The following is a 57671-nucleotide window of genomic DNA, read 5'->3' as shown; positions in this document are numbered from 1 at the left end:
CGTCTGAGGGAGCTCTACGCGACCGACCCCCGGCTGGGTCACGCCGTCGTCGAGGTGGAACCGCGCCTGCGCCGGGTGCTCACGGCCTTCCTCATCGGGATCGACGCGGGATCCGCCGAGGCCACCGGCCGAGGTGCGGGGGGCTGAGCGACCGCCCGGTGAGGGCGACGCGCGCCCCCACGTCCCGCCCCGTCCACGACCCCGGCTCAGGAGGTCGCCGCCGCCTTCGTCGCCCACTCGTCCGCGGAGAGGCCGAGAAGCCGGCCGATCCGGGCGTCGTCCGGCAACGGGCCGTGGTCGCCGGTCACTTGAAGGGCCGACGCCGCCGTGATGTGTCCGAGACGCAGCGCCCGCTCCACGTCCCCGTCGCCCACGAGCCCGGCGAGGAACCCGGCGGCGAACGCGTCACCGGCGCCGACGACCTCCACCACCTCCGTGCGCAGCGCGGGCACGGTGCACACGCCGTCGTCACCGAAGGCGGTGGCCGCACGGCCGCCGTCCTTGACGACCAGCAGCCGGGGGTGCGGCAGCAACTCCCGTACGCCCGCAGGTTCCAGGGCGGCGCCCCACAGCTCCTGTGCCTCGTCGAGCCCGACGAAGACGATGTCGGCGCGGTCGGCCAGGTCGCGGAGTACCCCGGCGGCCGTTCCGGGCGGCCACAGCGCCGGGCGGTGGTTGACGTCGAAGCTGAGGGCGTGGGCCCGCTCGCCCGGCGGCATGGCGAGCGCCCGGTCCACCAGGTCCCGGCAGGACGAGGACAACGCCGGGGTGATGCCCGTGAGATGCACGAGGGAGGCGGACCTCAGGCTGTCGTCGTCCAGGACGTCGGGGCCCAGGGCCGAGGCCGCCGAGTCGCCCCGGTAGTAGTGGACGCGGGTACGGGGTCCGGCGGGGTCCTTCACCAGAAGGCCCGTGGGCCGTCGCGGGTCGAGGCGCACGCCACCGACGTCGACGCCCGCCGCGCCGACCGCGGCGTGCACCCGCCGCCCCAGCGCGTCGTCACCCAGCGCGGAGAGCCACGAGACGGGGACACCCAGATCGGCCAGGTACATCGCGACGTTCGACTCCGCGCCGGCCACCGACACCCGCACGTTCTCGGCGGTCTCCAACGACTGGGACGGGCCGGGAGCCAGGGCGGCCATGGTCTCCCCGATGCAGACGACCCGTCCCTCGGCCGGCCGCCATGCGCTCTTCACGACGCCTCCCTCGGGGCCGGCAGCGGAGGCCGGTGGCGGTAGGCGTCCGCGGGCCGGCCCGGCACGTCCACCCGGGCGGTGAACACGGCGCCGTCATGAGGACCGGGCGCGGCGAGCCCCACGTGCGCGGTCGTGATGTGCAGCACGTCCTTCACCAGGCACACGCCGGCGGGCTGGCGCGCGGGCAGACGGAGTACGCGGTCGAGGCGGCCGTCCGCTCGGTACCGGCGTACGGTTCCCGTGCCCCACACGGCGACCCACACCGCGCCCTCGGCGTCCACCACCATGCCGTCGGGGCTGCCCTCGTCGACGGTCACGAAGACCTCGGGTGTTCCCAGGCCACCGGTGGCCGGGTCTACGGCGTGGCGCCTGATGACCCCCCGCGCGCTGTCGGCCAGGTACATGACCTCGCCGTCCGCCGTGAACGCCGGTCCGTTGGGCACCGTGATGCCGTCGAGGACACGGGTCACCGTGCCGTCGTCGTCGACCCGGTACAGGGAACCGCGTCCCTCGTCGGCGTCGTACGCCATGCTGCCCGCCCAGAAGCGGCCGAGCGGGTCGGCGGTGCCGTCGTTCATGCGCATGGGCCGGGCCGCGTCCGCCTCGGGCTGTGCCAGCCAGTGCGTCGATCCGTCGGAAGCGAGCAGGCACATCCCGGTGCCCGCGGCGGCGATCCAGGTGTCGGCAGTGCCGGCCACGGGTGCCACCGCGCCGAGGGGAACGGGCAGTCGGGCCAGTTGCCGCAGGGGGTCCGCGGGGCTGCCGGTGGCGGTGAGCAGGCGGCCCGCGAGGATGTCCACGAGGACGACTCCACGGTCCGTCCAGCGGATGCCCTCACCGAGTTCCAGGCGGTCGGGGCGGAGGGCTTCGACGTCGGTCACGGCGTGGCTTTCTGTACGACGGTGAGGAAGGCGCGGGCGCGTTCACGCAGCGCGGTGAGGCTGCCGCCGTCGGCGGCGTCGCCGATCAGGGGTGAGCCGACCCCGACGGCGGTCGCTCCGGCGGCCAGATAGGCCTCGGCGGCCGCCTCGTCGACGCCTCCCACCGGCACGAACAGCTCGTGCGGGAACGGGCCCCGCAGGGCGTGGAGATAGGCGGGGCCGCCGGCCTGGGCGGCCGGGAAGACCTTCAGCGCCGTGGCGCCCAGCGTGCGTGCGGCCAGGATCTCGGTCGGGGTCATCACCCCCGCCAGCACCGGCATGCCGAGCGCGTGCGCCGCGCCGACGCCTTCGCCGACCGCGGGCGTGACGGCCCAGCGGGCGCCGGCCCGGTGCGCGGCACGGGCGTCGTCGGCGGTCAGGACGGTCCCGGCACCGAGGGGGCGGTCGGTGCCGAGCGCTTCGCGGGCCCGCTCGATCACGGACAGGGCGTCCTTGCCGCTCAGGGACACCTCGATCAGCTCGACACCCTCCTCGGCCAGGGCCAGGACGGTGCGCAGCGCGGCGTCGGGATCCGAGCCGCGGACGATCGCGACCAGGCGGTGGGCGGCCAGGGCCGCTCGAAGATCCATGGAGGGGCTCCTTCTCGTTCTCGCAAGGGGGGCCACACGGTTTGGTTTCCCGGGGGCCGGTTCAGGGACAGCGGCAGTGCGCGCTCAGCGTCAGCCGCCATCGCACCTCACCGGATTCGGGGACACGGGCGGCGTCACCGGGGCCTGCCTCGGCGAGGTCGAATACCCGGCCGAGCAGGGGTTCGACTCCCGTGCTCCGGTAGGGGTGTGGGGCCGGGAAGCCGCCCAGGTTGCGCCACAGGGCGACGGATGTCGGCTGGCCGTCGGCTTCGAGGGCCAGGGACAGATGGTCCGGGCCGTCGTGGACACAGCACCGGGAAGCGTCCACGACGGCTCCGACGGCGGTGCCGTCGTCCGGGCCGAGCGTGTCCATGCGTAGCCCGCGGGGGGCCGGCCAGTCGCCCTCGACCCACGCGGCGCCCTTCGGCCACGGCCCGTCCAGCAGCGGGGCCGCCTCGGGGAACAGCCGGGTCCGCGCCGCGCGGGGGAGGTGCACGCTCGCCCGCTCGGAGAGGTCGAGCAGGGCGTGGGCGGCCCATAGGAAGCGGAAGCCGGCGTCGGCCGTCAGCACGTAGTCGGCCTCGGCCCCGTCGGCGGTGGCGCGGATGCGGCGGGTCAGCGTGAAGCGGTCGGCGTGGACCACGTCCCGGTCCGCCTCGCGCGTCCAGGCCCGCGACCAGGCGTCGCCGTGGTCGGGCGTGCCGCGGACGGTGGGGACGCACTCCTCCAGTCCGCCCGCGTCCACGAACGGGTCGCCCGGCGCGACGTCCTCCCGCCCGGGCGTCTCGCGCCGCCACAGCCATTCGCGCCCGCCCGAGCGCAGGGACGTCCAACGGCCGCCGTGCGCAAGGTCGGTGACGACCTCCAGCGGCACGCTCACCACTCCGCGAAGGAGCCGTCGGGGTGCCGCCACACCGGGTTGCGCCAGGCGTGACCGGTGCGGTCCGCGGCGCGTACGGCGTCCTCGTCGACGGTGATGCCGAGCCCCGGGGCGTCGTGGCGGAGGGCGTGGCCGTCGACGAAGCGGAACGGCTCCGTGTCCACCAGGTAGGACAGCAGGTCGGCGTCCTTGTTGTAGTGGATGCCCCGGCTCTGTTCCTGGATCAGGAAGTTCGGGGTGACGAACGCGATCTGGAGGCTGGCCGCCAGGGCTATCGGGCCGAGCGGGCAGTGCGGGGCGAGCTGGGCGCCATAGGTCTCGGCGAGCGAGGCGATGCGGTGCACCTCGGTTATCCCGCCGGCGTGCGACAGGTCGGGCTGGGCGACGGCGACACCGGCGGCGAGCACGGGGAGGAACTCGGCGCGTCCGTAGAGCCGTTCGCCGGTGGCGAGCGGGATGGGGCTCGCGGCGACCAGGCCGGGCAGCAGATGGCCCTGTTCGGGGAGGACGGGCTCCTCCACGAACAGAGGGTGCAGAGGCGCGAGTTCGGTCAGCACGCGACGGGCGCCGGCCGCGGTGAAGCGGCCGTGGAAGTCGACCGCGACGTCACGGTCCGGGCCGAGCGCCTCGCGGGCGGCGGCGACACGGGCGACGACCGCGGCCGTCTCGGCGACGGTGGTGACCGGCGCCGTGGCTCCGGCCGCGTTCATCTTCACCGCGGTGAAGCCCGCCTCGGCCTGGGCCGCCGCCTGCTCGGTGATCTGGGCGGGTTCGTCGCCGCCGATCCAGGCGTAGACCCGGACCCGGTCGCGCACCGGCCCGCCGAGGAGGGCGTGCACGGGGGCGCCGTAGGTCTTCCCGGCGATGTCCCACAAGGCCTGGTCAAGCCCCGCGACGGCGCTGGAGAGGACGGGGCCGCCGCGGTAGAAGCCGCCCTTGGTCAGCACCTGCCAGTGGTCCTGGATGCGCAGGGGGTCCTGCCCGACGAGGTATTCGGCCAGGACGTCGACGGCGGCCCGGACGACCTCGGCGCGTCCTTCCACGACGGGTTCGCCCCAGCCGACCACGCCCTCGTCGGTCTCGACGCGGCAGAACAGCCAGCGCGGCGGGACGAGGAAGGTCTCGATACGGGTGATCTTCACTGAGGGCGGGCGCCTTCCGTCTTGTCCTGCGTCTCGTCGTCGGTGGTGCCGACCCGGTCCAGATCGCGGCCCGCCTGGTCGAGCAGGGCGCGCATCGCGGCCTCGGCGGCGCGCGGGTCACGGTCGCGGACGGCGTCCAGTACGGCGCGGTGCGCCGGGACCGGGTCCCCGCTGTGCGGCGAGCTGTGCACGATGCGGTCGCGGTGGGCCAGGCCGGACTCGATCACCATCTCCATGCGTTCGAGAAGCTCGTTGTGGGTGGCGGCGAGCAGGGCGCGGTGGAAGGCGAGGTCGGCGTCGACGGCGTGGGCGGCGTCGGAGTTCTCCTCCTCCATCGCCGCCAGCGCGCCGTCCAGGGCGGCCAGATCGGCATCGGTGCGGCGCTCGGCGGCCAGGCGCACGGCGGCCGGTTCGATGATGGCGCGCACCTCGGCGAGGTTGCGCAGCAGGAACTGGTCGGCGTCGGTGGTGCGGCCGCCCTCGAACTGCCAGCGCAGCACGTCGGCGTCGAGCAGGTTCCACTCGGCGCGGGGGCGGACGAAGGTACCGCGCCGTTGGCGGGCGTCGACCATCCCCTTGGCGGCCAGCACCTTCAGTGACTCGCGCAGGGCGGTCAGGCTCACGTCCAACTCGCTCTGGAGCGCCACCAGGTCCAGCGTGCTGCCCTCGGGGATCTCACCGCCGAGGATGCGGCGGGCGAGCACTTCCACGGTCTGGCCATGCACGCCGCGGCGGGCATAGGGCGTCATCGTCTACAGCCTTTCTGCTGAGGGGGGCGCGGGAGAGGAGCTCGCGAGGAGGCACGGGATCATGCGGAGGCCTTCACGACGCTCCAGCCGCCGTCCACCACGAGCGACGTCCCGGTGATGTACGAGGCCTCGTCGGCGCCGAGGAAGGCGATGGCCGCGGCAACCTCCTCGGGGGTGCCGAAGCGGCGGGCGGCCGTCTCGGCGACACTGCGCTCCCGGTCCTCGGGCGTCACCCTGTCCCAGGCGGCGGTCAGGATCGGACCCGGTACCACGGCGTTGACGCGCACCTCGGGCCCGTACTCGACGGCCAACTGGCCGCACAGGGACAGCAGGGCGCCCTTGGTGGCGGCGTAGGCGGGATGGCCGGGGATGCCCCGGTGCGCGTGGACGGACGAGGTCAGGACCACGGCCCCCCTGCGGTCCCGCAGGTCGGGCAGCATCGCCCGGACGCCGAGGAAGCTGCCGGTGAGGTTGACGGCGAGCTGCCGCTGCCACGAGGTGAGGGACATGGCGTGCGCCGGTGTCACCTCGACCGTGTAGGCGTTGCTGACGAGGAGGTCGACGGGACCGAACTCGTGCGCGGCAGCGGCTACCCGCGTCCAGTCGTCCTCCGCGGAGACGTCGGCCGGTACGAACCGGGCCCGGCCGCCGGCCTTGGCGATCCGCTCGGCGACGGCCTCGCCCTGCTCCTCGGCGATGTCGGCGAGCACGACCGCCGCGCCCTCCTCGGCGAGGCGTTCGGCCGTGGCGGCTCCGATCCCGGAGGCCGCCCCGGTGATCACGGCCGTACGCCCGGTGAAGCGGGCACCGGGCCGTGGTGCGGGCTGGTCCGTCATGGGGGCTGGACTCCTTCGCGGGCGCGGAACGACTGGTCGGTCGTCCTGGAAACATATGTCGTACGGGCTCACAGCCGGGTCAGCACCACCAGCTCGGCATCGTGGGCGGCGCTCCAGGCGAAGGGCAGCCCATGGTGCAGCAGATGAGCTCCGCTGTACGTCCGTTCCGCCGCGGCGTCCCGGTAGCGCGCCGTCGGCTGGAGCCCTCGCAGCCGCAGCCGCGCGGGGCGGCCGGGCACGAGGGGAGCCCCGTCGAGACGTCCCGTGCTGAGCGCGGCGACGACCGTGCGGCCCGCCTCGGGAGCGTCGTACTGCACCCCGAAGGTGGGGTCAGCCGGGCTGCCCAGGAGGTGGACCTCGCCTCGGTGGACGACATCACGTACGTCCTTGTACCGGGCGATCCACCGGGCGGCCTCGGCACGCTGTTCCGGCGTCCAGGCGCGCAGGTCGGCGCCGATGCCGAGGACGCCGCACATGGCGTTGACGAAGCGGAAGGCGAGGCTGCGCGGGCGCGGGTCGAAGACGCCGGGGGCGTCGGTGACCCAGGAACTCATGACGTGCGGGGCGTGGGCGTGCAGGAAGCCGTGCTGGATCGCCAGCCGGTCCAGCGGGGCGGTGTTGTCGCTGGGCCAGACGACGTCGGTGCGCGCGATCGTGGCGTGCTCGATGCGGCCACCGCCGCCGGCGCAGCCCTCGACGGTGACGTCGGGGTGGGCGGCGCGCAGATGGTCCAGGACCCGGAGATATCCGGCGACGTGCCGGGCGTCCAGATCGAGGTGGTCGGCGTGTCCGGTGCCGGGACGGCCGCGCTCGGTGGGCGGGCGGTTCATGTCCCACTTGAGGTAGCTGACGGGATGCTCGGTGAGCAGCCGGTCGAGCGTCGCGATCACGAAGTCCTGGACGTCCGCGCGGCCGAGGTCGAGCAGGAGCTGGTTGCGGACCAGCCGGGCCGGGCGGTCGTCGATCCGGTACACCCACTCAGGATGTTCGGCGTACAGACGGCTGGCCGGGCTGACGGCCTCGGGCTCGACCCACAGGCCGAAGTCCAGCCCCAGCGCCCGGACGTCGTCGACGAACCGGCCGAAGCCGTGCGGGAACGCGGCCGGGTCCGGGTACCAGTCGCCCAGGCCGCCCGTGTCGTCGCCGCGGCCGGTGAACCAGCCGTCGTCCACGACGAACAGCTCGGCCCCGATGTCGGCGGCGACCTCGGCCAGCTCCAGCTGCCCTGCCGCGTCGACGTCGAACCCGGTGGCCTCCCAGGAGTTGTAGAGGACCTTGCGGGGACGGTCGAGGCGCTCGCCGGTGAGGTGGCGTTCGTAGCGGTGCCAGACGCGGGCGAGTCCGTCGAGTCCGTCGGGGCTGAAGGCGCAGGCGAGCCGCGGGGTGGCGAGGGTCTCGCCGGGGGCCAGGAACACGGCGCCCTCGTGCGGGACCCGCCCGGCGCGGACACGGACGGCGCCGCCCGGCTCGGCCTCCGCGGTCATGTGCCAGTTGCCCGGCCACTGAAGGGCGAGGCCGTAGGCCGCCTCCGACGTCCCGTCCTGCACCGCGAGCCAGGGCGCGTAGGCGTGTCCGGGGACGCCCTGGACGCTGCCCATGGTGAAGGTGCCCCTCGGCAGGTCGAGCTGGGTGCGCTGGAACTCCTGCGACCACTGGCCGGTGAGATAGGTCAGCCGTGCGGTGCCGGTGACGGGGATGTTCACCCCGGCCGAGTCGACCCGTTCCAGGCGCAGTTCCTCGTCGCCGGTGCAGGTCAGTTCGGTCCAGCGCAGGACCACGTCCGTTCCGGGCACGGACTCGTAGCACAGGACGGTGCGCAGGCCCAGGACGTCGTCGGCGAAGGCGAGGCGCAGGGTCCCGTCCACTTCCTCCGCCGACGCGAACTCCCACCACACACCGCGTTCGGCGCCCGGACGTGAGGCCACGAGGTCGGCGCCGGTGAACGGGCGCAGGCCGTGGGGGACGTACTCGGCCGGCGCGGCGTCCGCAGGCGTGATGAAGTGCGTGCGGTGCGACCAGTCGAGGGCGGAGGGGCCGTCCTCGACGCCGAGGGGGCCCCAGGCGTCGAGTTCTGCCCACGGGCCGTCGGGGGAGAGGCGGACCGTGTAGCTGGTGTTCTCCGTGCGCAGGGTCCAGCGCCGGGTGTCTGTCACTTCACCGCTCCCAGATTGAGGCCGGCCACGAAGTGCCGCTGGAACCGCAGGAAAACCGCCACGGTGGGCGCGGCCGCGATGACCGAACCGGCGGCGATCACGTTCCACATCGACACGTACTGTCCCTGGAGCCCGATCAGTGCCGCCGTGATCGGCATCTTGGTGTCGCTGCGCAGCACGGTGATCGCCCACAGCAGGTCGTTGAAGATCCACGTGAACGACAGCGCGCTCAGCGCGGCCAGCGCGGGGCGTGTCAGGGGCAGGATGATGCGCCAGAAGATCTGCCAGGGACCCGCGCCGTCGACGACTGCCGCCTGCTGGATCTCGGGCGGTATGCCACGCATGAAGCCGTGCAGGACGAAGACGTAGAAGCCGACGCCGAAACCGATCTGCACCCCGATGAGGGCGGGCAGGGTGTCGTAGACCCCCAACAGCTCGCTGAGCTTCGAGACCGGGATGAGCAGGATCTGCGGAGGGAGGAGGTTGCCGGCGAGCATGAGCAGCAACAGCGAACGCCGGAAGGGCAGTTCGTAGCGGCTGAGGCCGAACGCGGCCATCGCGGCCAGGGCCAGCGTCACCAGGACGCAGGGCACGGAGACGACCAGGCTGTTGATCAGGGCACGCTGCTGGCCGCCGTCGACCCAGGCCTGACCGTAGTTGGCGAGGGTGAAGGAACGGGGCCAGCTGCCCAGGCCGTGCGCGGCGATGTCGTCGAAGGAACGCAGGCTGGTCACCAGGACGAGCGCGATGGGCAGCAGCCACAGGACGGCCAGTGAACCGGCCCCCACGTGGAACGCCGCGGTCGCGGCTCGTTGCTTGCGGCGCGGTGCCGCGGAAAAGAGGGCCATCAGTCGGCCTCCCGGAACGCGCGGACGAGGTAGGAGCAGATGACGCCGAAGGCCAGGACGAAGATGACGACGGCCAGGGCGGAGCCGTAGCCCAGGCGCAGGGACTGGAAGGCGGTCGAGTACATGTAGGTGCTCAGCAGCTCGGACGAGTGGTAGGGGCCGCCGCGGGTCAGTGCCCACACGACGTCGAAGGAGCGCAGGGAGTCGATGATGATGACGGACAGGACGACGGCGTTGACGCCACGCAGTTGCGGCAGGGTGACATGGCGGAAGCGCTGCCAGGCCGAGGCGCCGTCGACCTTCGCCGCCTCGTAGAGGGCCGGGTCGATGCCCTTCAGGCCGGCCAGGTACAGGACCATGACGTAGCCGATCTGCCGCCACAGCGCGGGCACGATCACCGCGTACAGCGCGGTGTCCTGGTCGGCGAGCCAGGCGTGGCGCAGGCTGCCGAGGCCGACGGATTCCAGGAGTTGGTTCAGGACGCCGTCGGGCTGGTAGATCGCCTGCCACACCAGGGCGGTGGCGACCAGGGAGAAGACGACGGGCAGGAACAGGGCGGCGCGGTAGAAGCCGACGCCGCGCCGCTCCTGTTGGAGCAGCAGCGCGGTGGCCAGGCCGAGCAGTGCGGACAGGCCGCCGAACAGCACCAGCCACAGCACGGTGTTGCCGGCCGCGCCGAGGAAGACCTCGTCGCCCGCCATCTCCTGGAAGTTGTCCAGTCCGACGAACTGCGGGGTGGAGACGCCGTCCCAGCGGGTGAGGGAGAGGTAGAAGCCCTGAAGGGCCGGCCAGAACACCCAGAGCGCCTCCGCCAGCAGCGGGACGAGGACGAACACGAGCACCAGCGGAGGGGTACGGCGGGGGCCCCGGCCCCGCCCGGCACGGTGCGGCTGCCGGGCCGGGGCCTTGCGTTCCGGGGCGGTCAGGACGGCCACGTCAGCCCCGCCAGATCTTCTCGGCGTCGCGCTGCCAGTCGGTGAGGATGCCGCCGACGGACTTGGGCTGGGCCAGGAACTTGGTCAGCGCGGTGTCGGCCGTGGGCTGGAGGGCGTCGCTGGAGTCCCGGTTGAAGAACTGGGTGATCTCGGTGGCCTCCGCCACGTGGGCGCGGCCCTTCTTCACCAGGGCGGTGCCGGCGTCCTTCGCGTCCGGGTGGGTCGGCAGCGCGGTGCCCGACGATCCCTTGATGTAGATCTCCTGGGCCTCGGCGGTGGCGAGGTAGCGCAGCAGGTCGACGACCTGGTCGCCGCGGCCCGTGCGGGCGCTGGCGAAGTAGCCGTCGGTGGGGGCCTCCTCGGCCAGCGGGACCTTCGGGTCGATGACGGGGAACCGGAAGAAGTCGATGTCGTCGAGGGCTTCCTTGGGCGCGGCGTCGGCGAAGAAGGTGCCGATCAGCATCATGCCGCTACGTCCGTTGAGCAGGGAGGTCGTGGCGTCCTGGAAGGCGACGGCGGTGCCGTTCGGATCGAAGTACGGATGCACCTCCTGCCAGCGGTCGAAGACCCTGCGGACCTCGGGGTCGTCGAAGCGGTGCTCACCGGCGAGCAGCTTGCGGTGGTAGTCGGCGCCGTTGATACGGATGTTGAGGTAGTCGAACCACGCCGAGGCCACCCAGGGCGTGTTGCCGCCCGCGCCGAGCCCGATGGGGTCGACACCCTTGCTCTTGAGCTTGTCGCACAGGTCGAGGAAGTCGTCCCAGCTCTGCGGCTCGCTCACGCCCCACTTGGCGAAGTGGGACTTCCGGTAGAACATGCCCCACCAGTAGTAGGTGGTGGGCACGAACACCTTCTTGCCGGAGCTCGCCGTGCACAGGCTGTTCAGGGCCTTGGAGTACTTCTTCAGGTCCGGTGACTCCCAGACCTCGCCGAGGTCGAGCAGCAGGTCCTTCTTGGCGTACGCTTCCGCGACCGAGCCGGGGTACCAGGTGTACACGTCCGGCGGGTTGGCGGAGGTGAGGTACGTCGGCAGCTGGGTGCGGAAGGTCTCCGCGGCGACGGTGTTGAGGCTGGCGCGCCCGGACCCCTTCTTCCCGTACGCGGCGACGAGATCCTCCATCGCGTCCTTGGCCTGCGGGGCGGAGAGGTTGGACTGGAGGGTCACCGCGCCTTCGGAGGAGGAGCTCTTGCCCGAGGAGGTGGAGGTGACACAGCCGCTGAGCAGCGCCGTCGTCCCGGCGGCGCCGAGTCCGGCCAGGAACCGGCGTCGGCTGGTCTGGGGGTTGGTCATGGAGAACTCCTTGCGGATCCGCGCGAGTCGGACTTCGGCCGTCAGGGGGCCCGGCCCCTCTCGCGCTGATCCAGGTTCGCGTGGCACTCCCGCCACGTCAAGAATAATTACTAATTTATTTGAACTAGGTCCGGTGGGCATGGCCGTCGACTCGGCGGGAGGTCACGTCGGCCGCGCCACCCTGCCGGGCGCCGTCTGGGGGTCGGCGGCGTCACGGCGAAGACTGTGGCGCGCGGCCGGAACCCTGTCAATATTAATTCCTAATTTAATAGAAAGTGGAGCCGGGGCGGGGTCGGAGGGTTGACAGAAGTCCTGGCGCGCCAGAGCCTTTTGCCTCACGCACGCCTGTCGAAGGCGCCCCGCCGCTCCCACTTGACGGGGCATCACGGGGCCGCCCGACCTTTGCGGCCGGGCGGCCCGCGTCCACCCGGCCGCCGTACCCTCGGCGTCCAGCGTCCAGCAGGGCCATGGACGCGTCGGTCGCCTGGGCGCGATCAGCTGCGGGACCGCGATCCTGACTTCGCGGTCCGCACGGCGACCTCGGCCTGGCCGCGCGCGACGTCCCGGTCCGCCGAGGAGGCCACTGCCACCAAGGGCGTGGCGGGCGGCTTGCGGACGAGTGACATGGACGCGGTGGCCAGCAGGGCGAGCACGACGACCCCGGCGCCGTAGATCGTCGTCGTGGTGGTCAGGCCGAGCGAGGGAACCGCGAGTCCCGCGAGCACGGCGGGCACGCTCAGGGCCAGGTAGCTGACGACGTAGACCGCGGCGATCAGCTTCGCCCGGTCCTTGGGGCCGGCCAGTGCCGCGAGCGAGCGGAAAGCGCTGAGGAAGGTGCTGCCGAAGCCTGCGCCGGCGAGGGCGGTGGCGAAGAAGAACAAGGGCGTCGACGACGCGGCGAGGGCGAGCAGGGTGAGAGCGGTCCCGATGGCGAGCGCCACGGACCCGGCGGCGATCACCCGCCGCGGCGCCGCGCCGCGCACCACCAGGGAGGCGGCGGCACCCGCGCCGAAGAGGGTCGTCACCACCAGGCCGCCGACCAGATGGTTGTCCACGTGCAGGCCCTCCGTGGTCAGCGAGGGGCCCAGCGCGAGGTAGAGGCCGCCCAGCGCCCAGGTGGCGATCAGGGCGGGCACCGCCGCCAGGAAGGTTCCGCGGGCCTCGGGCGGCACGGACACCCGCGGCCGCAGCGAGGCCCAGGCGCCCGGGCGCGGCGTGACCGGCTCGGGCAGCAGGAACACCGCCCCGGCGAGCAGCACGAAGAGCGCGGTGAACAGGGCGAAGACCAGCGTGGTCGGAGCGGGGGCGTACTGCACCAGCAGCCCGGTGCCCAGCGCCCCGGCGGCCAGGCCGGAGGCGGGGGCGAGGCTGTTCAGCAGCGGGCCCAGTGTCGAGGTGGGCGACGGCTGGAGGTCCAGCAGCCCGGCGCTGAGGGCACCGGTCGCGGCGCCGGTCGCGAGGCCTTGCAGGGTCCGCGCGATCAGCAACGGCCCGACACCGTCGGCGGTGAGGAACACGACCATGGACGCCGCCTCCATGACCAGCGCGGCGGCGAGCACGGGCCGCCTGCCGATGTGGTCGGAGAGCCCGCCGACGGTCAGCAGCGCGACCAGCAGGGCGACGACGTAGATCGCGAAGATCGCGGTGAGCACGGTCGGCGAGAAGCCCCAGCGGTCCTGGTAGACGACGTAGAGCGGGGAAGGGGCGGCGGACGCGGCCAGGATCGACAGCAGGGTGACGGCCAGCAGCCAGAAGCCGACCTGGCGCGGCATCCGCCTCGCCGGGAGCTTGGAGTACACGTGGGTCTCTCTTCGGAGGAGCGCGTGAGAAATGTAATGGGCGAACATGCTTAGTTGCTTACGTTCCAACGCACGCGGCCGCCAATGTAATCCCCTTTTTCGGATAGACCCTGTGCGTTACGGTGGGGAGGTGACCAGAAGCCGAGGTTCGCGGCCCGCGCGGCAGGTCCCCGCTGTGGCCGAGGCGGTCGTGAACCTGCTGAATTCCCGCTCGCACCGGACCGCGCACCCCCTTCCGGACGTGCTCGGGACTCCTCGGACGGCGGGCGCCGTCCTGCGCCCGTTCGGTCAGCCCGGCGCCGATCCGCCGTCACCGGAGCGCGTCGCGGAGGTCCGCGCGCTGCGCGAGATCCTGCTGCGCCTTGTCACCGCGCAGGACGCCGCCGAGGCGGCGGACGGCTGGGCGGATCTCACCGACCGCGCCGCCTCGGTCACGCTGCGGCAGGACTTCTCGGCGCCCGGGACGGTACGGATGCGCCAGGTGGCCGGTGACCCCGTGGTCGGCGGCATCACTCTCGCGGTGGCGGAACTCGTCGAAGACGGCACCTGGCCGCGCATCCGCGTCTGCGCGAACGAACGCTGCGGCGACGCCTTCTACGACACCACCCGTAGCCGCACCCAGCGGTGGCACTCCTACGAGATCTGCGGCAACAGGAACAACGTGGCCGCCTATCGAGCGCGCAGGAAGGCCGACCTCGAGGCCTGACGCCGGAGGCTGCCACAGCGACAGTGCGGAGCAGGTCGGGCATCGTCAGCCGGGCGCTGCGAGGGGCCGGCTCACGGGCTGCCACCTGCGGCGAGACCGTACCCGAACTCGCGTCCCGTACAAACGCACATGCCATGCCAACTGAGACAGAACGCGGCTCATGCGAAGTGACAGGGGACTTTCGCCTCGCATATGCGTCAGTATCATCAGCGTATGCACACCAACCGACCGTGGCTGAGTGCGTCAGGACCATAGGGAGTGGACCCGTGATGACCCGTTCCGTGCGCCGGACCCGGCGGGTGCTGCAGGTGACCGGCGCAGGTGCCACCGCGCTGCTGGCCCTGAGTGCCTGCTCGTCCTCCGGCGACTCCGCGTCGGCCACGTCGGACTCCGCCACGTCGGCCGACGCCTCCGGCAAGGTGTCCGGTGAGGTGACCGTGTTCGCCGCCGCCTCGCTGAAGGAGAGCTTCACGACGCTGGGCAAGGAGTTCGAGAAGCAGCATCCGGGCACGAAGGTGACGTTCAGCTTCGGCGGCAGCGACGCGCTGGCCGCGAGCATCACCGGCGGCGCCCCGGCCGACGTGTTCGCCTCGGCCAGCCCGAGGACGATGAAGATCGTCACGGACGCGGGGGACGCCTCCGGCACGCCCGCCACCTTCGTCCGCAACCAGCTGGAGATCGCCACCCTGCCGGGCAACCCGGACAAGATCTCCTCCCTCGAAGACCTCACCGACCCGAAGCTGAAGGTCGTGCTGTGCGACGAGGCGGTGCCGTGCGGCTCCGCCGCGCGGAAGGCCCTGGACGCCGGCGAGCTGAAGCTCACGCCGGTGTCCTACGAGGAGGACGTCAAGTCCGCCCTCAACAAGGTGGTGCTCAAGGAGGCCGACGCGGCGGTCGTGTACAAGACCGATGTGCGTGCGGCGGGTGACAAGGTGGAGGGCGTGGACTTCCCCGAATCGGCCGACGCCGTCAACGACTACCCGATCACGCTGCTGAAGAGCTCGCAGAACACCGAGGCCGCCGAGGCGTTCATCGAGCTGGTGCAGTCCGCCGAGGGCCAGAAGGTCCTGATCGAGGCCGGGTTCCTCGAGCCGTGACCGGTTCCTCCCTGGGCAAGGCCGACGCCGCGGACCCCCTGACCGGTGGTCCGCGGCGCCGTCGCGCCCGCGTCGGCCGGGGCGCGCCGTTGCCCCTTCTGCTGCCCGCGCTGATCGGCCTGGCGTTCCTTGCCCTGCCGCTCCTCGCCCTGCTGATCAGGGCCCCCTGGCGGAGCATGCCGGACCTGCTCACCAGCCCCGAGGTGTGGCAGGCCCTCCAGTTGTCCCTGGTCTGCGCGACCGCGGCGACCGCGGTGAGCCTGGTGATCGGGGTGCCGCTGGCCTGGCTGCTGGCCCGGGTCGAGTTCCCGGGACGCGGGCTGGTCCGTGCCCTGGTGACACTGCCGCTCGTCCTGCCTCCCGTGGTGGGCGGCGTCGCGCTGCTGATGGCGCTCGGCCGCAACGGGGTCGTGGGACGGTGGCTGGACGACTGGTTCGGGCTCACGCTGCCCTTCACCACCGCAGGGGTCGTGGTCGCCGAGGCGTTCGTCGCGATGCCGTTCCTCGTCATCAGCGTGGAGGGCACCCTGCGCGCCGCCGACCCGCGTTACGAGGAGGCCGCCACGACACTGGGCGCCTCCCGCTTCACGGCGTTCCGCCGCGTCACCCTGCCCCTGATCGCCCCCGGCATCGCGGCGGGCGCCGTGCTCGCCTGGGCCAGGGCGCTCGGCGAGTTCGGCGCGACGATCACCTTCGCCGGCAACTTCCCCGGCCGTACCCAGACCATGCCGCTGGCCGTCTACCTCGCGCTCCAGAGCGACCCGGAGGCGGCCATCGCCCTCAGCCTGGTCCTGCTCGCCGTGTCGATCGCGGTGCTGGCGGGACTGCGTGACCGCTGGATGACCGCCTCATGACCGACACCGAGAAGACCACCTCGCACGCCGCCGCCGACGCCCCCGCCCCTGCCGGTACGGGGCTCGACGCCCGGCTCGTGGTCGAGCGCGGCGCCTTCCGGCTCGACGTGGCGCTGACCGCGGCGCCCGGTGACGTGGTCGCACTCCTCGGTCCCAACGGTGCCGGCAAGACGACCGCGCTGCGCGCACTCGCCGGCCTCGTCCCGCTCACCGGCGGCCATCTCCGCCTGGACGGCGCCGAGTTGGAACGTACGCCGCCCGAATCCCGTCCGGTCGGGGTCGTCTTCCAGGACTACCTGCTCTTCCCCCACCTCACCGCGCTCGACAACGTGGCCTTCGGGCCGCGCTGCCAGGGCGCCACCAAGGCGGAGGCCCGCGCGCAGGCCGCCGTTCTGCTGGACCGTATGGGCCTGGCCGCGCATGCGTCCGCCAAGCCCCGCCGTCTCTCCGGCGGCCAGGCCCAGCGCGTCGCGCTCGCCCGTGCCCTGGCCACGCAGCCGCGCCTGCTGCTGCTGGACGAGCCGCTCGCCGCCCTCGACGCCCGCACCCGCCTCGACGTCCGCGCCCAACTCCGCCGCCATCTGGCCGGCTTCGAGGCGGTCGCCGTACTGGTCACGCACGACCCGCTGGACGCGATGGTCCTGGCCGACCACCTCGTCGTCGTCGAGAACGGCCACGTCGTCCAGGAGGGCACCCCCGCGGACATCGCCCGTCACCCGCGCACCGACTACATCGCCCACCTGGTGGGCCTCAACCTCTACCGGGGGCAGGCCGAAGGGCACGCGGTCCAGGTCGACGACGGAACCGCGATCACCACGACCGAGGAGCTCACCGGCCCGGTCTTCGTCGCCTTCCCGCCCAGCGCGGTCACCCTCCACCGCGAACGTCCCGCCGGTTCCAGCGCCCGCAACCTCTGGCGTTGCGAGGTCGCCGGCCTGGAGACCCACGGCGACCAGATCCGGGCCGCCCTCACCGGCGAACTGCCTCTCGCCGCCGACCTCACCACCGTCGCCGCCGCCGAACTGGAGCTCCGCCCCGGTGGCACGGTCTGGGCGACGGTGAAGGCGGCGCAGACGCACGCGTACCCCGCCTGAGCGGTCCGGCACGATCACCGGCCGCCCCATGAAAGGGGCAGCCGGCTGTCGGCATGCCCTCGCGCGGACCGACTTCGCACGGACCGTCCTTCCGGCCGCCGGCCCTGGGCTGGTGCGGACCTTGCGAGGGTCGGTTGGCTGCTCAGAGTGATCCGCACTGGCTCTGACACTCCTTTGTCGAGCAATTACGAAATTGGCGCGATATCTTGCGTTCACTTGTCGGGGGTGGTTGAGTGTGGCCCGCCCCACAACGCATCAGCCGACCGGTGGTGGGGCGACCTCCACGTTCATGCCCGAAGGGGTCCACCATGAGAAGTGCCCGGTTCCGCCGTACCCGCCGCGCCGGCGCGGTCGCCCTCGTCTCTGCCCTCACGCTGACCGCCCTCGCCGCCTGCGGCACGAGCAGCAGCGACAACAACGACGGCGGTTCCGAGGGGAGCGGTTCGTCCGATCCGTCCGCCCCGCTGGACCCGAAGACGAAGGTGACGATCACCATCGACTGCATGCCTCCGGCGGCGAAGGCGGCGGAACTGAAGGAGTGGAAGGAGGACGTCGCCGAGTTCAACAAGACCTATCCGAACGTCACCATCGAGGGCCGCTCCACCCCGGGCCAGTGCCTGGAGCCGCCGCGTTTCACGGCCATGCTCAAGGCCAAGTCCCAGCCGGACGTGTTCTACACCTACTTCACCGACCTGGCGCAGGTGCTCGACAACGACGGCGCCGCCGACATCACCGCGTACGTCAACGACAAGTCCGTGCCGGCGCTGAAGGACATCGACCCGAACGTCCTCGGCTCGCTCAAGCACGACGACAAGCTCTACGGACTGCCCACCAGCAACTACACGATGGGCCTGCTGATCAACCGCAAGCTCTTCGAGCAGGCCGGCCTCGACCCCGACAGCCCGCCGCGCACCTGGGAGGAGGTCCGCGCCGCGGCCAAGAAGATCGCCGGCCTCGGCAAGGGCACGGCCGGCTTCGGCGAGTACAGCGCGGGCAACACGGGCGGCTGGCACTTCACCGCGCAGATGTACAGCCTCGGCGGTGACATCGTGGACGCGAGCGGCAAGAAGGCCGCCTTCAACAACGAGCTGGGCAAGCAGGTCGCCGAGAACCTCCACGCCATGCGGTGGGAGGACGACAGCATGGGCAAGACCCAGCTGCTGAAGTGGGGTGACCTCCAGAAGCAGATCGCTACCGACAAGCTCGGCATGTTCCTCGCCGCCCCCGACGACATCGCGTACATGGTCCAGCAACTCGGCGCGAAGTACGAGAACTTCGGCATGGGCCCGATACCCGGCGGCAAGAACACCCTGGCCGGCGGCAACAACTACATGATCAAGCAGGGCATCTCCGGCGACAAGATCAAGGCCGCCGTCGCCTGGCTCAACTTCAAGAACCTCACCGTCGGCAAGGGCCAGTTCGACTGGGCGCGCGCCAAGGCGGACGGCCTGCCGGTCGGCGTCCCGCAGCCCAACTTCTGGCTGAACGAGTCCAAGACCAAGGACGACGCCGCCCGCGCCGAGCACGCCACCATGCCGGTCGCCAACTTCAAGACGTTCATGGACAACCCCGTCGCGGGCAAGGCCGAGCCGCCGAAGGCGCAGGAGATCTACAAGGTCCTCGACAACGTGATGTCCGGCGTCCTCACCAACAAGGACGCCGACGTCGACAAGCTCCTCTCCACCGCCGAGGCGCAGGTCAACCAGGTCCTGGCCAACCAGTGACATGACCGGGCGGGCCGGCCCACCGCGGCCGCCCCGCCCGGCGGCGGCAGCCCCGGCAGCAGACAGGCAAGTTCAGTACCGAGGAGCGACGATGTCGGCCCCCAGCCTGACCCCGAGCAAGGCGAGACCTTCCCGCCACTCCACGCCGCGTGAGGCGGGTCCCGTACCGCCCGGTGGCCGGTTCACCAAGAGCCTGCGGCGCAATCTCACAGCACACGGCTTCCTCATCGGGGCCGTCGTCTGCTTCGCGGTGTTCTCCTGGTATCCCATGGTCAGGGAGTTCCTGCTGGCCTTCCAGAAGACCGAGAGCGGACGGACGACCTGGGTCGGACTGGAGAACCTCACCACCGTCTTCAACGACCCGGCCTTCTGGCAGGCGTGGCGCAACACGCTCCTGTTCACCGTCCTGGCGCTGATCCTCGGCTTCGCGGTCCCGTTCGTCGTGGCGATCGTCATCAACGAGTTCCACCACGGACAGGGCTACCTCCGGCTGCTGGTCTACCTGCCGGTGATGCTCCCGCCGGTCGCGTCCGTCCTGCTCTTCAAGTACCTCTACGACCCCGGGTACGGACTCCTCAACGAGCTGCTGAGCTTCCTCCACCTGCCCCAGCAGCAGTGGCTCCAGGACCCGGACCTGTCCATGCTCTCCGTCGTCATCGCCTCGACCTGGATGAACATGGGCGGCGCCGCACTCGTCTACCTCGCCGCCCTGCAGGGCATTCCCGGCGAGCTGTACGAGGCGGCCGAACTCGACGGCGCGGGCCTCTTCCGCAAGATCTGGCACGTCACCATCCCGCAGACGCGCCTCATCCTCTCCCTGATGCTGCTGATGCAGATCATCGCGACGATGCAGGTCTTCGTCGAGCCGTTCCTGCTCACCGGCGGCGCCGGCCCGGAGGGGTCCACGACCACGGTCGTCTACCTCATCTACCAGTACGCCTTCAACTTCAACAACTACGGTGCCGCGGCCGCGCTCGGCCTGCTCCTGCTCGTACTGCTCGCCGGGTTCTCGGCGGCGTACGTGAAGCTCAGCCGCGCCGAGGACGAGTAGGCCAGGAGAGAGACAGAGGAAGGCACCATGTCCACGCGTACGCTCATCTCGCCGGCCCAGCGCGGCAAGCCCCGTGCCAAGGCCGTCTACTGGACCGTCTTCACCCTGGTCGTAGGCGGCTTCACCCTGGTCTTCCTCGGACCGCTGTACTGGCTCGTCTCCAGCGGCTTCAAGGACGCCCAGGAAGTCATCCAGACACCGCCGACCCTGGTGCCGGGCAGCTTCACTCCGGTGAACTACAGCCGCGCCTGGGAGGTCATGGACCTGTCCTCCCTGTTGTTCAACACCCTCTACTACGCCTTCGGCGCGCTCGCCTTCCAGCTGGTCCTCGACGTGGCGGCCGCGTACTCGCTGTCCAAGCTGCGCCCGGTGCTGGGCAAGGCGATCCTCGGCATGATGCTCGCCACCCTGATGATCCCGGCGACCGTGCTCGTCGTCCCGCAGTACCTGACCGTCCTGGACGTGCCGATCGTCGAGCGGAACCTGCTGAACACCCCGTGGGCGATCTGGCTGCCGTCCGTCACCAACGCCTTCAACATCTTCCTGCTGAAGAGGTTCTTCGACTCCATCCCGAAGGAACTCCTCGACGCCGCGGCCATGGACGGCGCGTCCCCGGTCCGCACCCTGTGGTCGATCGTGCTGCCGATCTCCCGGCCCATCCTCGGCGTGGTGTCGATCTTCGCGGTCGTCGGCGTCTGGAAGGACTTCCTCTGGCCGATGCTCACCCTGCCCGACCCCGCGAAGCAGACGCTCAACGTCGGCATCTACTCGCTCTCCAACGGCGTCCCGGTGAACGTGCTCATCGCCGCGCTGACCATCGCCTCCCTGCCCACCCTGCTGATCTTCCTGGTCTTCCAGCGCAACATCATGAGCGGCCTCACCGCCGGCGGCCTCAAGGGCTGACGCCCGCACGCCCGGTCCACCGCTCTTCCCGAAGCCTTCGCCGCCGGCCTGTCCGACGCCCCGCTGTCCGGGTCGGCGGCGGAGATCCACCCTGCCCGAAAGGAATGCCCCGTGGCAGCCCCTCACTCGCCCCGCACCGACGCCTGGTGGCGTGACGCCGTCATCTACCAGGTGTACCCCCGCAGCTTCGCCGACGGCGACGGCGACGGTACCGGGGACCTCGCGGGCGTCCGGGCGAGACTGCCCTATCTCGCCGAACTCGGCATCGACGCCGTCTGGTTCACCCCCTGGTACGCCTCCCCGATGGTCGACGGCGGCTACGACGTCGCCGACTACCGCGCCATCGACCCCGCCTTCGGCACCCTCGACGAGGCCGAGAAACTGATCGCCGAGGCCGCCGCCCTCGGTATCCGGGTCATCATCGACATCGTCCCCAACCACGTCTCCGATCAGCACGCCTGGTTCCAGGCGGCGCTGGCGGCCGGGCCCGGCAGTGCCGAGCGGGAGCGCTTCCACTTCCGGTCCGGACGCGGCGAGAACGGCGAACTCCCGCCCAACGACTGGCCCTCCCAGTTCTCCGGCACCACCTGGACCCGCGTCCCCGACGGCGAGTGGTACCTGCACCTGTTCACCCCCGAGCAGCCCGACCTCAACTGGGCCCACCCGGACGTCCGCAGGGAACACGAGGAGGTGCTCCGCTTCTGGTTCGAGCGCGGCGTCGCGGGGGTACGGATCGACTCCGCCGCACTGCTCGTGAAGGACCCCGCGCTCGCCGACTTCGTGGAGGGGGTCGACCCCCACCCCTACATCGACCAGGACGACCTGCATGTCGTCTACCGCTCCTGGCGAGCGATCGCCGACGAGTACGGAGCCGTCTTCGTCGGCGAGGTCTGGCTGCCCGACGCCGAACGCTTCGCCCGCTACCTTCGCCCCGACGAACTCCACACCGCCTTCAACTTCAACTTCCTCACCTGCCCCTGGGAGGCCGACCGGCTGCGGGGCACCATCGACGCGACCCTCGCCGAGCACGCCCCCGTCGGCGCCCCCGCCACCTGGGTCCTGTGCAACCACGACGTCACCCGCACCGTCACCCGCTACGGCCGCGCGGACACCGGCTTCGACTTCGCCAAGAAGCGTTTCGGCACCCCCACCGACCTCACCCTCGGCACCCGGCGCGCCCGCGCCGCGGCCCTGCTCACCCTCGCCCTGCCCGGCTCCGTCTACCTCTACCAGGGCGAGGAACTGGGCCTGCCCGAGGCCGACATACCGCCGGCCCGTATCCAGGACCCCATGCACTTCCGCTCCGGCGGCGTCGACCCGGGCCGCGACGGCTGCCGTGTCCCGCTGCCCTGGGAGGCCGAGGCACCGTCGTACGGCTTCGGAGCGACGCCGCAGCCATGGCTCCCGCAGCCGCAGGACTGGGACCGCTACGCCGTCGACCGGCAGCGCACCGACCCGGAGTCGATGCTCACGCTGTACCGCGAGGCCCTGACGGTGCGCGGCTCCGAGCCGGGCTTCGGCGACGGCGCACTGACCTGGCAGCCGGCCGAGGACGGTGTCCTCTCCTTCGCCCGGGCGGGCGGCCTGCTCTGCGTCGTCAACCTCTCCGACCGGCCGGCCGTCCTGCCGCCGCACAGGCTGCTGCTCCTCGCCAGCGGCCCGTTGCACCCCGACGGAACGCTGCCGCAGGACACCGCGGTGTGGCTGCGGGCCTGAACCGGCGGCAAGACGCCCTGCCCGCGCCGCACGGGGGGCGCGGACAGGGCGCACCGCGGGCTGCCGCGAGGGAGCCCCCGCTTGCGGGATCGATGGATTCCGGAAGGAAAAGAGTGCAATCCACTTGCACATCTTGCGTTGGATTTGCGCTACCCTTGCGTGTATGACGCGACGACTTGCTCAGGTGGCGAAGAAAGTGGGTGTCAGTGAGGCGACGGTCAGCCGTGTCCTCAACGGCAAGCCCGGGGTCTCCGAGGCGACCCGTCAGTCCGTGCTCACGGCCCTCGACGTCCTCGGGTACGAGCGGCCCACCCAGCTGCGCGGAGAGCGCGCCCGGCTCGTCGGCCTCGTGCTCCCTGAGCTGCAGAACCCGATCTTCCCGGCGTTCGCCGAGGTCATCGGAGGTGCGCTCGCGCAGCAGGGGCTGACTCCCGTGCTGTGCACGCAGACCCGCGGAGGCGTCTCCGAGGCCGATTACGTGGACCTGCTGCTCCAGCAGCAGGTCTCCGGCGTGATCTTCGCCGGAGGCCTCTTCGCGCAGGCGGACGCCCCGCACGAGCACTACCACCAGCTGGCCGAGCGCAAGATCCCCGTCGTCCTCATCAACGCGTCGATAGAGGGGCTCGACTTCCCCTGTGTCGCCTGTGACGACGCCGTCGCCGTCGAACAGGCCTGGCGTCATCTCGCCTCGCTCGGCCACGAGCGGATCGGCCTGGTCCTCGGCCCCGCCGATCACGTGCCCTCGCGCCGCAAGCTGGAGGCCGCCCGGGCCGCGGCGAAGGCCGCCGGCATGCCGTGGGCCGAGGAGTTCGTGGAGCGGTCCATCTTCTCCCTGGAAGGCGGGCAGGCCGCGGCGGCGCGGCTGCTGGAGCGGGGGGTCACCGGCATCGTGTGCGCCAGCGACCCGCTCGCCCTCGGGGCCATCAGGGCCGCCCGCCGGCGCGGGCTCCTGGTCCCCTCCGAGGTGTCGGTCATCGGCTACGACGACTCCGCGTTCATGACCTGCACGGAACCGCCGCTGTCGACGGTGCGTCAGCCCATCGAGGCCATGGGCCGCGCGGCGGTCGATCTGCTCTGCGCCCAGATCCAGGGGACCCAGGCCCACCCCGGCGAGCTGCTCTTCGAGCCCGAGCTCGTCGTCCGCGGATCGACGGCGCCACCGCCCGTCCGCTGAACTTGCCCTGACGTCGCGTCACCCGACGGCACCGGTATCGCCGCCGCCCCGAGCGGCCCCGATACCGGTGCCGTTCGTCGTTCCGGTGCGCAGGTCGTGCCGTGTGCATGACGGAACCGTTGACAAAGCCATCACGCAGTAGAAACCTGTCACCCTGGCGATGCAAATGAGTCACAGATTTACTCAAGAAATCGTCCTACCGTCGCCGTTCCTTATTGGAGTCATGCTGGGTCCCGCGCGTGACCTCCTCGTTCCTCGTCCAGGACGTCGCGTGCGCACGGTCGCATCCGAGCCCGGGGGAGGGCGAGAGGTCATGCGCTGCGCCCGGATCGTGGAGAGGCCACCATGAGACGGACACATCCGAGCAGGCGACTGGGGGTCGGTCTGCTGACAGCGGGCCTGATCACCGTCGGGCTGCTACCCGCCCCCGCGCACGCCGCGGCGGAGACCAATCTCGCCCTCGGCAGAGCGGCGACGGCCCAGGGAGCGCACGGCGCCTACCCGGCAGCCAACGTCACCGACGGAAGCCAGCAGTCGTACTGGGAGGGCCCGACCGGCTCCTTCCCGCAGTGGGTGCAGGTCGACCTGGGCGCCCAAATGCCCTTGGATCGCGTCGCGTTGAAGCTGCCCACCGGATGGGAGGCGCGCTCCCAGACGCTCGCCGTCCTCGGCAGCACCGACGGAAACTCCTTCAGCACCCTCGCCGCCGGGCAGGCGCGCTCCTTCGACCCGTCCGCGGCGAACACCGCGAACATCGACCTGCCCACCACCACCGCCCGGTTCGTCCGGGTGCAGGTGGCGGCCAACTCGGGCTGGAACGCCGCCCAGTTGTCCGAGCTGGAGGTCTACGGCGAGGACGACTCGGGCCCGGTCGACCCGCCGGTCGAAGGGACGAACCTGGCACGGAACAAGCCGATCGAGGCGACCTCGACGACACAGAACTACGTGGCGTCGAACGCCAACGACGACAACACCGGCACCTACTGGGAGTCGGCGGGCTTCCCGGCCGGGCTGACGGTCGACCTCGGCTCCGACGCGGACGTCGAGGCCGTGGTCGTCAAGCTGAACCCGGACCAGATCTGGGGAGCGCGGACCCAGTCCCTGGAGGTCCTCGGCCGCGCGGACGGCGCCTCCGGCTTCACCACCCTCAAGGCCCGCGCCAACTACGCCTTCAGCCCCTCCTCCGGACAGAACTCCGTCGTCATCCCGGTGACGGGCCGCGTCGCCGACGTCCGGCTCACGTTCTTCTCCAACACCGGAGCCCCCGGCGCCCAGGTCGCCGAGTTCCAGGTCCTCGGCAAGGCCACGCCCCAGCCGGACCTCGTCGTCACCGACCTGACATGGACCCCGGCCTCGCCGAGCGAGGCCGACGACGTGACGGTCCGGGCCACCGTGCGCAACGCCGGCACCGCCCCCGCCCCCGCGACGACCGTCAACGTCAGCGTCGAGGGCGCCGTCGCCGGTTCCGCCCCGGTCGCCGCGCTCGCCGCCGGCGCCTCCACCACCGTCAGCGTCCCCGTCGGCCGGCGCCCCATGGGCGCGTACACCGTCTCGGCCGCGGTCGACCCGACGGACACCGTCACCGAACTCGACGACAGCAACAACAGCCGTACCGCGGCGACCAAGCTGACGGTCGCCCAGAGCCCGGGTCCCGACCTGCGGGTCACCGGGATCACCACGAACCCGGCGGCCCCCGCGGCCGGCGCGCCCGTCTCCTTCACGGTCGCGGTCAACAACCGCGGCACCAGCGCGGTCCCGGCCGGCACCGTCACCCGCCTCACCGTCGGCGGCACCACCCTGCAGGGCACGACCGGAGCGATCGCCGCGGGGCAGACGGCCACCGTCGCCATCGGCGGCACCTGGACCGCCACGAACGGCGCCGCGACCCTGACCGCCACGGCCGACGCCACGGGCACGGTCGCCGAGACCGACGAGAACAACAACGTCTTCGCCCGTTCCATCGTCGTCGGACGCGGAGCCGCCGTCCCGTACACCGAGTACGAGGCCGAGGACGCCCGCTACAGCGGAACGCTGCTCACCGCCGACAAGAAGCGCACCTTCGGGCACACCAACTTCGCCACCGAGTCCTCCGACCGTCAGTCGGTACGCCTCGACAACACCGGCGACTACGTGGAGTTCACCTCGGCGGGCGCCGCCAACTCCATCGTCGTGCGCAACTCCATTCCGGACGCGGCGGCCGGCGGCGGGCGCGAGGCCACCATCAGCCTCTACGCCGACGGGACCTTCGTCCGGAAGCTGACGCTCTCCTCCAAGCACAGCTGGCTCTACGGCAGCACCGACGACCCGGAGGGGCTCACCAACCGGCCCGGCGGTGACGCCCGGCGCCTCTTCGACGAGTCGCACGCCCTGCTGACCCAGTCGTACCCGGCGGGCACCAAGTTCCGCCTCCAGCGGGACTCCGGCGACACCGCCCCCTTCTACATCCTCGACCTCGTCGACCTGGAGCAGGTCGCGCCCCCGGCGGCCAAGCCCGCGGCGTGCACCTCCATCACCGAGTACGGCGCCGTCCCCAACGACGGGATCGACGACACCGACGCGATCCAGCGCGCCGTCACCGCCGACCAGAAGGGCGAGATCGCCTGCGTGTGGATCCCGGCCGGACAGTGGCGCCAGGAGCAGAAGATCCTGACCGACGACCCGCTCAACCGCGGAACCCACAACCAGGTCGGCATCCGTGACGTGACGATCCGCGGCGCCGGCATGTGGCACTCGCAGTTGTACACCCTGACCCCGCCCCACGAGGCGGGCGGCATCAACCACCCGCACGAGGGCAACTTCGGCTTCGACATCGACGACAACACGCAGATCTCCGACATCGCCATCTTCGGCTCCGGCACCATCCGGGGCGGTGACGGCAACGCCGAGGGTGGCGTCGGCCTCAACGGCCGCTTCGGCAAGAACACCAAGATCAGCAACGTCTGGATCGAGCACGCGAACGTCGGCGTCTGGGCCGGCCGCGACTACTCCAACATCCCCGAGCTGTGGGGTCCGGGCGACGGCCTCGAGTTCACCGGGATGCGGATCCGCAACACCTACGCCGACGGCATCAACTTCGCCAACGGCACCCGGAACTCGACGGTCCACAACTCCTCCTTCCGCAACACCGGTGACGACGCCCTGGCCGTCTGGGCCAGCAAGTACGTCAAGGACACGTCGGTGGACATCGGCCACGACAACCACTTCCGCAACAACACGATCCAGCTCCCCTGGCGGGCCAACGGCATCGCCGTCTACGGCGGCTACGGCAACACGATCGAGAACAACGTCGTCTCCGACACCATGAACTACCCGGGGATCATGCTGGCGACCGACCACGACCCGCTGCCCTTCTCCGGGCAGACCCTCATCGCCGGCAACGCGCTGTACCGCACGGGCGGGGCGTTCTGGGGCGAGGCGCAGGAGTTCGGAGCCATCACGCTCTTCGCGCAGGGGCCGGACATCCCGGGGGTCACGATCCGTGACACCGAGATCCATGACTCGACCTACGACGGCATCCAGTTCAAGACGGGTGGCGGCGCGATGCCGAACGTGAAGATCACCAACGTCCGCATCGACAAGTCGGTCAACGGCTGCGGCGTCCTCGCGATGGGCGGAGCCCGCGGCAGCGCGACCCTGACGGACGTGACCATCACCAACTCGGCGGAGAGCGACGTGTGCGTCGAGCCGGGCTCGCAGTTCGTCGTCAACCGCAACTGATCCACAGCACCGGTGCGGCGGCCCGCTCCGCGCGGGCCGCCGCGCATCAGATCCGGACACCCCCGAGCCGCGACTCGCACCCGGCGTGCGAGCCCGAAATGCGAGGACTGATGAGTACCCCCACCTGGAGATCACGGTGCCTGAGCGCCCTGGTCGCGACGAGCCTGCTGGCGATCGGTGGTCCGCTGATGACCGCCGCAGCGGCGGGCGGCCCCAACATCGCGCTCGGTGACAGCGCGTCGGCGAGCAGCGCCAACGGCGGATACGGCGCCGCGAACATCACGGACGGCGACCAGGGTTCGTACTGGGAGAGCGCCGGCACGACCCTGCCGCAGTGGGTGCAGGCCGACCTCGGCACCGGTGAGCGCATCGACGAGGTCGTCCTCAAGCTGCCCGTGGGCTGGGAGAGCCGTACCCAGACCCTGTCCGTGCAGGGCAGCGCCGACGGCACCAGCTTCACCACCCTGAAGAGCTCCGCCGCCTACACCTTCAGCCCCGGGTCCGGGAACTCGGTGACCGTCTCCTTCCCGGCCAGCCAGACCCGCTTCGTGCGCATCGCCATCAGCGCCAACACCGGCTGGCAGGCCGCCCAGCTCTCCGAACTGGAGGTGCACGCGGCCGACGGTTCCTCGGCGAACCTCGCGGCCGGCAAGACCCTGAAGGCGAGCAGTCACACCGAGGTGTACGCGGCCCCCAACGCCAACGACGGCAACCGGGCCAGCTACTGGGAGAGCGCCAACAACGCCCTTCCGCAGTGGATCGAGGCCGACCTGGGCGCCTCCGTCGCCGTGAACCGCGTCGTGCTGAAACTGCCGGCCGGCTGGGGTGCCCGCAGCCAGACCCTGAAGATCCAGGGCAGCACCAACGGCACGGCCTACACAGACCTGTCGGCCTCCCAGGCGTACACCTTCAACACGGCAAACGACAACACCGTCACGATCACTCTCGACTCCGCCACCACGCGCCATGTGCGCGTCCTGGTGACCGCCAACTCCGTCCAGCCGGCGGCCCAGCTGTCCGAGCTGGAGGTCTACGGCCCGGCCGGCGGCGACACCCAGGCACCGACCGCACCGACGAACCTCGCCTTCACCCAGCCCGCGAGCGGACAGATCAGGCTCACCTGGAACGCCTCCACCGACAACGTCGGCGTCGCCGGCTACGACATCTACGCCAACGGGTCCCTGCTGACCTCCGTCGCCGGCAACGTCACGACGTTCACCGACAGCCGCCCCGCGAACCAGACGGTCTCCTACCGCGTCCGGGCCAAGGACGCCGCCGGCAACCAGTCCGGCGACAGCAACACCGTCACCCGCATCGGCGACTCCGGCGACACCCAGGCGCCCACCGCACCCGCGAACCTGGCCTTCACCGAGCCCGCGAGCGGACAGATCAGGCTCACCTGGAACGCCTCCACCGACAACGTCGGCGTGACGGGCTACGACATCTACGCCAACAACGTCCTGCGGGACAGCGTGGCCGGCAACGTCACCACCTTCACCGACACCCAGCCGGCGACGAGCACCGTCACCTACCGCGTCCGGGCCAAGGACGCCGCCGGCAACCAGTCCGGCGACAGCAACACCGTCACCCGCAACGGCAGCGGCGGCAACGGTTCGAACCTCGCCGTCGGCAAGCCGATCGAGGCCTCCTCCACGGTGCACACCTTCGTCGCCGCGAACGCCAACGACAACAACACGGCGACCTACTGGGAAGGCGCGGGCGGCAGCTACCCGAACACCCTTACCGTCAAGCTGGGCGCCAACGCCGACCTCGACCGGCTCGTGCTCAAGCTGAACCCCGACAGCGCCTGGTCCGCCCGCTCCCAGACCGTCGAGGTCCTCGGCCGGGCGCAGAGCGCCACCGGCTTCACCAGCCTCGTCGCGGCCAAGAGCTACGCCTTCGACCCGGCGAACGGCAACACGGTCACCGTCCCGGTCGGCGGCCGGGTCGCCGACGTCCAGCTGAGGTTCACCGCCAACTCCGGCGCCCCGGCCGGTCAGCTCGCCGAGTTCCAGGTCATCGGCGTCCCCGCGCCCAACCCGGACCTCGTGGTCACGAACCTGACCACCTCGCCCGCCGCACCCGTCGAGTCGGACGAGATCACCGTGTCGGCCACCGTCCGCAACGACGGCCCGGCCGCGGCCGCGGCGAGCCGGGTCGCGCTGCGCCTCGGCGGCACCCAGGTCGCCACCGCGCAGGTCGGCGCCCTGGCGGCCGGCGCACAGACCACGGTCAGCGCCTCCGTCGGGGCGCGCGACGCCGGATCGTACGAGCTGAGCGCCGTCGCCGACGAGGCGAACGCGGTCATCGAGCAGAACGAGACCAACAACACCTATACCCGGTCCACTCCTCTAGTGGTCAGGCCCGTCGCCAGCGCGGATCTCGTCGCCTCCTCGGTGACGACCACCCCGTCCAGCCCGGCGGCCGGTGACACCGTCAACTTCAAGGTGACGGTGAAGAACCAGGGCAACGAGCCGAGCTCGTCGGGCAGTCATGGCGTGACGCTCAGTCTCCTCGACGGTCAGGGCCAGACGGTCAAGACCCTGACCGGCGCCCACACCGGCACCCTCGCGGCGGGAGCCTCGGCCGAGGTGGACCTCGGTCCGTGGACGGCGGCCAACGGCTCGTACACGGTGCGGACCGTCCTGGCCGACGACGCCAACGAACTGCCGGTCAAGCGCGCCAACAACACCTCCACGCAGCCGCTGTTCGTCGGCCGCGGCGCGAACATGCCGTACACCGACCACGAGGCGGAGGACGGCACGGCCGGCGGCGGCGCCACCGTCGTCGGACCCAACCGCACCGTCGGCGACATCGCGGGCGAGGCGTCCGGGCGCAAGGCGGTGAACCTGGACGCGACCGGCGAGTACGTCGAGTTCACCACCCGCGCCGCCACCAACACCCTGGTCACCCGGTTCTCGATCCCGGACGCCCCCGGAGGCGGCGGCATCGACTCCACCCTCAACGTGTACGTCGACGGCGTGTTCAAGAAGGCACTGCCGCTGACCTCGAAGTACGCCTGGCTGTACGGCGCGGAGGCCTCGCCCGGCAACTCGCCCGGGTCGGGCGCGCCCCGGCACATCTACGACGAGGCGCACATGATGTTCGCCGAGACCGTCCCGGCGGGCAGCAGGATCCGGCTGCAGAAGGACGCCGCCAACACCGCCGGCCACTACGCGATCGACTTCGTCAGCCTGGAGCGGGTCGCGCCGGTCGCCAACCCGGACCCGGCCACCTACACGGTGCCCGCCGGCTTCACGCACCAGGACGTGCAGAACGCGCTCGACAGGGTCCGCATGGACACCACCGGCAAACTCGTCGGCGTCTACCTGCCGCCCGGCGACTACCAGACGTCGAGCAAGTTCCAGGTGTACGGCAAGGCGGTGCAGGTCGTCGGCGCGGGCCCCTGGTACACGCGCTTCTACGCGCCCTCCACCCAGGACAACACCGACGTCGGCTTCCGCGCCGAGGCGGCGGCCAAGGGCTCGCTCTTCAAGGGCTTCGCCTACTTCGGCAACTACACCTCACGCATCGACGGCCCGGGCAAGGTCTTCGACTTCGCCAACGTGTCGGACATCGTCATCGACGACATCTGGAACGAGCACATGGTCTGCCTCTACTGGGGCGCCAACACCGACCGGATCACCATCAAGAACTCCCGCATCCGCAACATGTTCGCCGACGGCATCAACATGACAAACGGGTCGACGGACAACCTCGTGAGCAACAACGACGCACGGGCGACCGGTGACGACAGCTTCGCGCTGTTCTCCGCCATCGACGCGGGCGGCGCGGACATGAAGAACAACGTCTACGAGAACCTGAGCTCCACCCTGACCTGGCGGGCAGCGGGTGTGGCCGTCTACGGCGGCTACGACAACACCTTCCGCAACATCCACATCGCCGACACCCTGGTCTACTCCGGCATCACGATCTCCTCGCTGGACTTCGGCTACCCGATGAACGGCTTCGGCACCGAGCCGACGACCTTCGAGAACATCTCGATCGTCCGGGCCGGCGGCCACTTCTGGGGCAACCAGACCTTCGGCGGCATGTGGCTCTTCTCCGCCTCCAAGGTCTTCCAGGGCATCCGCGTCAACCATGTCGACATCGTCGATCCCACCTACAGCGGGATCATGTTCCAGACGAAGTACGACGGCGGTGGCCGGCCGGAGAACCCGGTGAAGGACACCGTCTTCAACGACATCTCCATCTCCGGCGCCCGCAAGAGTGGGGACGCCTGGGACGCCAAGTCGGGCATGGGTATCTGGGTCAACGAGATGCCCGAGCCCGGACAGGGACCGGCGGTCGGTGAGGCGACCATCAACTGTCTGCGGATGAACAACAACGCCGAGAACATCCGCAACACCACGACGACCTTCAAACTCAACATCAACCCCTGCTGACCTGGAGGTTCGCCCCCCTGACGACCACGACCAGCGCCCGCCGCACCCGGCGACGGGCGCTGGTCCCGTGAGGTGGCCCGCCCAGTGGCGGACCGATCGTCTGCTCTAGACGAATGGTCGTATACTGACGCCATGGGACGAACGAGCGATGCCCGGGACAAGATCCTTACCGCTGCCCAGTCTCTGATCGAACTGCGCGGTTACTCGGCGCTGGGCGTGGCTGAGATCTGCAAGGCGGCCGGTGTGCCGAAGGGCAGTTTCTACTACTTCTTCGAGTCCAAAGAGGCCTTGGCGCTGGCCGTGATCGACGAGCACTGGGCTGAGCAGCGACGCGGCTGGGAACGCGTACTGGGCGGTGACCAGGAGCCTCTGCAGCGGCTCCGGCAGCTGTTCGAGGAGACCGCGGCGGCTCAGAACGCCGGTCAGGCGTCTTGCGGCACCGTGTCCGGGTGCATGTTCGGCAATCTGACGCTGGAGATGAGCAACCAGACCGAGGCGATTCGTGATCGTCTGCAGCAGATCTTCGACGCCCAGGTTGACATGATCGAAGAGGTGATCCGCGCGGCGTCGGAGTGCGGGGACGTGAGGGTCACCGACACCCGCGACGCCGCTCGTTCCGTCGTCGCGCAGCTCGAAGGGCAGGTGCTCTTCGCGAAGCTCTACAACAACACCGCCCCGCTCGACGCGCTCTGGAAGAACGCCCTGGCCCTCCTGGGGGCGCGTGCCGCCGAGGAGAACGCGGTGGCCGTCTGACGTCGCGGCTCACGCGAAGGTGACGTCCTCGATGTCGATGGTGACGAGTTCGATGTCGCGCGACACCGTCCCGTCCGCGCTCAGCGGGTGGACCCGTCGTCGGGTGGGCACCATGATGCCGCCGAAGTTCGCGTGGTCGAAGGTGAAGTGTGCGGCCGGCCCGGCGTTGAGGACCTCAGCGGTGTAGTCGTGCCTGCGGAGCAGGCCGTCCTCACCGAAGTAGAAGAGCTGTTCCCGGCTGTGCGTGGCGATGTCGTCCGGGAAGGTGACCTTGAGCCGGCTCCACCTCTCGCCCTCCTCCGTGGTGACGGGGGTCAGTTCCTCGGTGCGGAAGCCGGGGGAGACGAAACTGAACGGGGACGTCAGGTAGGTCCACATCGCGTAGCCGGCGAAGTAGGCGACGTGCAGTTCGTCCCACGGGGTTTCGAGGGTGTGACCTTCGAACGCCGCCCGGGGCGCCGACCGCTCGGCCCGCACCTCGCCCGCCTCGTTCACCACGGCCACGCGCTCGGCGGTGAAGGAGGTGCGCAGGTCGGGGGCGGTGAAGGGGCGGTGGCTCGCGTGCTGCCGACGGAGATCGACCCGGACCGCGGCACGGTCGAAGACCCCCTCCCAGCCCTTCAGGGCCCACAGTGCTCCTCCCGAGCGGAAGTCGACCGTGGCCGACTCGTACCGGCGGTAGCCCTCCGGGCCGCCGTGCGCGTTGATGACGTGGGCCGTGAGATCACTCATGACTGGGTCCTTCTGTTCGAGGCGTGGCTGTGCTGCGGAGGGTGGGCCCCGGAGAGTCTCCCGTCGCCTCGTTGATAATGACCGGTCGTCTTAAACTCTGCAAGGCCGACATTCCTGGACACCGAGAACTGGCTCACATGGGTGCTTGATTTGCTATCATCTAAAGTGACCGATCGTCTTAGGTGAGCGTGATCGACAAGGTGATCCCACCTTGTCCGCGGAGGGAGCCAGCGGTGCCCAGAGCAAGCCTGCGTGAGAACCTCATCGCCGCGGCGGTCCAGGAGTTCCACGCCCGTGGCTACGCGGCGACGGGCGTGAAGGACATCACCGACGCCGCAGGCGCGCCGAAGGGGTCGTTCTACAACCACTTCGACAGCAAGGAAGCCCTGGCCGTCGTGGCCCTGGAGCGCTACGGCGCGACCCGGCGGCTGGACGACCTCCGTGACACCTCGGTCGCGCCCCTGACCCGGCTTCGGGAGCACTTCGAGTTCCTGCGCGACGAAAACGTCCAGGCGGAGTTCACCAGGGGCTGCCTCGTGGGTGACCTCGCCGTCGAGGTGGCCGATCACAGCGACGCGCTGCGCGCCACGACCAGCAGCGGCCTCCAGGCATGGACCGACGCGCTCGCCTTTGCCGTAGCCGACGCCCAGGAGGCGGGCGACGTGGCGAAAACCCTGGAGGCGGCCACCCTTGCGCGCTTCGTGCTGAACGCCTGGGAAGGTGCCCTGATCTCCGCCCGGGCCGACCGCTCGGCACGGCCCTTCGAAAGCTTCTTCACCGTGGTCTTCGGTGTGCTGCTGCGCTGAACAGCGCGCGACGGCCTGCGCCGGGCCGGGCCGGAGGTTCGGCGCCGACGCCGGGCGTCAGGTCGACGCGATCACCGTGGCCTGGCCGGTGGTGTGCGGCGTGGCGGTCTCCCAGACGAAACCGTCGGGGTCGGTGAAGGAACCGGCGGTGCCGCCGAGGACGATGCGGTGCGAGCCGGTGCCGTCGGCGGGGACGCCCAGATCCTTCGCCAGGCCGCGGCGCCTGTACAGCGCCAGCTTGACGGGGCCGGCCTCGCCGGCGGCGAACTCGGTGTACTTGCCGCCGAAGCTCCTGGCCACGGTCAGGCCCTGGCCGACGTAGAACTGCTTGCTGGTCTTCACGTCCTCGACGCCGAGCAGGAGGACGATCTCGTCGATCTCGTGGGTGGCCGGTCCCGCGTCCTTCTTCGCCGAGGTGGCGGCCTTCCAGATCGTCCCGTCCGGTGCCTGGACGACACCGCCGTAGCCCCACAGCGATCTCGCGGCGGGCTTCAGTACGGTGGCGCCGGCGTCCACCGCGGCGCCGAGGAAGTGGTCGACGCCGGCCGGCCGGGACACCGTGAGCGCCATGGTGAAACCACGGAAACCGGTGGAGTGCGCCTCGGACGACCGCAGGCGTATGTGCGTGTCCACTCCGAAAGCAGCGTAGAAACGACGGGCGGCCTCGGGGTCGGCCACCTCAAGGATGACGGACGCGAGGGACGTGGTGGATGCGGTGATTGCCATGGCCCTCACGCTAGGGGCCGCCCGGCGGCCCGGGCTTCTCGATTCCTGACCGGTCTTGTCAGGGAACGCCTCGAGAGACTCCTGCGAATCCGTGAGCCGATTGAACACACCGGCGCCGTCCCCCGTATGGCACCCGGGGGGAACTCATGCCCGGGTCGACCAACGCGTAGGAGTACAACCGTGGGACGCAACACGCGCAGACGCCCAACCGGCGCGCGACGCGCGACATTCGCAGCCGTCGCGCTGATGCTGGGCGGCGGAGGACTGGTCGGTGTGAACGTGTACGCCTCCGCCACCGACAGCGGCGCAGGCGACAACGTCGGTGACACCAAAAGCGCGTGGGGCGCCGCCACGATCGACTGCCCCGACGTGGGTGAACGGCTGACCGCGGTGCCGGACGCGGCGCGGGCGGAGGTCGACAAGGAACTCGCCCTGCTCGACCAGCAGATCGCCGACGCCTACCAGCAACTGCAGCAGCAGCCGGTCGAGTCCGCCCAGGAAGCGGTCGTGAAGCCGCTGACGCAGCAGCGCGGCGCCACGATCGAGCGCATCGTGGTCGCCCTGGACAACGCGGGTGAGCGGCCGGAAGGGCTCGAGGCCCTCGCGGCGTGCACGCTGCTGGAGGCCGAGGGAGCGCAGGAGGGCGCCGCCGAAGGACAGGCCGGTGACGGCTCCGAAGGCGCGGGAGACGGCCAGGCCGGAGACGACGGCCAGGCCGACGAGGGTGGTCAGGCCGACGACGGGGATCAGGGCGGCGAAGGACAGGGCGGCATCGGCGGCCAGGGCGGCAACGGTCCCGTCGCCGCGGACTTCGCGGACATCGCCGACGTCCAGCCCAACGTGGCCGCTCCGCCCCAGACGGAGGACGCGTCCCGAGGCACCTTCACGACCAGCTGCGGTGTCAACGCCGAGGGGCTGTTCAACTCGGACAACGTGATCGTGGCCCCCGGTGTCACCAACGGGGCGCACCACTTCCACGACTACATCGGCAACCAGTCCAACGACGCGTTCGCGAGCGACGAGGACCTCGCCGCCGCCGACACCAGCTGCGCCGACCAGGGCGACAAGTCGTCGTACTACTGGCCCGTGCTGCGTCTGCAGAACGGCACGCAGGAGCAGGACGCCCAGTCGCCCGGCGGTGGGGTGGAAGGAAACGCCGGCGAGATCGTGACGCCGAAGGAGGTCACGCTGACGTTCGGGGGCAGCCCGCTCGGCGAGGTCACCGCGATGCCGCGGCTGCTGCGCATCATCACCGGCGACGCCAAGGCGTTCGTCAACGGCCCCGGCAACGCGAACGCCTCCTGGAGCTGCACCGGCTTCGAGGACCGGCAGCTGAAGGACAAGTACCCGCTCTGCCCGTCCGGCAGCGACGTGGTGCGCACCTTCCGCTTCCAGAGCTGCTGGGACGGTACCAACATCGACAGCGCCAACCACCGCACGCACGTGGCCTTCGCCGACGCCTCCGGCAACTGCCCCTCCGGCTTCCGCGCGATCCCGCAGCTGGTGCAGCGGATCGTCTACGACGTCGACGCGCCGAGCCTGGACGACGGCGGCAGCACGACGCCGTTGTTCGCGGTGGACTCCTTCCCGGAGCAGCTCCACAAGCCCGTCACCGACCACGGCGACTTCGTCAACGTCTTCGACGAGGATCTGATGGGGGAGATGGTCGACTGCATCAACGACGGACGTCAGTGCGGTGCCGGCGCCGGAGACGGTGACGGCGGAGGCGAGGAGGAGCCGACGGCTCCCCCTGAGGATCCGCAGGACGGCGGCGACGGCGGCGCGGAGCAGCCTGGTGAGCCGGGTGACGGCGGCACGGAGCAGCCCGGCGAGCCCGGTGACGGTGGTGCCGAGCAGCCCGGCGAGCCCGGCGACGGCGGTGGCATCGACGAGCCCGGCAAGGGTTCCGGTGGCGGCGCTGAGCCCGGCGAGGCACCTGACGACGAGGCAGCTCCGTCGGACGGCGCCCCGGCGACGAACACGGCGCGTCCCGTGGAGCCCAAGGCGGCGGGCACGCCGAACGCTCCGCTGCCGGCCGCCACGTCCCGGGCGCCTGCTGCCGGGGCCGGGACCGACGATTCCGGCGCCGGGACGTCGGCCGGACAGCAGGTCGCGGCTCCGCAGGGCATCCAGGGCGGACTGGCCGAGACCGGCACGCGCCTGTGGCCCGCCGCGGCCGGCTCCGCACTGCTGATCGCAGGCGGACTTCTCCTGGTGCGGACCCGGCGCCGCCAGATGTAGCGTCGGCAGGCCCCTTTCGACGAGGGCCCGGGTCCATCTGGACCCGGGCTCTTTTCTGCGCTCCCGTCCGGGGCGGCAGCACGCCTTTTCGCGTTGCTGCAGCAGGCGCCCCGGTCGATGTCGCCGGGAGACCTTCCTCAGTGGTGCAGGGCCCACGGACCCCTGTTCGGCCCGGATCCCCGTCGACCCACGGGTGGCCGACACGCCGCCGGTGGCTGCTGTGCGGCCGGTGGGATCCCCGGAGGGAGTGCCTCAGGCCCCGTTGCGTACGCCGAGGCCAGTACGCCCGCTTACTCCCGCTGTCAGACGCCTCGCGCACCCGGTGCGCGGCACGGTGGTGTGCGTGAAACTCAGCCGCCCCGCACGCCGGGTCACCCTTGTCATGCATGTCATCGCCTCCGCGGGCTGGCTCGGGCTGACGCTCGGGCTGCTTGCCCTCGGCCTCACCGCGGCCACCACCGGCTCCGCGGTGACGGTGGAGGCGTCGGTCCGCGCGATGAAGCTCTTCGCCGACCGGCTCCTGTTGCCCCTCGCGTTTCTCACCCTCGCCAGCGGTCTGCTGCTGTCCCTGGGCACGCAGTGGGGACTGGCCAGGCACCGCTGGGTGTACACGAAGTTCTGGCTGACGCTGGCCACGACCACCGCCACGGCCTTCGCCCTGCGCCCCGGGGTGAACGCGGCGGTCGCCTCCGTGGCGGCCGGAGAAGGACTGCCGGACGCCGGGGACATCCTCATGGGACCCGTCGTGTCGCTGTCCGCCTACCTGTTCATGACGGTCATCTCGATCCTCAAGCCCTGGGGACCCACCCGCCGGGGCCGCAGGCTGCGGGCTGCCGGGCGCAGGCCGGAGCCCGCCGGGCGGGTCACCGAGACGGTCTGACCGTCTCGAAGATGCGCTTGACCCCAGTCACGGAGGACGACACCGACCTCGGCGTGGCTGCGAGGGCGTGCGCCGTCCGGACGGTAGAGGTGTCGGGCGGGGGTTGTGGGCCGGTTCGAACAAGGTGGGGACGAGGAGCTGGTCATGGCGATGGTCGGGCTGTTCTGGGTCACTCCGGACACGGTGTACGTGGGGTCGCCACCGGCTGCCGACGGGAGCTGTGTCCGGCTGACCGCCGACGGCGTGGAAGCCGTGAACGCCGAGGGATCCCAGGCGTGGTCCTGGTCAGGGTTGCGGTCCATGGTTGTCGAGGACGTCCCCATGGAGGGGCCCTTGGGCCGCGCGGCAGGGTTGTTCGGGTCGATGTTGTCCGCCGTGGCCGGCGCCTTCCTGGGTGAAGGGCCGCCCAGGATGACGCTGCGGCTGGAGACGGAGAACGGGTCGGAGGAAGTGACGGTGTACTCGGCCGCGGCGGGAGGGTACGGCGCGCGGGAGACGGCACTGTCGCAGAACCTGCTCGCGCGCTTCGTCGCGGGAACCGCGGACCCAGGGGCCGTCCAGGCGTGGGGTCGTGACCACGGCTCGGAGCGCACACCGAAGCCGCGCGTGCGGGAAGCGCTGTTGCACGCCTGGGCAGGGGAGTCGTCCCGTCCTGCGTGACGGCCATCAGGGTGGTCGCGGGCCGTGTCGGGCGTCGGGCGCGGACCCGGTTGGCCATGCTGGGCCAGGAATGGCGCACCCTTCCCAGCGACAAGGAGCACGGCATGCCGGCAGATTCGGTCGGACGTTTCCTGGCGGCTCTGGACCCGGAGCACCGGGAGGCCGTCGGCGCCCGGCCCGACGCGGAACAGCGACGTCTCGCGGCCGCCTGGGAACGGGAGCTCGAAGCGGACGACGAGCTCGACACGCTCGACGAGTTGTCCCCCGCGGCGGCGGAAGCGGAGGCCGCCCGCCGTGTCATGAAGCGCGAGACCGAGTAGGACGTTCCGTACGACGGATCTCCCGGCGGACCGCCGGAAGGCGTCGGCGACGTGCAGTCCAGCCACGTACCCGGCAGGCCCCCGTCACTCACCCCGCGCCGGGCAGCCGGAAGGTCGTGACGACCGCCGCGTGATCCGACGGCCAGTCGTTCCCGGCCACGTCGGGCCAGGCACGCGGTGTGCCGGTCACGTATGTCCGCGAGTCGAGGACCCGCAGGCCGCTGTGGAGGACGTAGTCGATCCGGTCCTGCGGTTCGGGCCGGCCGCTGCCGTCCTCGTGCAGGGCATGGATCGGTGACCAGGTGTGGCCGGGTGCGGCGACGGGATCGGGGTGCGCCTCGCGGTAGGAGTCGCGCAGACCCGCCTCCTCGGCCTCACGCGTCACCGGCCACTCCACGTCGGGACGGTCGAGGTGCGAGGGACAGTTGAAGTCGCCGACCAGCACCACGGGCACGCCGTCGTCGCTCGTCTGCGCGATCCACCGCAGCGCCTCGCGCATCTGGGCCAGCCGGACCTCCTCGTGGGCGATCAGCTCGTCGGCGCCGAGCCCGTCGAAGGCCGACTCGTAGGGCCCGTACGGCGCGTGATGCAGGTGGGCCGTCCATACGTCGACCTCGCGGCCGGGGCCGACCTGGATCCGCACGCCCGCCGCTCCGTAGAAGCCGACGTCCGGGTCGCCGTGCCGGGCGGTGAGGGGATGGCGGCTGATGATGCCGAGGTTCGCGCCGGCGGTGTGGTGATGCCAGCCGAGGGCCTCGGCCAGGTCCCGGGTGGCGGTGCCGGCGGTCTCCTGGAGCCCGACGACGTCGGCGCCGGTGTCGAGGACGGCCTTGATCTGCTTGGCGTGGTGGTCGTCGACCTTGGCGCCACCGTGCCAGAGATTCCAGCTCATGACGCGCAGTCGCAGTCGGGAGGGTGTCGCGTTCGGCAAGTCCAGCGGTGTCGCTCCCGGTTCGGGTACGACACCGGTGCCGGCCGCGGCAGCGCGCCCGGGCACGGGTCCGGCGGCCTCCGCGGGTTCAGACCCGGCCGTCTCCTCAGGCGCGCCCTCGACCGCCGCCTTGCCCGGGAGATCCGCCACGCCGAGCCGCCCCCGCAGCACCATCGCCTCCAACTCCTCCGTGGTCACCCCGACAAGACTGTCCCGCACGATCCGCCCCGGGGCCGCCGCGATCGGTGCCAGCGACGGGACGGCCAGAACCGCGCACCCGGCCGCCTCGGCGGAGGTGACTCCGGTCTGGGTGTCCTCGACGGCGACACAGGCGGCGGGTTCGGCGCCGAGGGCGTGGCAGGCGGCCAGGTAGGGGTCGGGGGCGGGCTTGCTGACGGCGGTGTCGTCCGCGGTGACGGCCACCGCGAACCGCTTGGCGCCCAGCGCGTCCAGGACGGTCCCGGCGACGGCCCGGGGTGACGCGGTGACCAGTGCGGTGGGTACGCCGTCCCGCGCCAGCGCGTCCAGCAGGTCAAGTGCGCCCGGCCGGGGCACGATGCCGGTCCGGACGCGGTCGGCGAACTCCCGGTGCAGAGTGGAGGACAGGTCGGCGACGGGGCGGCCGGTGGCGTCGGCGAGCCATGCGGCCGTGTGCTCGACCGTCCGGCCCAGCACCTCGGGCCGGTCGGCTTCGGTGAGCTGCCGCCCGGCGACGTGTTCCACCGCCTCCCACCACAGTCGCTCGGTGTCGACGAGCGTGCCGTCCATGTCGAACAGGACGGCCTGGAGGGGGAGGCGGGGGTGGGGGGTCACGTGTGGGTTCTCTTTCGGTTGGTGGTCGACCGCCGGTGGTTGCTCGCCGGTGGTCGTGTGCCGGTGGTCGTCGGACGAATGGGGGGCGTCAGCTGTCCTTGCGATCGGCGACCAGTACGGCGCGTTCCGGTAGTGACACGCCGACGGGAGCGCCGGTGCCGAGCGCGGCCGCGTCGTGCGCGGGCAGGTCGGCCTTCACCTCGGTGCCGTCGGCGAGCCGTACGGTCATGCGGACGACGGCGCCGAGGAACGCGGTGGCGACGACGCGGGCAGTCCCGTTGTCGTCGGCGCTCACCCGTACGGCCTCGGGCCGCACGAGCACGTCCACATCGGTCGCCCCGCTGCCCGGCACCGGACCGTCGACCGGCAGCCGCTGCCCGAGCACCTCGACGTCCGTGCCCTTCAGCGCCCCCGGGATTCGGCTCATCGTGCCGACGAACTCGGCGACGAAGGCGGTCGCGGGACGGCCGTACAACTCGGCCGGCTCCGCGCACTGTTCGAGTCGGCCGGCCCGCATCACGGCGACCCGGTCGGCGACGGAGAGCGCCTCCTCCTGGTCGTGGGTGACGAACAGGGTGGTGATGCCGAGCTCCTGCTGGAGCCGCCGGATCTCCTCGCGCAGCGACAGCCGCACCTTGGCGTCCAGCGCGGACAGTGGCTCGTCCAGAAGCAGCACCCGGGGGCGCAGCGCGAGCGCCCGGGCCAGCGCGATCCGCTGCTGCTGCCCGCCGGACAGCTGGTGCGGGAAGCGCTCGCCCTTGTCGGCGAGTCCGACCAGCTCCAGCAACTCGGCGGCGCGGGCGCGGCGTTCGGCCGTACGGACCTTGGCGATCCGCAGCCCGAAGGCCACGTTGTCGAGCGCGTTCAGGTGGGGGAAGAGGCTGTAGGACTGGAAGACCATACCGGCGTCCCGCCGATGTGCGGGGATCCGGGTGACGTCGCGGCCGTCGACCAGCACCGCGCCGGAGTCGGGATGCTCGAACCCGGCGAGCATGCGCAGCGCGGTGGTCTTGCCGCAGCCGGACGGGCCGAGCAGGGCGAGGAACTCACCGGGCCGGACGGTCAGGTCGAGCCCGTCGAGGGCGACGGTCGGCCCGAACTCGCGCCGTAGGTCGCGAAATTCGACGGTGGCCGCCTGCGTGGTGGCGGCCTTCTCAAGAGTGGTGGCGGTCATGGTTCATCCCCGGGATGCGGTACGGGTGCGTCCGCCGGCACCGGCGAGCGCGAGAAGCAGGACCCATGTCACGAGCAGACTGAGCACGGACACGGCGACGGAGAGCTGGGCCTGGGAGCCGCTGACGTTCACGATCCACACCGCGAAGGGCTGGAAGCCCAGCAGTTGCGCCACCGTGAACTCGCCGAGCACCAGGGCGAGGGTGAGGAACGAGGCGTTGAGCAGCGCGCCGCGCAGATTCGGCAGGACGGCCCGGACCAGGGCCTGTGGCCAGCCGGCCCCGCAGGAGCGCGCCGCCTCGACGAGGGTGGGTACGTCGACCGCGCGCAGCCCGGCGTCCAGCGCCCGGTACACGAAGGGCAGCGCCATCACGACGTACGCCAGGACGAGCACGAACGGGAAGTCCGGGTTCTGGATCGCGACGAACGTCTGGAACAGCGGCGTACGCGACAGATGCTCGGGCCCCCACTTCAGCACGGTCCCGATGCCCGCGACGAACGCGATCGGCGGCACCACCAGCGGCAGCGAGCAGACCACCTCGACGACCGGCCGCAGCCGGGGCGCGCCGAGCCGCAGCGCGACCATGGCGGGCACCGTCAGCAGCAGGACGATCGCGATGGTGGCGGCGGCCAGTCCCAGCGAGAGCAGCAGGCCGGCGACGAAACCGTCGGTGGAGAAGATCCGCGTGTACGCGTCGAAGGTGATGCCCCGGCCCGGCACGTCCACCGTGAAGACCACGGACGCGGCGAGGGGCACCAGGAAGTACAGTCCGGCGAGGCCGAGCACGCCCCACCGCCACAGGTTCAGGCGAGCCATCGGGCACTCCGGCGTTGCAGGGGCAGGTACACCGCCATGACGAGGCCCGCGACGAGGACCATGTCGAGGCTGAGGGCGAGGGCCACGTTCTCCTGGCCGACCAGCACGTTGCCGGAGATGGCGTCGGCGATCTGCAGGGTGACGAGGGGGACGGAGCTGCCCACCATGGCCGCCGCGGTGGCGTACGCGGCGAACGCGCTGCCGAACAGCAGCACCAGACCGCCGAGCAGCGAGGGCAGCAGCACGGGCAGGGCCACGTACCGCCAGTACTGCACCGTCGTTGCGCCGTTGTTCTGCGCGGCCTCACGCCACTGGGTGCGCAGCCCGTCCAGGGCCGGCGTGATGGTGAGCACCATCAGCGGGATGAGGAAGTACAGGTAGACGAGGACCAGTCCCCAGAAGCTGTACAGGTCCCAGCCGGTGCCGCCCAGTCCCAGGTGCCGGGTCAGCACACCGGCGTTGCCGAGCGTGGCGACGAAGGCGAAGGCCAGCGGGACACCGCCGAAGTTGGCGAGCACCCCGGACGCGGTGAGCACCGCCTCGCGCAGGGCGGGGAACCGTGAGGTCACCACGGCCTGGGCGATCGGCAGTCCCAGTACGGCACCGAGGGCGGCGGTGACGGCCGACAGCTTGACGCTGCCGAGGAGAGCGGTGAGGTAGGCGCCCTGGAGGGACGTCGACAGGTTGCCGGTGGTGTAGGACGTCGCCCCGGTCGCCTGGTCCTTCACGGTGAAGGCGCCGTTCAGCATGGCGACGGCGGGCAGTCCGAACGCGATCGCGGTGAAGACGAGCAGCGGGAGGACGGCGAGCCATCCGGGGGCGTGGCGCCGCCGCTTCCGGGAAACGACGGGCGCCACGTCCGCGCGCGTGAGCGTGGCGGTCATCCGGAGACGGCCTTCGCCCAGCCCTCGGCGAGCACGGTCTTGGCCTCGTTCTGCTGCTCCTCGGTCGGGAAGGCAGGCGTGCCGGAGACCTCGGGCAGCTTGGCGGCGGCGGTCTTGTCGAGGGTGCCGGCCTTCTCCATGGCGGGCATCAGCGCGGGCCGCGCGTATCCCTGAAGCCACAGGTTCTGGCCCTCGGTGCTGTAGAGGTACTCCTGCCACAGCCGGGCCGCGGCCGGGTGCGGGGCGTCCTTGTTGACGGCCTGCGAGTAGTACTGGGAGAACTGGCCGTCGGCCGGGACGGTGACCTGCCAGTCGACACCCTTGGACTGGAACTCCTCGGCGTAGCCGGCGTTGAGGTAGTCCCAGTCGATGCTGATCGGGGTCTCGCCCTTCTCGACCGTGGCCGGGGTGGACTCGACGGGGGTGTAGTTGCCGTTCTTCTTCAGCTCGGCGAAGAAGTCCAGGCCGGGCTGGATGTCGTCGAAGGATCCGCCGTTGGCCAGGGCCGCCGCGTAGACGCCGCCGAAGGCCGAACCCGACTTGGTGGGGTTGCCGTTCAGCGCGACCTGGCCCTTGTACTGCGGCTCGAGGAGGTCCTTGAAGGTGGTCGGGCACTCCTTGACGCGCTTGGCGTCGCAGCCGATGGAGATGTAGCCGCCGTAGTCGTTGTACCAGCGGGCCTGTGCGTCCTTCTGCGTCTCGGGGATGTCGTCGAACGCCTCCACCTCGTACGGCGCGAGCAGGCCCTGCTGGGCGGCGCTGATGGCGAAGGAGGAACCGAGGTCGAGGACGTCGGGCGCCCGGTCCTGGCCCTTGCGGGAGGTGACGGCGTTGATCTCGTCCTGGCTGGAGCCGTCGGGGTTCTCGACCTCGATCTTGATGCCGTACTTCTTCTGGAAGGCGTCGATGAGGGCGCCGTAGTTGGCCCAGTCGCGCGGCAGCGCGATGGCGTGCAGCGTGCCCTCCTTCTTCGCGGCTTCGACCAGCTTTTCCATGCCGCCGAAGTCGGCGGCGGAGGTGGCGGTTGCGGCGGACTTGCCGTCCGCGGTGGTGGACGCGTTGTCAGGGGCGGCGCCACAGGCGCTCAGGGCGAGCACGGCGACGACGGTGAGGGAGCCGCCGAGAACGGCTGATCGCGGCAGGGACACGGACACGGTCTCTCCAGGGGTGCGCACAAGGGTGGGTGCTGCGGGGTGAGGAGCCGCAGGACAACCTGCGGCGAGAACTTGTCTGAACAAGTCGGCCTCAGTACGCCCGCTGAGAATGACCTGAAAGTGAACGTGAACCGAACCGCGGCCCCTTGTTGCCTGCACAATCCCGGCGGACACGGATCACGCAGAACATCGATTAGGCTGCGTAAGCTGCTTAAGCTGTGCACACCAACTACCCCAGAGGGGCGGCATGACGGCGCGACACGAGGAGATCGCCGAGGCGCTGCGATGCGCGATCGACCGCGAGGAGTACGCGGTCGGCGGCCGGCTGCCCTCCGAGACGGAACTCGCCGCGCAGTACGCCGTCTCGCGCGGCACCGTCCGCCAGGCCGTCGCGAGCCTCACCGCCGAGGGCCTGATCGGCTCCCGCCAGGGCGCGCGCCGGGTGGTGCTCGCCAGCCGCCGCAGCCAGAGCTTCGCCGAGCTGCGCAGCTTCGCCCAGTGGGCGCGCGCGATGGGCCGCGAGGCGACGGGGCGGGTGGTCGAGCAGGAGTTCCGGCCGGCCACCACCGAGGACGCGGTACGGCTCCAACTCCCTGAGGGTACGGACGTGTTGCACGTCCTGCGGGTGCGCGGACTGGACGGCGAGCCGGTGCTGCTGGAGCGGACGGTGTACGCCGACTGGATCTCACCGGCGGTGCGGTCGATCGAGCCGGACTGCGCGTCCGTCACCCAGCGGCTCTTCGAGGACACGGGCCTGGTCTTCGCCTACGGCGAGCACATCATCGACGCCGTCGCCGCCGGGGCACAGGACGCCGACCTCCTCGGCCTCCGCCGCACCAGCCCGCTGCTGCGGGTGCGGCGCGTGACGACGACACACGAGGGCCGACCGGTGGAGTGGTCCGACGACCGCTACCGCTCGGACGCGGTGAGCTTCAGCGTGCACAACTCGATCGGCAACAACGCGCTGGCCCGGAAGACGGTGGAGTAGAGGACCGCGGAGTTCGATCACCCTGACGGCGCCTCCTTCGCATGCCTGGCCGGGATGCCGGGCACAGGAGACGTTGTTCGGCACCCACACCTCAGGGGGAGTCCTCGTGTCCTCATCCGTAAGTGACGCCGTCGCCTCACCGGAGGGAGGGGACGGTACTCCGCTACGGCGGGCCATCGGGCCCAGAATGCTGCTGCTGTTCGTGATCGGTGACATCCTCGGCACCGGTATCTACGCCACCACCGGTCAGGTCGCCGGCAAGGTCGGAGGGGCGCTGTGGCTGCCGTTCGTCATCGGCTTCTTCGTGGCGATCCTGACGGCCGCCTCGTACGTGGAACTCGTCGGGAAGTATCCGAAGGCGGCCGGGGCCGCGCTGTACACCCAGAAGGCCTTCAAAGTGCCTTTTTTGACCTTCATCGTCGCCTTCATGGTCATGTGCTCGGGCCTGTCCTCGGCGAGCGCGGCGGCCCGTGCCTTCAGCGGTGACTACTTCGCCGAGTTCACCGACTTCTTCCCGCCCACCTTCATCGCGATCCTCTTCATCCTCGCCCTCGCGGCTCTGGCTCTGCGGGGCGTGTCCGAGTCGGTGAAGACCAACGTGGTCCTCACCCTCGTGGAAGTGACGGGCCTGCTCGTCATCCTGGCGATCGGTGCGTGGGCGGTGCTGACCGGTGACGGTGAGCCCTCCCGGCTCGGCGAGTTCCAGGCGGAAGGCACGGGGTACGCGCTGCTCACCAGCGTGCTGGGCGCGACCGCCCTCGGCTTCTTCGCCTTCGTGGGCTTCGAGGACTCCGTCAACATGGCCGAGGAGACCAAGGATCCGGTGCGCGCCTTTCCGCGAGCCATCTTCCTGGGCGTCGCCGTCACCGGGACCATCTACGTGCTGGTCGCCCTGGTCTCCTCGCTGCTCGTCGACTATCGCGTGCTGGAAGGCTCCAGTGGCCCGCTGCTGGAGGTCGTCAAAGCCGGCGGCCTGAACTTCCCGCCGAAACTGTTCGCGCTGATCGCGTTGTTCGCGGTCACCAACTCGGCGCTGATCAACATCATGATGGCCTCCCGCCTGTGCTATGGCATGGCCAACGAGCGCATCCTGCCGCGCGCACTGGGCCGCGTACTCCCGCGGCGCCGCACTCCGGTCGTCGGCATCGCCTTCGTGTCGCTCCTCGCCATCGGACTCGTCTCCACCGGAGAGATCGCGGGTCTCGGCGACACCACGGCCTTCCTGCTGCTGTGTGTCTTCGCCGTCGTCAACATCGCCGTTCTGGTCCTGCGCCGCGACCCCGTGGAGCACCCGCACTTCCGTACGCCGACGGCTCTGCCGGTGCTGGGCGCGGTCACCTGCCTGATCCTGGCCAGCCCCCTTTCGGACCGCCCCGCGGACGTGTACATCCGGGCGGGCGTGCTGCTGGCCATCGGAGTCGGGCTGTGGGGGCTCAACAAGCTGGTGATGAGGGAGAGCGACAAGGCGTGATCCGCCGCGGAGCCGCGACTCGCCGCCCGCGCCGGTTCAGGACGCCGAGGACACGACGGCGCGGTCGCCGTCGTCGGCGGACGTGGTCTCACCCTCGTCCAGGGACACGTCCTTGGTCTCCTTGCCGAGCAGGAGCGCGGTCAGCGTCAGTACCGCCATCGCGGAGAGATAGACACCGACCAGCCATGGCGAGCCGTCACCGATCTCCCACAGGGCCACCGCGATGAACGGCGCGACGGCCGCCCCGAGGATCGAGCTGACGTTGTACGAGATGCCGGATCCGGTGTAGCGCACGCTGGTGGGGAAGAGCTCGGGCAGCAGCGCGCCCATCGGGCCGAACGTCATGCCCATCAGGGTGAAGCCGAGCACCAGCCACAGCACCACGCCGAGCGTGCCCAGGTCGATCAGGGGCACCCAGACCAGTCCGAAGACCACGATCGCGGCGGTGACCCAGATCAGGGTCGCGCGCCGTCCGTACTTGTCGGCGAGCGGCCCGGAGACGAGGGTGAACGCGGCGAAGAACAGCACGCCGAAGATCATCATCAGGACGAACGTGGTGTAGCTGTAGCCCAGGCCGGGCACGGCGGCGTCCTTCGCGGTGCGTCCGTAGCTCAGCGAGAACGTGGTCATCAGATAGAAGAGCACGTACGTCGCCAGCATGATGAATGTGCCGAGGATCAGCTGCTTCCAGTGGCCGCGGACCACGGTGGCCAGCGGCAGCTTGCGCACCTTCCCGGCCTCGCGGGTCCTGGAGAACACCGCCGACTCGACGAGCCGCGACCGCACCCACAGGCCGATCACGACCATCACGGCCGAGAACAGGAACGGGATGCGCCAGCCCCAGTCGACGAAGGCGTCGGAGGGCTGCGTGGGGTCGGCGCCCGCCGCGGACGGCAGCAGCGCTCCGATGATCAGGAACAGGCCGTTGCCGATGATGAAGCCGAGCGGCGCGCCCAGCTGCGGGAAGGTGCCGTACAGGGCGCGCTTGCCGCGGGGGGCGTTCTCGGTCGCGACAAGCGCGGCACCGCTCCACTCGCCGCCGAGCGCGAAGCCCTGCGCGAGTCGCATCAGCACGAGCAGCGCGGTGGCGATCCAGCCGGCCTGTGCGTAGGTGGGCAGGACGCCGATGAGGAACGTGGCGACGCCCATGGTCAGCAGGGAGATGACCAGCGTCCGCTTGCGGCCCAGCCGGTCGCCGAGGTGTCCGAAGAAGACGGCCCCGACGGGGCGGGCGACCATCGCGGCGCCGAAGACCGCGAAGGACGCGAGCAGCGCCGTGGTGGGGTCACTGCTCGGGAAGAAGAGAGAGGGGAAGACCAGCACGGCGGCGGTCGCGTAGATGTAGAAGTCGTAGAACTCGATCGTCGTGCCGATGAGGCTGGCGATGAGGACGCGGGACCTGGGATTGACGGGCGTCTGGGGTGCGCCGGTGGCTGGTGCGGGCATTGCTCGGTCTTTCGCGCGAGGTGGAGGATCGGTCGCGTGGGCCCGGACCTCCGCAACACGTCCCCCTCGCTGAAAGACCGTGCGAACCGTACGGGCATGTCAACGATCTCAGCTGTCTTATTCTCCGGAAAATGGATATCACGATGTGAGACGCCGTGGCCCGCCCTCGTGCCGCTGCGCGGACGGGGACCGGGTGCGCCTGATGCTGGTGTCCCAGCTGGCCCGGTCGGAGGGCGACCTGAGCTGTGGCACCTTCGAGGCGCCCGTTTCCACATCGACCCTGACCCATCACTGTGGATCGGCACTCACATCGACCAGCACCTGCGCAAGCTCGTGGTGGGGAGCACCCTGCTGTTCGCGTTCTGCGTGCTCGTCCTTGCCGTGTTCTCCGGTGTGCCGGTGCTGGTCCACGCCGCCGTCGCGGCGTGGGGGTTCGCGTTCGGCAGCTCGCCGAGTCTGTGCGTCGGCAGCGCGATCAACGCGACAGGAGCGCCCTCCGACGTCGCGCAGTCGATCACCATCACTGTCTTCTCCGCGTCCATCGCGCTCGGCGGCTTCATCGGGGGCCTTCTGCTCGCGGGTCTCGGGGCGGCGTCGATCACCTGGGCGGCGTTGGCGCTTCTGATCGCCGCCGATGCGGCAGTGATCAGCGGCGTGAGGCACGCCTTTCCCAAGGGCCCCTGAGGCACCGCCAGCAGGTTCTCCGCGCATCTCCCCCCCGTGGCCGCTGATCGTGACCTCATCCCAGGTCGGCACGCGAGGGGCAGCCGGCGGACCTAACGGCCGGGTACGGGGATGAGCATGCAGCTGCTCGTGGCGTGGGCGAGAAGCCGGTCCGTGGCGTCGAACAGTTCCGCCTGCGCGAGGGCGGTGCGGCGGCCCTGGCTGAGCACGGTGCCGACGGCGCGTACCTTGCCGGTGTCGACGGTGATCGGGCGCAGGAACTTCAGCGTCAGGTCGAGCGAGGTGTAGCCCATGCCGGCCGGCAGGACGGTCTGCACGGCGCAGCCGGCGGCGGAGTCGAGCAGGGTGGCGTAGACACCGCCGTGGACGCTGCCGATGGGGTTGTAGTGCTCCTCGCCCGGCTCCATGGCGAAGACCGCGCGGCCCGCCTCGACCTCCTCCAGGCTGAAATTGAGGGTCGCGGCGATGGGCGGGGCGGGCAGGCGGCCGGCCAGCACGTCCTGGAGGAATTCCAGACCGCTCGCCCGGCCGACCGCCGCCGCGGACACCCGGGGGTCCTCCCACTCGAACGTGCGTGACCTGGCCATGGGCGATTCCTCCGGACTAACTGACTATGGAATTCGAAGCTAGCCAGCCGCACCTCTGGATGTCAATGCCGAAGCCAGCCTACGATGAGCGCATGACCTGGCTGGAGACCAGCACCGAGAACTGCACGGTGCAGCGCACCCTTGAGCTCGTCGGCGAGAAGTGGTCGCTGCTGGTGCTGCGCGACGCCATGAACGGCGTGCGCCGCTTCGACGACTTCCGCCGCCACATGGGACTGTCCGAGGCGGTGCTGGCGGACCGGCTGCGCAAGCTGGTCGACGCCGAAATCCTGGAGACCGCCCCGTATCGCGAGCCCGGCAGCCGGACGCGGTACGAGTACCGGCTCACACCCAAGGGCTGGGACCTCTGGCCCGCGATGATCGCGCTCAAGCAGTGGGGGGACCGATACACCGCGGACCCGGAGGGCCCGCCCCTGGAGGTCCGCCACCGCGACTGCGGCGAAGCGGTCGAGGCCGTGATCGTCTGCCCTGGCGGCCACGGCGCGCTCACTCCCCGGCAGGCCTTCACCCGCCCCGGAGCCTCCGCCCGCGCCCCGCGCTGACCCACGGTCCGGCCGCGGAGTGCGCGGGGACGGCCGGTCCGCCCCCGCGCCCCGGTGTGTCAGTCGACCACCATGCCGGCCGTCACGCCTGCCGGTGGCGCGAGTGCCAGACCGAAGTTGTCCTCGACCTCCGCCTTCTCCGCCGTGTCGGGGTAGGGGTTCGTGCACGACACGCCCGCACTCGAACCGGACATGAGGCTGGTGCAGGGGCCGGGCTTGCGGTCCGGCAGCCCCAGGATGTGGCCGAGTTCGTGAGCCGATATGCGGACCGTGTCGTAGCCCTGGTTCACCGCCTGCCGTCCGATGTAGACGGTTCCGTTGCCGAGCGAGGTGGTGAGAGCCCGGGGCCAGCCGTTGTCGGCCAGGACACGGATGTTGGCGCGTTGCCCGGCTGCGGCCGGGCGCAGCTCGACGCTGTCCACGCTCTGGTTCCAGATGGCCGCGCCTCGGTCGACGGCGGCCCTGAACTCGGCCGACGCACTGGCGTCGTAGGTGACGACGCGCGCCGCGAGGACCGGCGCGTCGGCGTCCGTGGGTGCGGCGTGTGCCTGGCCCGCGGTGGCCAGGGTGGCCGCGAAGGCGGCGGCGAGGATGGGGACGAACGTGCGTGCGTGCAAGGTCGGCCTCCTGTGGGGGAAGGTGGGCGTGTTCATGCCACGTTCTGCTGGGCACCCTGCCCGTCCCCGCCGACCGCCAATCCCTCAATCGGCCCTGCACCGAGCCGCGGTGGCGCCGCGGACGCGTGCGGGGAAACCCAGCCGCCGTGGCTCCGTGGACACGTGCAGGGGAACCGCGTCCCCACCGGCCTTCACCGCGCGAGCCTCGGCGCGGGACGGGCCGCGCCGGCCCGTACGGGACGGCGCGGCCGCATCACACGAGGTGGGCGAAGACCACCAGGTTCTCGGTGTAGTCCTTCACCGAGTGGTCGTAGTCCCCCGCGCAGGTGATGAGCCGGACCTCGGGGCGGTCCGTGTCGGCGTACACGCGCGTGTCCGGGAAATCGTCCTTGGGGAAGGTCTCCGTGTCGTCCACGACGAAGTCCGCCTTGCGTCCGTCCGCCCGGTCGACGGAGAACCGGTCCCCGGGCCGGAGTTCGTAGAGCTCGGCGAAGACGGCCGCCGAGGTGGCCGTGTCCACGTGCCCGGCGATGATCGCGGCCCCCACCTCGCCGGGCGTGACGCCCTTGGCGTACCAGCCGACGAGATTGGTGTCGGCCGCGGGCGGCGGCTCCAGCTGGCCCGTGTCGCTGACGGAGAGAGAGGTGAAGGGGGCGTCCACGGAGATGCTCGGGATGAGCAGCCGGATCGGCGTGGAGCGGGGCAGCGGCCGCGCGCTGCGCTGTGAGTCCGTGTGCGCCGCGGACGAGCCCGGGGAACGGGAGGCCTGCGGGGTGCTGTCGGGTTGCTGGTTGTCGCCGAACACGCTGACGGCGACGATGATGATCGCCACTCCCCACAGGGTCAGCCGCCCGCCGCGGCCGGCGTGCTGACCGTCCGTCGCCCGCTCGGCGGGGGGCGTGGAGGGGGGACCTGCTGTCATCGGGCATCACCTCACTCGGGCACGACAGCACGGGCTTCGGAGCTCGGGAGCGGCGCGGGCCGCCGGCACGGTGTGCGCCGGCGGCGGCCGCGTCCCAGGAGAGCGGAACCGGTCAGGACGCCTGGTCGGCGGCCTTCTTGCGGCGCAGCGCGTACATACCGGTGGCGCCGACGGCGAGAATGGCCAGTCCACCCGTGGTGACGCCGGGCGAGGAGAGGCCGCCCCCACCGGTGTGCATACCACCGCGCGGCTTCTCGTGGTCCCCACCGCCGCCCCAGCTGTCCTTGCCGTGACCGCCCTCCTTGTCCTTGTAGGAATCCTCGTCCTTGTCCTTGTAGGACTCCTCGTGGCTGTCGCCGTGGCTCGAGTTCCAGTCGTCACCGCCCTGCACCGCGGCGAGTGCGCCACCGCCGGTGTGCATTCCGCCACGCGGTCCGTCGTGGTTGCTGTCCTTGTCGTAGTCCTTGCTGTATGACTTGTCGTGATCGCCGGAGCTCTTGTCGTAGTCGTGGCCGGAGCCGCTGTCGTGCTCCTTACTGTACGAGGAGTCGTCGCGGCCGCCGTAGTCCTCGGCCGGTACGGCGAAAGCGCCGCCGGGCGTGGCGAAGGTGAGCGCGGCGGAGGTGGCCGCCGTGGCGAGAAGAATGCGGGCAGAACGCATATCGGTGTCCTTCCGCCGTGGCCGGGCAGCGGACACGTCATCAACTGGAATGAACCCGGCCTCGACATGAACCACCGTTAGCCACTCCCTTGCCGCGCACCATCCGGGCCGCCCAGCCGTGTCATCGCTCCACCCGTCTGTCCCAGCGACACGCCGCCGCATCCCCCTGTCGGGTCAGTCCGATGTCACCCGGGTGCACGCAGGGCGGCCGAGCGCCGCCTCACTGCCGGACGCGGCCCACGACCCTGGAGGAGGTCGGGCAGCGACTCCGGGTCGTCGCCGGCACCGACTTCGGTGTGTGCTCGGCGCGCTGGCTCTCCCGTTTCGGCGACGCGACCCGGCTCGCCGAGCGTTACCGGGTCGGGCGGGTGCTGCTGGCAGGCGACGCGGCGCACATCCATCCGGCGATGGGCGGGCAAGGACTCGATCTGGGCATCCAGGACGCGTTCAACCTCGGCTGGAAACTGGCCGCCGAGGTCGCCGGCTGGGCGCCGGAGGGTCTCCTGGACACCTACCACGGCGAACGGCACCCGGTGGCCGCCGACGTGCTGGACAACACGTGTGCACAGATGGAGCCGCTGTCCACCGAGCCGGGTCCGCAGGCGGTGCGCCGGCTGCTGTCGGAACTGATGGACCTGGAGCACGTCAACCGCTACCTGATCGAGAAGGTCATCGCCCTCGGGATCCGCTACGACTTCGGTGCGGGGCATGACCTGCTCGGCCGGCGGATGCGGGACGTGAAGCTGGAGCAGGGGCGCCTCTACGAGCTCATGCGCGGCGGCCGTGGACTGCTGCTCGACCAGACCGGCAGGTCCTCGACGGCGGGCTGGGAAGGCCGGGTCGACCACGTCAACGACGCCGGCGGGGAACTGGACGTACCCGGCGTGCTGCTGCGGCCGGACGGTCATGTGGCCTGGATCGGCGAGGATCAGGGGAATCCGATCGGTCAGCTGTCCCGGTGGTTCGGCGCGCCCGTCCGGTGAGTAAGGCACGGCGCCTGGCGTTCGGCGCGGATGGACGTGTGGGGTCGTGCCGTTTAGGCTGCCCGCTTGTCCCGCGTGGGGCGGATCGAAGGAGGAAGGCGATGTCACAGCCGGTCTCGGCGCCCGTCGGGGAGCCCGGAGGGCAGGCTCCCGCTGCCTGGACGCTCGCATGACCGTCGCCGAGGAACGCCCCGGTGCAGCCCCGGTAGGCACCCTGCGGCTCCGTCGTCGCCTGGAGCGGCTGCTCGGTGTGGCCGCGACCGAAGGGAACGAGCTTGTCGCCCTGCGCAACGGTGACCAGATCTTCCCCGCGATGCTGGAGGCGATCCGGACCGCCGAGCACACCATCGACCTGATGACGTTCGTGTACTGGCGCGGCCGGATCGCCCGTGACTTCGCCGCCGCGCTCGCGGAACGTGCCCGGGGCGGGGTGCGGGTACGGCTGCTGCTCGACGGGTTCGGCGCCAAGGAGATAGAGCAGCACCTGCTGGACGAGATGGACGCGGCCGGTGTCCAGGTGGCCTGGTTCCGCAAGCCGCTGTGGCTGTCGCCGTTCAAGCAGAACCACCGCTGTCACCGTAAGGCGCTGGTCGTGGACGAACACACGGCGTTCACCGGTGGCGTCGGCATCGCGCAGGAGTGGTGCGGCGACGCCCGCAACCCGGACGAGTGGCGGGACACGCACGTCAAGGTGCGGGGGCCGGCCGTGGACGGCATCGCCGCCGCCTTCGCCCAGAACTGGGCCGAATGCCACGACGAGCTCTACGACGACAGGGACCGCTTCACCGAGCACGAGCAGCCCGGCGCTTCCGGCGTCCAGGTCGTGCGCGGTTCGGCGAGTTTCGGCTGGCAGGACATGCAGACCCTGATCCGGGTCGTGCTCACCTCCGCCGAGTCGCGCTTCCGGCTGGCCACCGCCTACTTCGCCCCGGACACCTACTTCGTCGACCTGTTGTGCGCGACCGCGCGGCGCGGAGTGACGGTGGAGATCCTGCTGCCCGGCCCGCACACCGATCAGCGGGCCTGCCGGCTCGCCGGCCGGCATCACTACGAGCGGCTGCTGGAGTCGGGCATCTCGATCTGCGAGTACCAGCCGACCATGATGCACGCCAAGATCATTACGGTGGACGGCCAGGCCTCGCTGATCGGCTCCACCAACTTCAACCGCCGCTCCATGGAACACGACGAGGAAGTCATGCTCGCCGTCCTCGACGAGGACTTCACCGCCGGGTTGGACCGGGACTTCGACGCGGACCTCGAACGCAGCGTCGCCATGGACCCGGCCCGCTGGAGGCGCCGCGCCCTGCTGGAGCGTGTGCGGGAGGCCGCGGTCCTCCCCGTACGCCGGTTCCTGTAACCGGCCGCGGGACCGAGGGCGCGGCCTCCTGTGGGGCTCAGTTGGTGGCGAGCATGCCCTTGCGCAGGCGCTTGATGGTGCGGGAGAGCAGACGGGAGACGTGCATCTGTGAGCAGCCGAGGCGTTCGCCGATCTGAGCCTGGGTGAGTTCTTCGACGAAGCGCCAGTGGATGATCTGCCGGGACCGCTCGTCCAGGTCGGCGATCAGCGGGGCCAGGGCGTGGAAGTCCTCCACGAGCTCCATGGCGGCGTCCTCGGTGCCGATGAAGTCGGCCAGCACCGCCTCGACCTCCTCGCTGCCGCCGAGCGTGGCGTCCAGGGAGGCGGAGTTGTATCCGTTGGCGGCGATCCGGGCTTCGATGACCTCCTCCTCGGAGAGGTTCATCAACTCGGCCAGCTCCTTGACCGTCGGCATGCGGTCCAGGCGGGAGCGCAGTTCCTCGGTGGCGCGGGCCAGTTCGACACGGGCCTCCTGGAGGCGGCGCGGCACGTGCACGGCCCAGGACGTGTCACGGAAGAACCGCTTGATCTCGCCGACGATGTAGGGGATGGCGAACGAGGTGAACTCCACCTCGCGCGACAGCTCGAACCGGTCGATCGCCTTGATCAGCCCGATCGTGCCGACCTGGACGATGTCCTCCATCTCGTCCGCCCCGCGGCTGCGGAAGCGGCCGGCCGCATAGCGGACAAGAGAGGTGTTCATCTCGATCAGCGTGTTGCGTGCGTACTGGTACTCGGGCGTGCCCTCCTCCAGTACCGCGAGCCGCTCGAAGAACTGCTTCGACAAGGACCGCGCGTCCTTCGGTGCGACCTTCGCCGGGTCGGCCACCTCGGGCAGTTCGCCGGCGGCAGCCTGCTCGACGCCGGTCTGCGTGCTCGACATCGCGGTCGCGGTCATAGTTCCCAGCCCCTCCCTGTGCAGATCCATCGACCCGTCCATCGACGGGTCGATGATACGGCGCCTACCCAGGGTCGAGCGGAGCATGCAGGGAGGAGGGCAACGGCCGTCGGGATCAGTTCACCGTCTCCGGCGTGGAGTCGGACGGGTGGCCCAGGAGTGTGAGGGCCGCCGTCGTCATCGCCTTCGTCGCCGAAGGCAGGGCGCTGGGCAGGTGCGGGGCGAATTCGGGGGAGTGGTTCGGGGGGAGTGACGCGAGCCGTTCCGTGACGTTCGCGCCGCTGGTGGCCGCCCACTGGCGTGGGCCCACGACCCCCACCATCCAGTAGCCCAACGGGACCCCGGCGCAGCCGTGGATCTCCTGGCCGGCGTCGCCGTACAGGCCGAAGTCCTCCGTCGCCATCGACGGTGCCCACGGCACGACCCGTTCGGCGCCCAGCACTTCGCGATGGGCCTCGCGCGTCACCGCCGTCACCTCCCCGTCGGGGAGCGTGGCGGGCGATCGCGAGGCCATCGTGATGTCGGGGTCGCGTGGACAGCCGGACGCGGCCGACTCGGCGCGTACGACTCGCTCGACGGCTGCCACGGCACGGTCCAGGGACCCCTGGGACAGCGCGCGCACGGTGATGCCGAGCGTCGCGCTGTCCGGTACTACGCCGCTGTGCGTGCCGGCGTGGATCCGGCCGACGGTGACGGTGATCTGCTCGGCGGGTGCGCTCTCGCGGGAGACGACGCCCTGAAGCCGTAGCACCACCGCGGCCGCGGCGAGTACCGGATCCACCGTCAGATGCGGTGCCCCGGCGTGGCCGCCCCGGCCGTGCAGGGTGACGTCCAGCTGGACGCTGCCGGCCAGCACGGGCTGTCCGAAGCCGTGGGCCACCATGCCGCCCAGGAGGGGGGCGGTGTGCTGGGCGAGCACCGCGTCGGGGCGGCCGAAGCGGGTGTACAGGCCGTCCTCCAGCATGGCCCGCGCGCCGGTCAGCGTCTCCTCGGCCGGCTGGCCGACGACCACCACCGTGCCCCGCCAGTGCGGCAGCGCACCGGCCAGCAGGGTCGCGGCGCCGAGCACGGCGGCGACGTGCAGGTCGTGACCGCAGGCGTGCATGAAGGGGCCCTGGGCGGCGTAGGGCAGGCCGGTACGTTCCCGGATCGGCAGGGCGTCCAGCTCGGCCCGCAGATAGACGCGCGGTCCCTCGCCGTTGGTCAGGACGCCGACCACACCGTGGCCGCCGACGCCCCGCGTCACCGCGTACCCCTGCGCCGTCAGCGCGTCGGCGAGGCGGGCCGCGGTGCGGGACTCCTCGCCCGACGGCTCCGGATGCTGGTGCAGGTCCATCGCGAAGACGGTGAGCGGGCGCAGCACCGTGTCCAACCGCCCGAGGACGGGCCCGTACTTGTCCGAGGGGACGATCGCCGCAGTGCTCACCCGGACATGATCCGGCGCACGGCCGGCCGGCCGCTGTCACGCCGCTGTCATCCGACGACAGCGCCCTGACAGCGGACGGCACCTGGATGCGTCAGTGGCGACCGATCCAATGAAGGGGCCGAACACCCCGGGACAAGCCCGGTGGTGTCCTCACCTCAGGAGTGACCATGGCTGACAAGTCGACCCTCGCCGCCCTCGCCGACGAGATCCTGGAGCTCGAGTCGGAGACCTTCGAGATCTCGGACTACTCGGACGCCAGCGAGGTCGTGCTCGCCGGTTCCACGAGCTGCTCCTCCACCTCGACCTGCTCCTCCACCACCAGCACCACCTCCTGCAGCGCCTGATCCCAGGCCCGCAGCACGTCGGCGTCCGGCCCCGCCGGACGCCGAAACGGCCGGGT

General features: G+C 71.0%; 50 protein-coding genes and 1 pseudogene (1 of these 51 running past the window's edge). 25 read left to right on the top strand and 26 right to left on the bottom strand.

The features are described from left to right. Positions 1-147: the final stretch of a TetR/AcrR family transcriptional regulator gene (locus tag ACFV6X_RS30425; RefSeq protein WP_385388930.1), read on the top strand. The gene continues 540 nt to the left of window position 1, outside the view; the window shows 147 of its 687 coding nt (coding positions 541-687); its start codon lies off the left edge, out of view; the stop codon is at positions 145-147. Between the two features lie 59 nt (positions 148-206). Here ACFV6X_RS30425 and ACFV6X_RS30420 read toward each other — a convergent pair whose 3' ends face one another. From ACFV6X_RS30420 to ACFV6X_RS30365, 12 genes are all read right to left on the bottom strand, one after another. Beyond that, entirely contained in the window at positions 207-1196 is a 990-nt protein-coding gene (locus ACFV6X_RS30420; protein ID WP_385388927.1) for a sugar kinase, read from the bottom strand. After that, positions 1193-2077, bottom strand: a complete 885-nt coding sequence (locus tag ACFV6X_RS30415; RefSeq protein ID WP_385388925.1) for an SMP-30/gluconolactonase/LRE family protein — start codon at positions 2075-2077, stop codon at positions 1193-1195. The genes ACFV6X_RS30420 and ACFV6X_RS30415 overlap by 4 nt, the downstream gene beginning before the upstream one ends. Next, positions 2074-2706: a bifunctional 4-hydroxy-2-oxoglutarate aldolase/2-dehydro-3-deoxy-phosphogluconate aldolase gene (locus ACFV6X_RS30410; RefSeq protein ID WP_385388923.1), complete on the bottom strand. Its 633-nt coding sequence runs from the start codon at positions 2704-2706 to the stop codon at positions 2074-2076. Before ACFV6X_RS30410 ends, ACFV6X_RS30415 begins: the two co-directional genes overlap by 4 nt. 61 nt (positions 2707-2767) lie before the next feature. Continuing rightward, positions 2768-3586 carry a hypothetical protein gene (locus ACFV6X_RS30405; RefSeq protein WP_385388920.1) on the bottom strand — a complete coding sequence of 273 codons (819 nt, stop codon included), beginning with the start codon at positions 3584-3586 and terminating at the stop codon, positions 2768-2770. Further along, complete coding sequence (gene dgoD / locus ACFV6X_RS30400) at positions 3583-4728, bottom strand: galactonate dehydratase (RefSeq protein WP_385388918.1); 1146 nt, start codon at positions 4726-4728, stop codon at positions 3583-3585. The genes ACFV6X_RS30405 and dgoD overlap by 4 nt, the downstream gene beginning before the upstream one ends. Further along, positions 4725-5477, bottom strand: coding sequence for a FadR/GntR family transcriptional regulator (locus ACFV6X_RS30395; RefSeq protein ID WP_385388915.1), 753 nt, complete (start codon positions 5475-5477; stop codon positions 4725-4727). The genes dgoD and ACFV6X_RS30395 overlap by 4 nt, the downstream gene beginning before the upstream one ends. Before the next feature lie 59 nt (positions 5478-5536). Continuing rightward, the gene (locus tag ACFV6X_RS30390) at positions 5537-6313 is read right to left on the bottom strand and encodes an SDR family NAD(P)-dependent oxidoreductase (protein WP_385388912.1); all 777 of its coding nucleotides are present in this window, start codon (positions 6311-6313) and stop codon (positions 5537-5539) included. 68 nt (positions 6314-6381) lie between these two features. Next, the gene (locus ACFV6X_RS30385; RefSeq protein WP_385388909.1) at positions 6382-8466 is read right to left on the bottom strand and encodes an alpha-galactosidase; all 2085 of its coding nucleotides are present in this window, start codon (positions 8464-8466) and stop codon (positions 6382-6384) included. Continuing rightward, entirely contained in the window at positions 8463-9314 is an 852-nt protein-coding gene (locus ACFV6X_RS30380; RefSeq protein ID WP_385388906.1) for a carbohydrate ABC transporter permease, read from the bottom strand. Before ACFV6X_RS30380 ends, ACFV6X_RS30385 begins: the two co-directional genes overlap by 4 nt. Continuing rightward, a complete protein-coding gene (locus ACFV6X_RS30375) occupies positions 9314-10249 on the bottom strand; it encodes a sugar ABC transporter permease (RefSeq protein WP_365449453.1) in 936 nt (311 codons plus the stop codon). Before ACFV6X_RS30375 ends, ACFV6X_RS30380 begins: the two co-directional genes overlap by 1 nt. Before the next feature lies 1 nt (position 10250). Then, positions 10251-11540: an ABC transporter substrate-binding protein gene (locus ACFV6X_RS30370; RefSeq protein ID WP_385388903.1), complete on the bottom strand. Its 1290-nt coding sequence runs from the start codon at positions 11538-11540 to the stop codon at positions 10251-10253. Positions 11541-12034: 494 nt separating this feature from the next. After that, complete coding sequence (locus ACFV6X_RS30365) at positions 12035-13339, bottom strand: MFS transporter (RefSeq protein WP_385388900.1); 1305 nt, start codon at positions 13337-13339, stop codon at positions 12035-12037. Positions 13340-13469: 130 nt separating this feature from the next. Between ACFV6X_RS30365 and ACFV6X_RS30360 the strand changes: the two genes are divergently transcribed. The 12 genes from ACFV6X_RS30360 (at position 13470) to ACFV6X_RS30305 (ending at position 32534) form a co-directional block, all read left to right on the top strand. Then, entirely contained in the window at positions 13470-14045 is a 576-nt protein-coding gene (locus ACFV6X_RS30360; protein ID WP_385388897.1) for a CGNR zinc finger domain-containing protein, read from the top strand. A gap of 269 nt (positions 14046-14314) precedes the next feature. Continuing rightward, a complete protein-coding gene (gene modA / locus ACFV6X_RS30355) occupies positions 14315-15142 on the top strand; it encodes a molybdate ABC transporter substrate-binding protein (RefSeq protein ID WP_385388894.1) in 828 nt (275 codons plus the stop codon). Beyond that, complete coding sequence (modB, locus tag ACFV6X_RS30350) at positions 15139-15996, top strand: molybdate ABC transporter permease subunit (protein ID WP_385388892.1); 858 nt, start codon at positions 15139-15141, stop codon at positions 15994-15996. Before modA ends, modB begins: the two co-directional genes overlap by 4 nt. After that, positions 15993-17090: an ABC transporter ATP-binding protein gene (locus ACFV6X_RS30345; protein ID WP_385388889.1), complete on the top strand. Its 1098-nt coding sequence runs from the start codon at positions 15993-15995 to the stop codon at positions 17088-17090. The genes modB and ACFV6X_RS30345 overlap by 4 nt, the downstream gene beginning before the upstream one ends. A 308-nt stretch (positions 17091-17398) precedes the next feature. Continuing rightward, a complete protein-coding gene (locus ACFV6X_RS30340) occupies positions 17399-18814 on the top strand; it encodes an extracellular solute-binding protein (protein ID WP_385388886.1) in 1416 nt (471 codons plus the stop codon). Positions 18815-18905: 91 nt separating this feature from the next. After that, positions 18906-19865: a carbohydrate ABC transporter permease gene (locus tag ACFV6X_RS30335; RefSeq protein WP_385388883.1), complete on the top strand. Its 960-nt coding sequence runs from the start codon at positions 18906-18908 to the stop codon at positions 19863-19865. A gap of 27 nt (positions 19866-19892) precedes the next feature. Continuing rightward, positions 19893-20768 (top strand): carbohydrate ABC transporter permease, encoded by an 876-nt coding sequence (locus ACFV6X_RS30330; protein WP_385388880.1) that lies wholly within the window; start codon positions 19893-19895, stop codon positions 20766-20768. Positions 20769-20879: 111 nt separating this feature from the next. After that, positions 20880-22484 carry an alpha-amylase family glycosyl hydrolase gene (locus ACFV6X_RS30325; protein WP_385388877.1) on the top strand — a complete coding sequence of 535 codons (1605 nt, stop codon included), beginning with the start codon at positions 20880-20882 and terminating at the stop codon, positions 22482-22484. Between the two features lie 163 nt (positions 22485-22647). Continuing rightward, a complete protein-coding gene (locus ACFV6X_RS30320; protein WP_385388874.1) occupies positions 22648-23658 on the top strand; it encodes a LacI family DNA-binding transcriptional regulator in 1011 nt (336 codons plus the stop codon). 345 nt (positions 23659-24003) lie between these two features. Then, positions 24004-27375: a CARDB domain-containing protein gene (locus ACFV6X_RS30315; RefSeq protein ID WP_385388871.1), complete on the top strand. Its 3372-nt coding sequence runs from the start codon at positions 24004-24006 to the stop codon at positions 27373-27375. A gap of 110 nt (positions 27376-27485) precedes the next feature. Then, positions 27486-31781 carry a discoidin domain-containing protein gene (locus ACFV6X_RS30310; protein ID WP_385388868.1) on the top strand — a complete coding sequence of 1432 codons (4296 nt, stop codon included), beginning with the start codon at positions 27486-27488 and terminating at the stop codon, positions 31779-31781. A gap of 132 nt (positions 31782-31913) precedes the next feature. Then, complete coding sequence (locus ACFV6X_RS30305) at positions 31914-32534, top strand: TetR/AcrR family transcriptional regulator (RefSeq protein WP_385388865.1); 621 nt, start codon at positions 31914-31916, stop codon at positions 32532-32534. Between the two features lie 9 nt (positions 32535-32543). On the opposite strand, the gene ACFV6X_RS30300 is transcribed toward ACFV6X_RS30305, so the two are convergent. Further along, positions 32544-33266 (bottom strand): hypothetical protein, encoded by a 723-nt coding sequence (locus ACFV6X_RS30300; protein WP_385388862.1) that lies wholly within the window; start codon positions 33264-33266, stop codon positions 32544-32546. Between the two features lie 233 nt (positions 33267-33499). On the opposite strand from ACFV6X_RS30300, the gene ACFV6X_RS30295 reads away from it, so the two are divergent. Beyond that, a complete protein-coding gene (locus ACFV6X_RS30295; RefSeq protein WP_385388859.1) occupies positions 33500-34072 on the top strand; it encodes a TetR family transcriptional regulator C-terminal domain-containing protein in 573 nt (190 codons plus the stop codon). A 57-nt stretch (positions 34073-34129) separates the two neighbouring features. Here ACFV6X_RS30295 and ACFV6X_RS30290 read toward each other — a convergent pair whose 3' ends face one another. Then, positions 34130-34798 carry a glyoxalase gene (locus ACFV6X_RS30290; RefSeq protein WP_385388857.1) on the bottom strand — a complete coding sequence of 223 codons (669 nt, stop codon included), beginning with the start codon at positions 34796-34798 and terminating at the stop codon, positions 34130-34132. Between the two features lie 246 nt (positions 34799-35044). On the opposite strand from ACFV6X_RS30290, the gene ACFV6X_RS30285 reads away from it, so the two are divergent. From ACFV6X_RS30285 to ACFV6X_RS30270, 4 genes are all read left to right on the top strand, one after another. Continuing rightward, positions 35045-37039: a DUF1996 domain-containing protein gene (locus ACFV6X_RS30285; RefSeq protein WP_385388945.1), complete on the top strand. Its 1995-nt coding sequence runs from the start codon at positions 35045-35047 to the stop codon at positions 37037-37039. Positions 37040-37382: 343 nt separating this feature from the next. Then, a complete protein-coding gene (locus ACFV6X_RS30280) occupies positions 37383-37919 on the top strand; it encodes a DUF2269 domain-containing protein (RefSeq protein ID WP_385388854.1) in 537 nt (178 codons plus the stop codon). Positions 37920-38063: 144 nt separating this feature from the next. Continuing rightward, positions 38064-38579, top strand: a complete 516-nt coding sequence (locus ACFV6X_RS30275; RefSeq protein ID WP_385388852.1) for a hypothetical protein — start codon at positions 38064-38066, stop codon at positions 38577-38579. A 104-nt stretch (positions 38580-38683) separates the two neighbouring features. Beyond that, a complete protein-coding gene (locus ACFV6X_RS30270; RefSeq protein ID WP_385388850.1) occupies positions 38684-38899 on the top strand; it encodes a hypothetical protein in 216 nt (71 codons plus the stop codon). 88 nt (positions 38900-38987) lie between these two features. Here the strand turns inward: ACFV6X_RS30270 and ACFV6X_RS30265 are convergent, their stop codons facing one another. The 5 genes from ACFV6X_RS30265 to ACFV6X_RS30245 form a co-directional block, all read right to left on the bottom strand. Continuing rightward, the gene (locus ACFV6X_RS30265; protein WP_385388847.1) at positions 38988-40643 is read right to left on the bottom strand and encodes an HAD-IA family hydrolase; all 1656 of its coding nucleotides are present in this window, start codon (positions 40641-40643) and stop codon (positions 38988-38990) included. An 88-nt stretch (positions 40644-40731) separates the two neighbouring features. Beyond that, positions 40732-41817, bottom strand: a complete 1086-nt coding sequence (locus ACFV6X_RS30260) for an ABC transporter ATP-binding protein (protein WP_385388846.1) — start codon at positions 41815-41817, stop codon at positions 40732-40734. 3 nt (positions 41818-41820) lie between these two features. Further along, positions 41821-42633 carry an ABC transporter permease gene (locus ACFV6X_RS30255; protein WP_385388843.1) on the bottom strand — a complete coding sequence of 271 codons (813 nt, stop codon included), beginning with the start codon at positions 42631-42633 and terminating at the stop codon, positions 41821-41823. Continuing rightward, entirely contained in the window at positions 42621-43517 is an 897-nt protein-coding gene (locus ACFV6X_RS30250; RefSeq protein ID WP_385388841.1) for an ABC transporter permease, read from the bottom strand. Before ACFV6X_RS30250 ends, ACFV6X_RS30255 begins: the two co-directional genes overlap by 13 nt. Continuing rightward, complete coding sequence (locus ACFV6X_RS30245) at positions 43514-44671, bottom strand: ABC transporter substrate-binding protein (protein ID WP_385388839.1); 1158 nt, start codon at positions 44669-44671, stop codon at positions 43514-43516. The genes ACFV6X_RS30250 and ACFV6X_RS30245 overlap by 4 nt, the downstream gene beginning before the upstream one ends. 247 nt (positions 44672-44918) lie before the next feature. Between ACFV6X_RS30245 and ACFV6X_RS30240 the strand changes: the two genes are divergently transcribed. Together ACFV6X_RS30240 and ACFV6X_RS30235 are read left to right on the top strand one after the other, a co-directional pair. Continuing rightward, positions 44919-45659: a GntR family transcriptional regulator gene (locus tag ACFV6X_RS30240; RefSeq protein ID WP_385388837.1), complete on the top strand. Its 741-nt coding sequence runs from the start codon at positions 44919-44921 to the stop codon at positions 45657-45659. Between the two features lie 187 nt (positions 45660-45846). Then, a complete protein-coding gene (locus tag ACFV6X_RS30235) occupies positions 45847-47130 on the top strand; it encodes an APC family permease (protein ID WP_385388834.1) in 1284 nt (427 codons plus the stop codon). A gap of 36 nt (positions 47131-47166) precedes the next feature. Here ACFV6X_RS30235 and ACFV6X_RS30230 read toward each other — a convergent pair whose 3' ends face one another. Beyond that, entirely contained in the window at positions 47167-48576 is a 1410-nt protein-coding gene (locus ACFV6X_RS30230) for an MFS transporter (RefSeq protein WP_385388832.1), read from the bottom strand. A gap of 336 nt (positions 48577-48912) precedes the next feature. Between ACFV6X_RS30230 and ACFV6X_RS30225 the strand changes: the two genes are divergently transcribed. Next, on the top strand, positions 48913-49260 hold the full coding sequence (locus ACFV6X_RS30225) for a hypothetical protein (RefSeq protein WP_385388830.1): 348 nt from the start codon (positions 48913-48915) through the stop codon (positions 49258-49260). A gap of 92 nt (positions 49261-49352) precedes the next feature. Here ACFV6X_RS30225 and ACFV6X_RS30220 read toward each other — a convergent pair whose 3' ends face one another. Further along, positions 49353-49847: a PaaI family thioesterase gene (locus ACFV6X_RS30220; protein WP_385388828.1), complete on the bottom strand. Its 495-nt coding sequence runs from the start codon at positions 49845-49847 to the stop codon at positions 49353-49355. A gap of 92 nt (positions 49848-49939) precedes the next feature. On the opposite strand from ACFV6X_RS30220, the gene ACFV6X_RS30215 reads away from it, so the two are divergent. Further along, the gene (locus ACFV6X_RS30215; RefSeq protein WP_385388826.1) at positions 49940-50407 is read left to right on the top strand and encodes a winged helix-turn-helix transcriptional regulator; all 468 of its coding nucleotides are present in this window, start codon (positions 49940-49942) and stop codon (positions 50405-50407) included. A 59-nt stretch (positions 50408-50466) separates the two neighbouring features. On the opposite strand, the gene ACFV6X_RS30210 is transcribed toward ACFV6X_RS30215, so the two are convergent. The 3 genes from ACFV6X_RS30210 to ACFV6X_RS30200 all read right to left on the bottom strand — a co-directional run bounded on the left by ACFV6X_RS30210 (position 50467) and on the right by ACFV6X_RS30200 (position 52607). After that, positions 50467-51024 carry a snapalysin family zinc-dependent metalloprotease gene (locus ACFV6X_RS30210; RefSeq protein WP_385388824.1) on the bottom strand — a complete coding sequence of 186 codons (558 nt, stop codon included), beginning with the start codon at positions 51022-51024 and terminating at the stop codon, positions 50467-50469. A gap of 253 nt (positions 51025-51277) precedes the next feature. Continuing rightward, positions 51278-51946 (bottom strand): class F sortase, encoded by a 669-nt coding sequence (locus tag ACFV6X_RS30205; protein WP_385388822.1) that lies wholly within the window; start codon positions 51944-51946, stop codon positions 51278-51280. Positions 51947-52058: 112 nt separating this feature from the next. Further along, positions 52059-52607 (bottom strand): hypothetical protein, encoded by a 549-nt coding sequence (locus tag ACFV6X_RS30200; RefSeq protein ID WP_385388820.1) that lies wholly within the window; start codon positions 52605-52607, stop codon positions 52059-52061. Positions 52608-52834: 227 nt separating this feature from the next. Between ACFV6X_RS30200 and ACFV6X_RS30195 the strand changes: the two are divergent. Further along, a pseudogene (locus ACFV6X_RS30195) lies at positions 52835-53590 on the top strand (FAD-dependent monooxygenase); the annotation flags it as partial. A 169-nt stretch (positions 53591-53759) separates the two neighbouring features. Further along, positions 53760-54947, top strand: a complete 1188-nt coding sequence (locus ACFV6X_RS30190) for a phosphatidylserine/phosphatidylglycerophosphate/cardiolipin synthase family protein (RefSeq protein WP_385388818.1) — start codon at positions 53760-53762, stop codon at positions 54945-54947. 37 nt (positions 54948-54984) lie between these two features. Here the strand turns inward: ACFV6X_RS30190 and ACFV6X_RS30185 are convergent, their stop codons facing one another. Continuing rightward, positions 54985-55830, bottom strand: a complete 846-nt coding sequence (locus ACFV6X_RS30185; protein WP_385388942.1) for an RNA polymerase sigma factor SigF — start codon at positions 55828-55830, stop codon at positions 54985-54987. Between the two features lie 130 nt (positions 55831-55960). Continuing rightward, on the bottom strand, positions 55961-57271 hold the full coding sequence (locus ACFV6X_RS30180) for an amidohydrolase (protein ID WP_385388816.1): 1311 nt from the start codon (positions 57269-57271) through the stop codon (positions 55961-55963). Positions 57272-57438: 167 nt separating this feature from the next. Here ACFV6X_RS30180 and ACFV6X_RS30175 point away from each other — a divergent pair, with 167 nt between their 5' ends. Further along, positions 57439-57615, top strand: coding sequence for a thiazolylpeptide-type bacteriocin (locus ACFV6X_RS30175; protein WP_053760578.1), 177 nt, complete (start codon positions 57439-57441; stop codon positions 57613-57615). Positions 57616-57671 lie beyond the last annotated feature (56 nt).

The organism is Streptomyces sp. NPDC059861, from assembly GCF_042731435.1.
Taxonomy (GTDB): Bacteria; Actinomycetota; Actinomycetes; order Streptomycetales; family Streptomycetaceae; genus Streptomyces.
The sequence above is the reverse complement of the archived record's forward strand: the minus strand, read 5'-3'. Positions and strand labels throughout refer to the sequence as shown.

Excerpts from the sequence above, each read along its gene's own strand:
- ACFV6X_RS30390 (WP_385388912.1), bottom strand. The coding sequence starts at position 6,313 with ATGACGGACCAGCCCGCACCACGGCCCGGTGCCCGCTTCACCGGGCGT.
- ACFV6X_RS30285 (WP_385388945.1), top strand. The coding sequence starts at position 35,045 with ATGCTGGGCGGCGGAGGACTGGTCGGTGTGAACGTGTACGCCTCCGCC.
- ACFV6X_RS30305 (WP_385388865.1), top strand. The coding sequence starts at position 31,914 with ATGGGACGAACGAGCGATGCCCGGGACAAGATCCTTACCGCTGCCCAG.
- ACFV6X_RS30370 (WP_385388903.1), bottom strand. The coding sequence starts at position 11,540 with ATGACCAACCCCCAGACCAGCCGACGCCGGTTCCTGGCCGGACTCGGC.
- ACFV6X_RS30270 (WP_385388850.1), top strand. The coding sequence starts at position 38,684 with ATGCCGGCAGATTCGGTCGGACGTTTCCTGGCGGCTCTGGACCCGGAG.
- ACFV6X_RS30200 (WP_385388820.1), bottom strand. The coding sequence starts at position 52,607 with ATGCGTTCTGCCCGCATTCTTCTCGCCACGGCGGCCACCTCCGCCGCG.
- ACFV6X_RS30380 (WP_385388906.1), bottom strand. The coding sequence starts at position 9,314 with ATGGCCCTCTTTTCCGCGGCACCGCGCCGCAAGCAACGAGCCGCGACC.
- ACFV6X_RS30205 (WP_385388822.1), bottom strand. The coding sequence starts at position 51,946 with ATGACAGCAGGTCCCCCCTCCACGCCCCCCGCCGAGCGGGCGACGGAC.
- ACFV6X_RS30320 (WP_385388874.1), top strand. The coding sequence starts at position 22,648 with ATGACGCGACGACTTGCTCAGGTGGCGAAGAAAGTGGGTGTCAGTGAG.
- ACFV6X_RS30345 (WP_385388889.1), top strand. The coding sequence starts at position 15,993 with ATGACCGACACCGAGAAGACCACCTCGCACGCCGCCGCCGACGCCCCC.
- ACFV6X_RS30340 (WP_385388886.1), top strand. The coding sequence starts at position 17,399 with ATGAGAAGTGCCCGGTTCCGCCGTACCCGCCGCGCCGGCGCGGTCGCC.
- ACFV6X_RS30300 (WP_385388862.1), bottom strand. The coding sequence starts at position 33,266 with ATGAGTGATCTCACGGCCCACGTCATCAACGCGCACGGCGGCCCGGAG.
- ACFV6X_RS30230 (WP_385388832.1), bottom strand. The coding sequence starts at position 48,576 with ATGCCCGCACCAGCCACCGGCGCACCCCAGACGCCCGTCAATCCCAGG.
- ACFV6X_RS30175 (WP_053760578.1), top strand. The coding sequence starts at position 57,439 with ATGGCTGACAAGTCGACCCTCGCCGCCCTCGCCGACGAGATCCTGGAG.
- ACFV6X_RS30185 (WP_385388942.1), bottom strand. The coding sequence starts at position 55,830 with ATGTCGAGCACGCAGACCGGCGTCGAGCAGGCTGCCGCCGGCGAACTG.
- ACFV6X_RS30335 (WP_385388883.1), top strand. The coding sequence starts at position 18,906 with ATGTCGGCCCCCAGCCTGACCCCGAGCAAGGCGAGACCTTCCCGCCAC.
- modA (WP_385388894.1), top strand. The coding sequence starts at position 14,315 with ATGACCCGTTCCGTGCGCCGGACCCGGCGGGTGCTGCAGGTGACCGGC.
- ACFV6X_RS30220 (WP_385388828.1), bottom strand. The coding sequence starts at position 49,847 with ATGGCCAGGTCACGCACGTTCGAGTGGGAGGACCCCCGGGTGTCCGCG.
- ACFV6X_RS30215 (WP_385388826.1), top strand. The coding sequence starts at position 49,940 with ATGACCTGGCTGGAGACCAGCACCGAGAACTGCACGGTGCAGCGCACC.
- ACFV6X_RS30240 (WP_385388837.1), top strand. The coding sequence starts at position 44,919 with ATGACGGCGCGACACGAGGAGATCGCCGAGGCGCTGCGATGCGCGATC.
- ACFV6X_RS30395 (WP_385388915.1), bottom strand. The coding sequence starts at position 5,477 with ATGACGCCCTATGCCCGCCGCGGCGTGCATGGCCAGACCGTGGAAGTG.
- ACFV6X_RS30235 (WP_385388834.1), top strand. The coding sequence starts at position 45,847 with ATGCTGCTGCTGTTCGTGATCGGTGACATCCTCGGCACCGGTATCTAC.
- ACFV6X_RS30190 (WP_385388818.1), top strand. The coding sequence starts at position 53,760 with ATGACCGTCGCCGAGGAACGCCCCGGTGCAGCCCCGGTAGGCACCCTG.
- ACFV6X_RS30410 (WP_385388923.1), bottom strand. The coding sequence starts at position 2,706 with ATGGATCTTCGAGCGGCCCTGGCCGCCCACCGCCTGGTCGCGATCGTC.
- ACFV6X_RS30315 (WP_385388871.1), top strand. The coding sequence starts at position 24,004 with ATGAGACGGACACATCCGAGCAGGCGACTGGGGGTCGGTCTGCTGACA.
- ACFV6X_RS30310 (WP_385388868.1), top strand. The coding sequence starts at position 27,486 with ATGAGTACCCCCACCTGGAGATCACGGTGCCTGAGCGCCCTGGTCGCG.
- ACFV6X_RS30275 (WP_385388852.1), top strand. The coding sequence starts at position 38,064 with ATGGCGATGGTCGGGCTGTTCTGGGTCACTCCGGACACGGTGTACGTG.
- ACFV6X_RS30330 (WP_385388880.1), top strand. The coding sequence starts at position 19,893 with ATGTCCACGCGTACGCTCATCTCGCCGGCCCAGCGCGGCAAGCCCCGT.
- ACFV6X_RS30255 (WP_385388843.1), bottom strand. The coding sequence starts at position 42,633 with ATGGCTCGCCTGAACCTGTGGCGGTGGGGCGTGCTCGGCCTCGCCGGA.
- ACFV6X_RS30250 (WP_385388841.1), bottom strand. The coding sequence starts at position 43,517 with ATGACCGCCACGCTCACGCGCGCGGACGTGGCGCCCGTCGTTTCCCGG.
- ACFV6X_RS30260 (WP_385388846.1), bottom strand. The coding sequence starts at position 41,817 with ATGACCGCCACCACTCTTGAGAAGGCCGCCACCACGCAGGCGGCCACC.
- ACFV6X_RS30290 (WP_385388857.1), bottom strand. The coding sequence starts at position 34,798 with ATGGCAATCACCGCATCCACCACGTCCCTCGCGTCCGTCATCCTTGAG.